The organism is Mesorhizobium sp. M0185 (assembly GCF_040322175.1).
Classification (GTDB): Bacteria; Pseudomonadota; Alphaproteobacteria; order Rhizobiales; family Rhizobiaceae; genus Mesorhizobium.
The window spans coordinates 1-56036 of sequence record NZ_JAMYSY010000040.1; the positions used below are offsets into that span (position 1 = coordinate 1).

Annotated in this window: 51 protein-coding genes, 1 tRNA gene and 1 pseudogene (1 of these 53 running past the window's edge); 28 read left to right on the forward strand and 25 right to left on the reverse strand. The window is 63.0% G+C overall.

What is annotated here, in order from left to right; genetic code table 11:
- Nucleotides 1-259 (reverse strand): hypothetical protein (locus NKJ20_RS25225; RefSeq protein WP_352747805.1); only part of this gene is annotated, 259 nt, incomplete at its 3' end.
- 164 nt (nucleotides 260-423) lie between these two features.
- On the opposite strand from NKJ20_RS25225, the gene NKJ20_RS25230 reads away from it, so the two are divergent.
- Together NKJ20_RS25230 and NKJ20_RS25235 are read left to right on the forward strand one after the other, a co-directional pair.
- Nucleotides 424-1749, forward strand: a complete 1326-nt coding sequence (locus NKJ20_RS25230) for an NAD(P)H-dependent oxidoreductase (protein ID WP_352634686.1) — start codon at nucleotides 424-426, stop codon at nucleotides 1747-1749.
- Nucleotides 1742-1900: a hypothetical protein gene (locus NKJ20_RS25235; protein WP_352589246.1), complete on the forward strand. Its 159-nt coding sequence runs from the start codon at nucleotides 1742-1744 to the stop codon at nucleotides 1898-1900. The genes NKJ20_RS25230 and NKJ20_RS25235 overlap by 8 nt, the downstream gene beginning before the upstream one ends.
- A 147-nt stretch (nucleotides 1901-2047) precedes the next feature.
- Here NKJ20_RS25235 and proC read toward each other — a convergent pair whose 3' ends face one another.
- Nucleotides 2048-2863, reverse strand: coding sequence for a pyrroline-5-carboxylate reductase (gene proC / locus NKJ20_RS25240; RefSeq protein WP_352683147.1), 816 nt, complete (start codon nucleotides 2861-2863; stop codon nucleotides 2048-2050).
- Nucleotides 2864-3089: 226 nt separating this feature from the next.
- Here proC and NKJ20_RS25245 point away from each other — a divergent pair, with 226 nt between their 5' ends.
- The 5 genes from NKJ20_RS25245 (at nucleotide 3090) to NKJ20_RS25265 (ending at nucleotide 7730) form a co-directional block, all read left to right on the forward strand.
- On the forward strand, nucleotides 3090-3827 hold the full coding sequence (locus NKJ20_RS25245; protein ID WP_352683145.1) for a hypothetical protein: 738 nt from the start codon (nucleotides 3090-3092) through the stop codon (nucleotides 3825-3827).
- Between the two features lie 36 nt (nucleotides 3828-3863).
- Nucleotides 3864-3998, forward strand: coding sequence for a hypothetical protein (locus tag NKJ20_RS25250; protein ID WP_023677431.1), 135 nt, complete (start codon nucleotides 3864-3866; stop codon nucleotides 3996-3998).
- A gap of 37 nt (nucleotides 3999-4035) precedes the next feature.
- Nucleotides 4036-4935 (forward strand): bifunctional methylenetetrahydrofolate dehydrogenase/methenyltetrahydrofolate cyclohydrolase FolD, encoded by a 900-nt coding sequence (gene folD / locus NKJ20_RS25255; protein ID WP_352683143.1) that lies wholly within the window; start codon nucleotides 4036-4038, stop codon nucleotides 4933-4935.
- Nucleotides 4936-4951: 16 nt separating this feature from the next.
- The gene (locus NKJ20_RS25260) at nucleotides 4952-5950 is read left to right on the forward strand and encodes a GlxA family transcriptional regulator (RefSeq protein ID WP_352747808.1); all 999 of its coding nucleotides are present in this window, start codon (nucleotides 4952-4954) and stop codon (nucleotides 5948-5950) included.
- A 112-nt stretch (nucleotides 5951-6062) separates the two neighbouring features.
- Nucleotides 6063-7730 carry a vWA domain-containing protein gene (locus NKJ20_RS25265; RefSeq protein ID WP_352450918.1) on the forward strand — a complete coding sequence of 556 codons (1668 nt, stop codon included), beginning with the start codon at nucleotides 6063-6065 and terminating at the stop codon, nucleotides 7728-7730.
- Nucleotides 7731-7877: 147 nt separating this feature from the next.
- Here NKJ20_RS25265 and edd read toward each other — a convergent pair whose 3' ends face one another.
- From edd to zwf, 3 genes are all read right to left on the reverse strand, one after another.
- A complete protein-coding gene (gene edd, locus NKJ20_RS25270; protein WP_352450919.1) occupies nucleotides 7878-9701 on the reverse strand; it encodes a phosphogluconate dehydratase in 1824 nt (607 codons plus the stop codon).
- A 73-nt stretch (nucleotides 9702-9774) separates the two neighbouring features.
- A complete protein-coding gene (gene pgl / locus NKJ20_RS25275) occupies nucleotides 9775-10488 on the reverse strand; it encodes a 6-phosphogluconolactonase (protein ID WP_352450920.1) in 714 nt (237 codons plus the stop codon).
- Nucleotides 10470-11939 (reverse strand): glucose-6-phosphate dehydrogenase, encoded by a 1470-nt coding sequence (zwf, locus tag NKJ20_RS25280; protein ID WP_254819279.1) that lies wholly within the window; start codon nucleotides 11937-11939, stop codon nucleotides 10470-10472. The genes pgl and zwf overlap by 19 nt, the downstream gene beginning before the upstream one ends.
- Before the next feature lie 274 nt (nucleotides 11940-12213).
- Here zwf and NKJ20_RS25285 point away from each other — a divergent pair, with 274 nt between their 5' ends.
- Nucleotides 12214-12960, forward strand: coding sequence for an SDR family oxidoreductase (locus NKJ20_RS25285; protein ID WP_352457073.1), 747 nt, complete (start codon nucleotides 12214-12216; stop codon nucleotides 12958-12960).
- A 63-nt stretch (nucleotides 12961-13023) separates the two neighbouring features.
- On the opposite strand, the gene NKJ20_RS25290 is transcribed toward NKJ20_RS25285, so the two are convergent.
- From NKJ20_RS25290 to NKJ20_RS25305, 4 genes are all read right to left on the reverse strand, one after another.
- Nucleotides 13024-13824: an SH3 domain-containing protein gene (locus NKJ20_RS25290; protein WP_352450923.1), complete on the reverse strand. Its 801-nt coding sequence runs from the start codon at nucleotides 13822-13824 to the stop codon at nucleotides 13024-13026.
- Between the two features lie 258 nt (nucleotides 13825-14082).
- Nucleotides 14083-15369, reverse strand: a complete 1287-nt coding sequence (locus NKJ20_RS25295; RefSeq protein ID WP_352450924.1) for an NAD(P)/FAD-dependent oxidoreductase — start codon at nucleotides 15367-15369, stop codon at nucleotides 14083-14085.
- A gap of 108 nt (nucleotides 15370-15477) precedes the next feature.
- On the reverse strand, nucleotides 15478-15846 hold the full coding sequence (locus tag NKJ20_RS25300; RefSeq protein ID WP_352502066.1) for a four helix bundle protein: 369 nt from the start codon (nucleotides 15844-15846) through the stop codon (nucleotides 15478-15480).
- Between the two features lie 65 nt (nucleotides 15847-15911).
- Nucleotides 15912-17345 carry a glutamine synthetase family protein gene (locus tag NKJ20_RS25305; RefSeq protein WP_352450926.1) on the reverse strand — a complete coding sequence of 478 codons (1434 nt, stop codon included), beginning with the start codon at nucleotides 17343-17345 and terminating at the stop codon, nucleotides 15912-15914.
- Between the two features lie 167 nt (nucleotides 17346-17512).
- On the opposite strand from NKJ20_RS25305, the gene NKJ20_RS25310 reads away from it, so the two are divergent.
- A complete protein-coding gene (locus NKJ20_RS25310) occupies nucleotides 17513-18229 on the forward strand; it encodes an HAD family hydrolase (protein ID WP_352450927.1) in 717 nt (238 codons plus the stop codon).
- 32 nt (nucleotides 18230-18261) lie between these two features.
- Here NKJ20_RS25310 and NKJ20_RS25315 read toward each other — a convergent pair whose 3' ends face one another.
- Nucleotides 18262-18651 carry an ANTAR domain-containing protein gene (locus NKJ20_RS25315; RefSeq protein ID WP_245274728.1) on the reverse strand — a complete coding sequence of 130 codons (390 nt, stop codon included), beginning with the start codon at nucleotides 18649-18651 and terminating at the stop codon, nucleotides 18262-18264.
- Nucleotides 18652-19077: 426 nt separating this feature from the next.
- On the opposite strand from NKJ20_RS25315, the gene NKJ20_RS25320 reads away from it, so the two are divergent.
- Nucleotides 19078-19545, forward strand: coding sequence for a RidA family protein (locus NKJ20_RS25320; protein WP_352747813.1), 468 nt, complete (start codon nucleotides 19078-19080; stop codon nucleotides 19543-19545).
- Between the two features lie 53 nt (nucleotides 19546-19598).
- Here the strand turns inward: NKJ20_RS25320 and NKJ20_RS25325 are convergent, their stop codons facing one another.
- Nucleotides 19599-19853: an SMc00767 family acetate metabolism repressor gene (locus tag NKJ20_RS25325; RefSeq protein ID WP_023677446.1), complete on the reverse strand. Its 255-nt coding sequence runs from the start codon at nucleotides 19851-19853 to the stop codon at nucleotides 19599-19601.
- A gap of 78 nt (nucleotides 19854-19931) precedes the next feature.
- A complete protein-coding gene (gene aceA / locus NKJ20_RS25330) occupies nucleotides 19932-21221 on the reverse strand; it encodes an isocitrate lyase (RefSeq protein ID WP_352457079.1) in 1290 nt (429 codons plus the stop codon).
- 238 nt (nucleotides 21222-21459) lie between these two features.
- Here aceA and NKJ20_RS25335 point away from each other — a divergent pair, with 238 nt between their 5' ends.
- From NKJ20_RS25335 to NKJ20_RS25365, 7 genes are all read left to right on the forward strand, one after another.
- Nucleotides 21460-22911: a helix-turn-helix domain-containing protein gene (locus NKJ20_RS25335; protein WP_352577538.1), complete on the forward strand. Its 1452-nt coding sequence runs from the start codon at nucleotides 21460-21462 to the stop codon at nucleotides 22909-22911.
- A 117-nt stretch (nucleotides 22912-23028) separates the two neighbouring features.
- On the forward strand, nucleotides 23029-24006 hold the full coding sequence (locus NKJ20_RS25340; RefSeq protein ID WP_352747816.1) for a DUF2167 domain-containing protein: 978 nt from the start codon (nucleotides 23029-23031) through the stop codon (nucleotides 24004-24006).
- Nucleotides 24007-24188: 182 nt separating this feature from the next.
- A complete protein-coding gene (locus tag NKJ20_RS25345) occupies nucleotides 24189-25142 on the forward strand; it encodes a DMT family transporter (protein ID WP_352747819.1) in 954 nt (317 codons plus the stop codon).
- 352 nt (nucleotides 25143-25494) lie between these two features.
- Entirely contained in the window at nucleotides 25495-26592 is a 1098-nt protein-coding gene (locus tag NKJ20_RS25350) for a polyamine ABC transporter substrate-binding protein (RefSeq protein WP_352747822.1), read from the forward strand.
- A 73-nt stretch (nucleotides 26593-26665) separates the two neighbouring features.
- Complete coding sequence (locus NKJ20_RS25355) at nucleotides 26666-27805, forward strand: ABC transporter ATP-binding protein (RefSeq protein ID WP_023677452.1); 1140 nt, start codon at nucleotides 26666-26668, stop codon at nucleotides 27803-27805.
- A 9-nt stretch (nucleotides 27806-27814) separates the two neighbouring features.
- Nucleotides 27815-28783 carry an ABC transporter permease subunit gene (locus NKJ20_RS25360; RefSeq protein ID WP_352747824.1) on the forward strand — a complete coding sequence of 323 codons (969 nt, stop codon included), beginning with the start codon at nucleotides 27815-27817 and terminating at the stop codon, nucleotides 28781-28783.
- A complete protein-coding gene (locus tag NKJ20_RS25365; protein WP_352747826.1) occupies nucleotides 28780-29598 on the forward strand; it encodes an ABC transporter permease in 819 nt (272 codons plus the stop codon). The genes NKJ20_RS25360 and NKJ20_RS25365 overlap by 4 nt, the downstream gene beginning before the upstream one ends.
- A 7-nt stretch (nucleotides 29599-29605) precedes the next feature.
- Here the strand turns inward: NKJ20_RS25365 and NKJ20_RS25370 are convergent, their stop codons facing one another.
- On the reverse strand, nucleotides 29606-31456 hold the full coding sequence (locus NKJ20_RS25370; RefSeq protein ID WP_352747828.1) for an AsmA family protein: 1851 nt from the start codon (nucleotides 31454-31456) through the stop codon (nucleotides 29606-29608).
- A 283-nt stretch (nucleotides 31457-31739) separates the two neighbouring features.
- Here NKJ20_RS25370 and NKJ20_RS25375 point away from each other — a divergent pair, with 283 nt between their 5' ends.
- Nucleotides 31740-33698: an acetoacetate--CoA ligase gene (locus tag NKJ20_RS25375; RefSeq protein ID WP_352747830.1), complete on the forward strand. Its 1959-nt coding sequence runs from the start codon at nucleotides 31740-31742 to the stop codon at nucleotides 33696-33698.
- Between the two features lie 284 nt (nucleotides 33699-33982).
- Here NKJ20_RS25375 and NKJ20_RS25380 read toward each other — a convergent pair whose 3' ends face one another.
- Nucleotides 33983-37729, reverse strand: a complete 3747-nt coding sequence (locus NKJ20_RS25380) for a PAS domain S-box protein (RefSeq protein ID WP_352747832.1) — start codon at nucleotides 37727-37729, stop codon at nucleotides 33983-33985.
- A gap of 253 nt (nucleotides 37730-37982) precedes the next feature.
- Here NKJ20_RS25380 and NKJ20_RS25385 point away from each other — a divergent pair, with 253 nt between their 5' ends.
- Both NKJ20_RS25385 and NKJ20_RS25390 read left to right on the forward strand, forming a co-directional pair.
- Entirely contained in the window at nucleotides 37983-38441 is a 459-nt protein-coding gene (locus NKJ20_RS25385) for a phasin (protein ID WP_352747834.1), read from the forward strand.
- 345 nt (nucleotides 38442-38786) lie between these two features.
- Nucleotides 38787-38863: transfer RNA gene (locus NKJ20_RS25390), tRNA-His, on the forward strand.
- Between the two features lie 61 nt (nucleotides 38864-38924).
- On the opposite strand, the gene NKJ20_RS25395 is transcribed toward NKJ20_RS25390, so the two are convergent.
- Nucleotides 38925-39833 carry a LysR family transcriptional regulator gene (locus tag NKJ20_RS25395; protein ID WP_352747837.1) on the reverse strand — a complete coding sequence of 303 codons (909 nt, stop codon included), beginning with the start codon at nucleotides 39831-39833 and terminating at the stop codon, nucleotides 38925-38927.
- Nucleotides 39834-39970: 137 nt separating this feature from the next.
- Between NKJ20_RS25395 and NKJ20_RS25400 the strand changes: the two genes are divergently transcribed.
- The 4 genes from NKJ20_RS25400 to NKJ20_RS25415 all read left to right on the forward strand — a co-directional run bounded on the left by NKJ20_RS25400 (nucleotide 39971) and on the right by NKJ20_RS25415 (nucleotide 42654).
- On the forward strand, nucleotides 39971-40723 hold the full coding sequence (locus NKJ20_RS25400; protein ID WP_352747839.1) for an SDR family NAD(P)-dependent oxidoreductase: 753 nt from the start codon (nucleotides 39971-39973) through the stop codon (nucleotides 40721-40723).
- A 92-nt stretch (nucleotides 40724-40815) separates the two neighbouring features.
- Complete coding sequence (locus NKJ20_RS25405; protein ID WP_352450943.1) at nucleotides 40816-41544, forward strand: SDR family oxidoreductase; 729 nt, start codon at nucleotides 40816-40818, stop codon at nucleotides 41542-41544.
- Nucleotides 41544-41888 (forward strand): Atu4866 domain-containing protein, encoded by a 345-nt coding sequence (locus tag NKJ20_RS25410; protein WP_352450944.1) that lies wholly within the window; start codon nucleotides 41544-41546, stop codon nucleotides 41886-41888. Before NKJ20_RS25405 ends, NKJ20_RS25410 begins: the two co-directional genes overlap by 1 nt.
- A gap of 511 nt (nucleotides 41889-42399) precedes the next feature.
- On the forward strand, nucleotides 42400-42654 hold the full coding sequence (locus tag NKJ20_RS25415; protein WP_023719384.1) for a DUF768 domain-containing protein: 255 nt from the start codon (nucleotides 42400-42402) through the stop codon (nucleotides 42652-42654).
- A 60-nt stretch (nucleotides 42655-42714) separates the two neighbouring features.
- Here NKJ20_RS25415 and NKJ20_RS25420 read toward each other — a convergent pair whose 3' ends face one another.
- The 3 genes from NKJ20_RS25420 to NKJ20_RS25430 form a co-directional block, all read right to left on the reverse strand.
- Nucleotides 42715-43842 (reverse strand): DmpA family aminopeptidase, encoded by a 1128-nt coding sequence (locus tag NKJ20_RS25420; protein WP_352747842.1) that lies wholly within the window; start codon nucleotides 43840-43842, stop codon nucleotides 42715-42717.
- Nucleotides 43843-43849: 7 nt separating this feature from the next.
- Entirely contained in the window at nucleotides 43850-45415 is a 1566-nt protein-coding gene (gene xseA, locus NKJ20_RS25425) for an exodeoxyribonuclease VII large subunit (protein ID WP_352747845.1), read from the reverse strand.
- A gap of 70 nt (nucleotides 45416-45485) precedes the next feature.
- Nucleotides 45486-46442 (reverse strand): LysR substrate-binding domain-containing protein, encoded by a 957-nt coding sequence (locus NKJ20_RS25430; protein WP_023680469.1) that lies wholly within the window; start codon nucleotides 46440-46442, stop codon nucleotides 45486-45488.
- A 234-nt stretch (nucleotides 46443-46676) separates the two neighbouring features.
- On the opposite strand from NKJ20_RS25430, the gene NKJ20_RS25435 reads away from it, so the two are divergent.
- On the forward strand, nucleotides 46677-46967 hold the full coding sequence (locus NKJ20_RS25435) for a DUF1127 domain-containing protein (protein ID WP_352450947.1): 291 nt from the start codon (nucleotides 46677-46679) through the stop codon (nucleotides 46965-46967).
- A gap of 174 nt (nucleotides 46968-47141) precedes the next feature.
- Here the strand turns inward: NKJ20_RS25435 and NKJ20_RS25440 are convergent, their stop codons facing one another.
- The 4 genes from NKJ20_RS25440 to NKJ20_RS25455 all read right to left on the reverse strand — a co-directional run bounded on the left by NKJ20_RS25440 (nucleotide 47142) and on the right by NKJ20_RS25455 (nucleotide 51275).
- Entirely contained in the window at nucleotides 47142-48200 is a 1059-nt protein-coding gene (locus tag NKJ20_RS25440) for a DUF937 domain-containing protein (protein WP_352747848.1), read from the reverse strand.
- Nucleotides 48201-48302: 102 nt separating this feature from the next.
- Nucleotides 48303-49676 carry a glutamate--cysteine ligase gene (locus NKJ20_RS25445; RefSeq protein ID WP_352747850.1) on the reverse strand — a complete coding sequence of 458 codons (1374 nt, stop codon included), beginning with the start codon at nucleotides 49674-49676 and terminating at the stop codon, nucleotides 48303-48305.
- Nucleotides 49677-49861: 185 nt separating this feature from the next.
- On the reverse strand, nucleotides 49862-50596 hold the full coding sequence (locus tag NKJ20_RS25450) for a 16S rRNA (uracil(1498)-N(3))-methyltransferase (RefSeq protein WP_352747864.1): 735 nt from the start codon (nucleotides 50594-50596) through the stop codon (nucleotides 49862-49864).
- 31 nt (nucleotides 50597-50627) lie between these two features.
- The gene (locus NKJ20_RS25455) at nucleotides 50628-51275 is read right to left on the reverse strand and encodes a hypothetical protein (RefSeq protein ID WP_352747853.1); all 648 of its coding nucleotides are present in this window, start codon (nucleotides 51273-51275) and stop codon (nucleotides 50628-50630) included.
- Between the two features lie 74 nt (nucleotides 51276-51349).
- On the opposite strand from NKJ20_RS25455, the pseudogene NKJ20_RS25465 reads away from it, so the two are divergent.
- Together NKJ20_RS25465 and NKJ20_RS25470 are read left to right on the forward strand one after the other, a co-directional pair.
- A pseudogene (locus NKJ20_RS25465) lies at nucleotides 51350-52048 on the forward strand (type 1 glutamine amidotransferase).
- A gap of 287 nt (nucleotides 52049-52335) precedes the next feature.
- Nucleotides 52336-52476: a hypothetical protein gene (locus NKJ20_RS25470; RefSeq protein WP_292664785.1), complete on the forward strand. Its 141-nt coding sequence runs from the start codon at nucleotides 52336-52338 to the stop codon at nucleotides 52474-52476.
- 28 nt (nucleotides 52477-52504) lie between these two features.
- Here NKJ20_RS25470 and NKJ20_RS25475 read toward each other — a convergent pair whose 3' ends face one another.
- From NKJ20_RS25475 to NKJ20_RS25485, 3 genes are read right to left on the reverse strand one after another with little or no spacing between them, the layout of a single operon-like run.
- Nucleotides 52505-53275 carry a metallophosphoesterase gene (locus tag NKJ20_RS25475; protein WP_352747867.1) on the reverse strand — a complete coding sequence of 257 codons (771 nt, stop codon included), beginning with the start codon at nucleotides 53273-53275 and terminating at the stop codon, nucleotides 52505-52507.
- A gap of 38 nt (nucleotides 53276-53313) precedes the next feature.
- The gene (locus NKJ20_RS25480) at nucleotides 53314-54450 is read right to left on the reverse strand and encodes an alpha-hydroxy acid oxidase (RefSeq protein WP_254819311.1); all 1137 of its coding nucleotides are present in this window, start codon (nucleotides 54448-54450) and stop codon (nucleotides 53314-53316) included.
- Nucleotides 54451-54506: 56 nt separating this feature from the next.
- Nucleotides 54507-55310 carry a FadR/GntR family transcriptional regulator gene (locus NKJ20_RS25485; RefSeq protein ID WP_352502088.1) on the reverse strand — a complete coding sequence of 268 codons (804 nt, stop codon included), beginning with the start codon at nucleotides 55308-55310 and terminating at the stop codon, nucleotides 54507-54509.
- Between the two features lie 211 nt (nucleotides 55311-55521).
- On the opposite strand from NKJ20_RS25485, the gene NKJ20_RS25490 reads away from it, so the two are divergent.
- Nucleotides 55522-56036, forward strand: the 5' end (the start) of a protein-coding gene (locus NKJ20_RS25490) for a DUF3422 family protein (RefSeq protein WP_352472690.1). Its footprint extends 820 nt past the window's final position; 515 of the gene's 1335 nt are visible here — the first part of the coding sequence; it begins with the start codon at nucleotides 55522-55524; its stop codon lies off the right edge, out of view.

A 56036-nucleotide genomic window follows, 5' to 3' on the forward strand; every position in this document is an offset into this window, starting at 1 on the left:
AGGAAGTCTCGATACCGAGGCCCGCACCGCCGACGACAATCGGCAAAGACAGAGCAAAAATAGTAGCAACGTTGCCGCTCTCGCCGATCGGTCGCATAGCGCGGAAAAAACACCTAAAAATGCGGGCACGCCAGTCCATTTCCCTATTAAAGCAGGATTGCATAAAAGAATGACTAAGAATTTCCGTACATTTCTTGGCTGCGATCCATCCGGGCTTAACGGCCCGTTCCGCCGCTTCAACGCGGGCCTTTGGCGCCACAGGACCCTCGTTAGTCCTTCGGCCGGGTGCATGTCTTCATAGGAACAATTCTGGTTTCCGGGGTCATGCGCAAGAAAAGACCGCCGCGGCCGGTTTCGATTGGCAATGGGTTGCCGTTCCCTGCTATTCCCGCTTCAAATCAAAAAGCAGTGGACGTTTCCAGTATGACCAATGTCGCCTTGACCGGGCTTGCCCGCGATCTTGCCAAGCGTGCCGCGGAAGGCCGCCCGGTGCGCATCGGCGTCATTGGTTCTGGCGAGATGGGCACCGACCTGGTGACGCAAGGCATGCTGATGCCGGGCATTTCGGTTTGCGCGATCTCGACGCGCCGCCCGCATACGGCGCGTGAGGCCATCCGCATTGCTTATGGCGACCAGGCGATGGCAGCCGAAGCGGACAGCGCTTCGAAGGTCAGCCAGGCGATCGAAAGCGGCAAGATCGCCATCACCTCGAACGAGATGCTGGTCACCAATCCGCTCATCGATGTCGTCATCGATGCCACCGGCAAGCCCGGGGTCGCCGCCGATTTCGACCTGATGGCGATGCAGCACGGCAAGCACCTGGTGATGATGAATGTCGAGGCCGACGTTACCATCGGCTGCTATCTAAAGCAGCAGGCCGACCGGCTCGGCGTCGTCTATTCGGTCGGCGCTGGCGACGAGCCGTCGAGCTGCATGGAGCTGATCGAGTTCGCTTCGGCGCTCGGCTACACCATCGTCTCCGCCGGCAAGGGCAAGAACAACCCTCTCAACCACGACGCCGTTCCCGACGACTACCGCGAGGAGGCGCTGCGCCGCAACATGAATCCGCGCATGCTGGTCGAGTTCGTCGACGGCTCGAAAACCATGGTCGAGATGTGCGCCATTGCCAACGCCACCGGGCTGGTGCCCGACGTTCCCGGCATGCACGGGCCCAAGGCCGATCGCGACGAGCTGGTCAAGGTGCTGATCCCGCGCGAGCAGGGCGGCATTCTGTCGAAGAAGGGCGTCGTCGACTACACCGTCGGCAAGGGCGTGGCGCCCGGGGTCTTCGTCATCGTCGAGGCGACGCATCCGCGCATCATCGAGCGCATGGACGATCTGCATATCGGCCACGGTCCCTATTACAGCTTCTTCAGACCCTACCATCTGACCTCGCTGGAAGTGCCGCTGACGGCCGCTCGCATCGCGCTTTACGGCAAGCCCGACATGGTGCCGCTGCCGCGGCCGGTGGCCGAGGTCTGCGCCGTGGCCAAGCGCGATCTGGCGGCAGGCGAGGTTTTCGATGCGATCGGCGAGACCTGCTACCGCTCCTGGACCATGACCGTCGAACAGGCCCGCGCCCATCGCGCCGTGCCGGTCGGTCTGCTCGAAGGCGGCAAGGTGCTGAAACCGGTGAGGAAAGGCGAATTGCTCACCGCCGACAATGCCGCGCCCGACCCGACGACCGGGCTGTTCGCCTTGCGCCGGCTGCAGGACGAGATGCTGTATGGGAATCTTGGTGATGGCTGAGGTCCGTGAATCCGAGTTGAAGCGGGAAAATGGACGCCCTTCTCTGGCAGAGCGGCTCGCGGCCATTGCCGATGATCTCAAAGCCAAAGCCGGCAAAGACGGGCGGCCCGTGAACAAGGACGAGATCGACGACTTGTGGGGACATCGCTGATATCTGTCGACATTCTAGGCTATCGCGATTTTGATGTCGGCAGGACAGTGGAGGGCGCGAAGGAACGCCGCGTAACGGCTTTTCTACCGGTTGCTATTGCCGAAAGGAACGGTCGACTATCACCGCCGACCGGCTCCCCCAGAAGCCCTACTTCCCCAGCTCGATAGACCGCAGCCGCGCCGCTTCCACCGCCTCGGTGAGCAGGCGCGTCAGCCGGTCCTCGCCCATCAGTACTGCAAGGGCCGCAGCCGTGGTGCCGTTGGGGCTGGTCACCTGCTGCCTGAGCACGCCCGGCTCCTCGCCGCTTTCGGCGGCCAGCGATGCGGCGCCGTAGACCGTCTGCATGGCCAAGAGCTTGGCAGTCCCGGTCGGCAGGCCGGCTTTCTCGGCGGCCACGGTCAGCGCTTCGATGAAATGGAAGATATACGCCGGCCCCGACCCGGAAACCGCCGTCACCGCATCCATCAGGGCTTCGTCGTCGATATCGGCCACGTGCCCGCTCGCCGAAAGCAGGTCGGCGACGAAGCGTTTAGTCTCGTCGGAAACCAGCCTGTTGGAAAACACCACCATCATGCCCTTGCCGATCGCCGCCGGCGTGTTGGGCATGCAGCGCACGATCGGCGCGCGGTCGCCGAGAATACCTTCAAACGTGGCCACCGGCGTTCCGGCGGCGATGCTAAGGAAGGTGGTCCGGCCATCGTTGAAGCGGATGTAACCAGCCGTCACGTCGCGGATCACCTGCGGCTTCACCGCAATGACGACGACGGTCGGCACGGCGTCCGCCGGGATGGCGCCGGCATCCGCGGCAGCAGCGCAGCCCAGTGCTTCGGCACGCTTGCGCAACTCGGCATTGGGCTCGACCACGAACACCGCAGCCGGAGCGAGCTTGCCGGCTTTCAGCCAGCCCGAGAGCATGGCGTAGCCCATATTGCCGCAACCGGCGAGAACAAGCCTGATCGTCATCAAAAGCCTCCCATAGAGATGGCTTCCCCATAGACGTTCGCGGCAGGGCGGGGAAGCCCTGTTGGGACCGTGATCAGGCGAAAACCCCGACCTTGCGGTTGGGATGCGCATGTAGTCGCGCTGCCGCGCGGCGACCAAATTAACCTTTTATTTCCTATGCCTGTTTAGCATCGCTTAACCAGTGGCGGTCGCTACGTCCCAGCCCGAGGGGAAGGCTCCAGAAACCATGGCTTATAGGAAAAATCGTGAACACTGGAGGAACGAGCAGTCCTTGCTGTCGCTCGTCGAGGCGGTGCGCGGCGAGGACGAAGCATCGCTGGTTTCGCTAGAGGACCGCGCAGGCCCGTCATGGCGCGAGGATGCCGCCACACGCCATCGTCTTGCCCGCTCGCGCCGCGAAGCGCGTGCCAGTCCGATCCTGTTGGCAGCCGCCGGCATAAGCCAGCCCGATCCTGATGAGCCAAAGGCCGGCACCATACTGATGGAAGAGGCTGCAGCTGCCGATGGGTTTTTCGACCCCGCTGGCTCCCTTGGCGGCCCCGATGCCGGTTCCGCCGATCACGCAGTATACCGGGCAGCGCCGCCTCCCGCTCAGCCGGTCGAGGTCGCGCGTACCAAACGTCCTGGTCCGATCGGTGCCGTGTTGTCGGCGCTGAGCCGGCTCATGCCTGGCAGAGCGCCGGAGGAGATGGCGTCCGGTGAGACTTCCGCCGCGACAAATTCCACCGCAGCGATGCGACCTGCGTTCCACCCGCAGCCGCTCTATGCCGGTCGGGCACCTTATCCGCAGCAACCCACGCCGCCGCATTCGGCCCATACTCAGGCCTGGTCGAGGAAGGCAAATCAGGCCTCGGAAGCCGCCGATCAGCAAAGCCAGATCGAGGAAATCCGCGCCAGCCTGCGCGAATTCCGCGAGGTCGTTCGCGAGCTCACCGAAAACCGCGCGCGCCGCCGCTATTTCTGAGCGTCGAATAAAACATGCCGGTTTCGAGTTAACGGCATGGGACGGCGCATTGACGGGATTGCCCGGCTCGATTTTCGTGAAAATGCCGCGCTGCATGTCCGCCCGCAGCGCATGGTTCTGGGCAACGGCCTGCATAAAAGATATCTGGAGCGCGCCGCATGGATGTTTTAACGCGGCAGGCTTACGCGATAGGCGTCGAGGGTGGTTCATGGCTGAGTTGATTGACGGAAAAAGCGTCGCCGAAGACGTGGTGCGGCGGGTCAAGGCCCTGACCGCCGAACTGGCGGAAAAGGATGGACGGCAGCCCGGTCTCGCCGTGGTCATCGTCGGCGAGGATCCGGCGAGCCAGGTCTATGTTGCCTCCAAATCCCGCACCGCCAAGGAATGCGGCTTCCATTCGGTTCAGCACACGCTGCCGGCCGAAACCTCCGAGCCGGACCTGTTGAAGATCATCGGCCAGCTCAACGCCGATCCGGCCATCAACGGCATCCTCGTACAGCTTCCGCTTCCCGGCCATATCGATTCCGGCAAGATCATCCAGACCATCGCGCCGGAGAAGGATGTCGACGGCTTCCACTTCATCAATGTCGGCAAGCTCGGCACCGGCGAACTCGAGACCGCCTTCGTGCCTTGCACGCCGGCCGGCTCGATGCTGCTGATCGAACGCGTGCGCGGCAAGGACCTGTCCGGTCTCAATGCGGTCGTCGTCGGGCGTTCGAACATCGTCGGCAAACCGATGGCCAATCTTCTGCTTGCCGCCAACTGCACCGTCACCATCGCACACAGCCGGACCAGGGACCTGCCGGCGCTTGCCCGCACCGCCGATATTCTGGTCGCCGCCGTCGGCCGGTCTGAAATGGTCCGCGGCGACTGGGTCAAGCCTGGCGCCACCGTCATCGATGTCGGCATCAACCGCGTCGCCGCACCTGAAAAGGGCGAAGGCAAGACGCGCCTCGTCGGCGACGTCGCCTTTGCCGAAGCAGCGAAGGCGGCCGGCGCCATCACGCCGGTGCCTGGCGGCGTCGGACCGATGACCATTGCCATGCTGATGGCCAACACGCTAGCTTCCGCCTATCTCGCAGCCGGATTGAAACGGCCTTCCTTCTGACCAGAAAGCAGCGTCCTTGCCGAACCTCACTGTTCCCTTAGAACGGCCGGTCACCATTGATCCCGTTCAGGGCGGGCGGCAGTTCGGGTTTCTGTTGGTCGACAAGTTCTCCATGTTCTCGCTGGCCGCGGCAATCGACACATTCCGGTCGGCGAACCGGCTGCTCGGCCGCGATTTCTATGGCTGGACTACGGTGTCGGCCGACGGCGACGCCGTCATGGCGTCCAACGGCCTGCCGCTCAAGATCGACTACGCGGTTGCCGATCTGCCGCCGGTTGATATCCTGTTCGTCTCGGTCGGGCTGACGACGGAATTTCCCGGCAAGAGCAAGGTGCTGGCAGCGCTGCGCAGTTGGGGCCGGCGCGGCAATGCGCTCGGCGCGCTTTCGGTCGGCTCCTATTTGCTTGCCGAAGCAGGCCAGCTCGATGGCTATCGCTGCACCATCCATTGGGAAAACCGCGCCGGCTTCCTCGAACGCTTTCCGGACATCAACTGCACCGGCAACGTCTTCGAGATCGACCGCAAGCGCTACACCTGCGCCGGCGGCACCACATCGATCGACCTGATGCTGGAGATCGTGCGCGGTGATTTCGGCTCGAGCCTCGCCAATGGCGTCGCCAACCAGTTCCAGCATGAGCGCATCCGCTCGGCCGGGGACCGCCAGCGCGTCGGCCCGGAACGCGACCTGACCGGCAAGTCGGAGAAGCTGCGCCGCATCGTCGAGCTGATGGCCGACCATCTCGACGAGCCGCTGTCGGCGGTGCAGCTCGCCAAGTCGGCGGGCCTGTCGGTGCGCCAGGTCGAGCGCCTGTTCCTGCGCCATCTCAGTGTGACGCCCGGGCGCTATTATATGCGGCTCAGGCTCGAGCGGGCGCGCGAATTGCTGCGCCAGACCAACATGCCGATCCTCGACGTGGCAATCGCCACCGGCTTCACCTCGCATTCCTATTTTGCCCAGAGCTACCGGCTGCAATTCGGCCGGCCGCCTTCCGAGGAACGCCGCACGGCCTATTGAGGGTTTGGCAGAGAGGCGACGCAGCTTCGTACTCCGTCCGGGCTTGTGTCGCGACCCGGCGTCAAATAGCTTTCCGGCGCCGAGCGGCGGCGACTGACGGGGGAGATTTTTGATGGCGGGATTTGTGCAGAGCGTCGCTGCGGCGGCCCTGCTGCTGTGGACGACGGGGTTCGGCTTCGCCGCCGATCGCGTCATCGTCATTCTCGATGCCTCCGGCTCGATGTGGGCGCAGATCGACGGCAAGCCCAAGCTCGAAATCGCCCGTCAATCGCTGCGGAACGTGCTGCAATCGGTCCCGGCCGAGGAGGAAATAGGCTTCATGGCCTATGGCCATCGCGAGAAGGCCAGTTGCGGCGACATCGAACTCATCGTGCCACCGCAGGCAGGCTCGGCAAGTGCGATCTCAGCCGCGGCCGACAGCTTGAAATTTCAGGGCAAGACGCCGCTGACCGCTGCTGTCAAGCAAGCGGCGGAAGCATTGAAATACACCGAGGACAAGGCGACGGTCGTTCTCATCACCGATGGCATCGAGACATGTAGCGGCGATCCTTGTGCGCTCGGCAAGGAACTAGAGGCTGCTGGCGTCGACTTCACCGTCAATGTCGTCGGCTTCGGCCTGACGGCGGCCGAGGGCAAGCAGGTCGGTTGCCTCGCCGACAATACCGGCGGCAAATATATCGAAGCGTCGGATGAAAAGGCATTGCAGGACGCCCTCGTCGAGACCGTTGCGCCTCCGCCACCCGCCCCTGAACCGACTCCCGCCCCGCAGCCTGCTCCCCAGCCGGCGCCCGCCCAGCCGGCGGAGTCCAATTTCGTGCCCACCGTCGTGCTTGCCGAGGGTGGCGATCCCGTCACCGACGGCAATGGCTGGGAGATCTACAAGGCGAATTCCGACGGCACGCGCGGCGATCTCGTCACCACCGAATATGGCACCTACAAGGGCAATCTGGAGCCGGGCGACTATATCGTCGTCGCGCGTGCCGGCGAGGCCAGGGCCGAACAGAAGATCAAGATAGAGCCTGGCCAGGTCGCCAAACCGCACTTCAACCTGAATGCCGGCACGCTGGTCATCCACCCGCGGCCAAGCGAAGGAGCGGACGTTGATGACGGCGCGGCTGTCGTAATCGGCTATCCCGGCGTCGACACCCCGCCGACCTACTACGGTGACACGAAAGTCGTGCTGCCGGCCGGTGACCAGAAGGTGACGGTCACGATCGGCCAGGGCATGGTTATCGAGACGATCCCGCTTGCCGCCGGCAGGGTCATCGACAAGGACATCATCGTCGGCGTCGGGCGTATCGTCGCCAATGCACATTATGCTGCCGGCGGCGACAAGGCCGAGGGTTCGGGCATCGGCTTCAAAGTGCTCCAGGCGAAAAAGAACGTCGACGGAACCAGGCAGGAGGTGACTTATGCCTACGGTCCGGACAGCAAGTTCGATCTGCCGCCCGGCGATTATGTAATGGTCGCGACGGTCGACCTTGCGGTGGCCGAGCAGCCGTTCAGCGTCAAGGTTGGCGACCATCAGGATCTGAAGATCGCGATGAACGCCGGCATGCTGACGATAACCGCGCCAGGGGCCTCGAAGATCGAGATATTCGAGGCCAGGAAGGCCATCGACGGAACCCGCAAGTCGGTCGGCTACGCCTACGACCAGAAGTACCAAGCCACTCTGTCGGCCGGCGACTACGCGGTGGTTTCGGAGAAATCGGACAACAGCTCGAGGGAAGGCACGGTAACGGTCAGGGCCGGCGCGCGAGCCGAGCTGACGGTTCAGTAGATCTAATGCATGTCGCGCAAAAGTGTGCAGCGGTTTTGCGATAACGACATGCATAAAAACAAGATCCTAAAAGCGCGTCGCGTGAGGCCAATCGAACGCCACGCGCTTTAGGAGAGCGGCCACCAGCCGCTCTTCCATGTCGAAAAGTCACGCCGTACCGAAGGCGCTGGCGCCATGGTCGGCGCGTCCCACCAGCTGCCGGAACCCGGCGAAAAGCTCGCGGCCGAAGCCGAATTCATTGCCTATGAGATCGCTGTCCGCGGGGCGGCGCAGTGCGAAATCGCCGGCTGGCACCAGTACCTCCAGCGTCCCGGCCTCGGCGTCGAGCCTGATGATATCGCCGTCATGGATCCTGGCGATAGGCCCGTCCTCCGCCGCTTCCGGCGTCACGTGGATCGCCGCTGGCACCTTGCCTGAAGCGCCCGACATGCGGCCGTCGGTGACCAACGCCACATGCTGGCCGCGGTCCTGCAAGATGCCGAGCACGGTGGTCAGCCTGTGCAATTCCGGCATGCCGTTGGCCTTCGGTCCCTGGAACCGAATGACGGCGATGAAGTCGCCGGTCAGCGACCCCGCCTTGAACGCCTCGTTCAGGCCTTGCTGGCTGTCGAACACCTTGGCCGGCGCCTCGATGACGCGCCGCTCCGGCTTGACCGCCGATGTCTTGATGACGGCGTGGCCGAGATTGCCCGAAAGCACTTTCAGACCGCCGCTCGGCTGGAACGCCTTCTTGAACGGCGCCAGCACCTTCTCGTCCCCGCTCTCGCGCGGCGAAGCCTCGCGCACGACGCCGCCGTCGGCGCCGAGCCTGGCCTCGACCGCGTAGGGGCGCAGCCCTTCGCCCCACACCGTCTGCACATCCTCGTGCAGGATGCCTGCGTCGAGCAGTTCGCGGATCAGGAAGCCGAGCCCGCCGGCGGCGTGGAAGTGGTTCACATCGGCAAGGCCGTTCGGATAGACTCGCGCCAGCAGCGGCACGGCTTCCGAGATGTCGGAAATATCCTGCCAGGTAATGGCGATGCCGGCCGCCGCTGCCATGGCGATCAGGTGGATGGTGTGGTTGGTCGAACCGCCGGTGGCGTGCAGGCCGACGATGCCGTTGACGATCGAGCGCTCGTCGATCATCCGCCCGACCGGCGTGTAGGCGTTGCCGAGCGCGGTGATCGCCAGCGCCCGCTTCGTCGCTTCCCTGGTCAGCGCGTCGCGTAACGGCGTGCCGGGATTGACGAAGGAAGCGCCAGGCGTGTGCAGGCCCATGATCTCCATCAGCATCTGGTTGGAATTGGCGGTACCGTAGAAAGTGCAGGTTCCCGGCCCGTGATAGGATTTTGATTCGGCTTCGAGCAGTTCGGCCCGTCCCGCCTTGCCCTCGGCATAGAGCTGGCGGATCTTGGCTTTTTCGTCGTTCGGAATGCCGGTCGTCATCGGCCCGGCCGGGATGAAGAGCGCCGGCAGATGGCCGAAGGTCAGCGCCGCGATCACCAACCCCGGCACGATCTTGTCGCAGACGCCGAGATAGACGGCGGCATCGAACATGTTGTGCGACAGGCCGATTGCCGCGGCCATGGCGATCACGTCGCGCGAGAACAGCGACAGCTCCATTCCGGGCTGGCCCTGGGTGACGCCGTCGCACATCGCCGGCACGCCGCCGGCCACCTGGGCGATGCCGCCGGCCTCGCGCGCCGCGTCCTTGATCAGCCTCGGAAACGTCTCGAAAGGCTGATGTGCCGACAGCATGTCGTTATAGGAGGTGATGATACCGAGGTTCGGCACCCGGTCGCCGCCAAGCGCCACCTTTTCAGAAGGGCTGCAGACGGCAAAGCCGTGGGCCAGGTTGCCGCAGGACAGCACGGCCCGGTTGGCGGTGCGGTTCGAGGCTTCGGCGATGCGGCCGAGATAGGCCTCGCGACCGGGCTTGGAGCGCTCACGGATGCGCTGGGTGATGGCTTCGATATCGCGTCTTGCGGTCATGGCGGTCGGTCCTTTCAGGCGAGGTCCCGCAAACACCTTCCGGCTGTTGCCGGGACCTGCAGCCAAGTTGAGATCAGGGTGCCCAGAAAACCTCTACGGGCTTTTGAGTGGCATCGAGCACGGCGCGAATGGGCTTTCGTGTTCCAGTTCCAAGCGCGGCCTCGAATGCGCTGCGTTTTTCCGCGCCCTCGATATGCAGCGCGATGAAGGCGGCATTGATGATCCGCCCCAGTGACAGCGTCAGCCGTGGCTCGCCGGCGCTTGCCGCGTGAACCGGAAGCACGATCCTTTGCGACGACGGATCGAGCAATCTTGCCAGGTTGTCGGCATCCGGAAAGAACGAGGCGGTGTGGCCATCAGTTCCCATGCCGAGCACAACGACGTCGAGTGGCCAGGGCAGCACTTGCAGCGCCTCACTGTCGGAGACCGCTGCACCCTCGATACTTGCCGCGGCGTGGTAGAGCGGCACGAAATTCGCGGCGGCGGCCGCGTTCTGCAGCAGGTTGGCGGCAACCAGGCCGGCATTGGAGCGCGGCGATGAGGGCGGCACGAAGCGCTCGTCGACCAATGTTATCGTCACCTTTTCCCAGGCGATCGGAACGGTCGAAAGCGCCGCGAAGAATTTCGCCGGCGTCGTGCCGCCCGAGACCGCAAGCAGCGCCGTGCCGCGCTCGGCGATCGCCTTTGACAGACGGCCGGCGACGTGGCCGGCAAGCGCTGTCGCCAACTCCTGGCGTCCGGCAAATTCGTGCCAGTTGTAGGCGCCGCCTAGTTGCTCTCGTGCCATGTCCGCCCGTCGCGTTCGATCAGCGCAATCGAGGCCGAGGGGCCCCATGTGCCGGCGGTGTAGCCTTGCGCCTCTTGCCTGCCGCTCTCCCAGGCGTCCTGGATCGGGTCGATCCATTTCCACGCCGCCTCGACCTCGTCGCGGCGCATGAACAGCGTCTGGTTGCCACGGATGACGTCCATGATCAGCCGCTCATAGGCATCGGGGGCGCGGCCGTCGAAGGATTGCGCAAAACTCATGTCGAGCGGAATCTGGCGCAGTCGCATGCCGCCCGGCCCCGGGTCCTTGATCATGATGAACTGCTTGACGCCCTCGTCGGGCTGCAGCCTGATGACCAGCTGATTGGCGGAAATCGGCCCGGCGCTCTCGCCGAAGATCGAATGCGGGATCGGCTTGAATTCGATGACGATCTCCGAAACGCGGGTCGCCAGCCGCTTGCCGGTTCGGAGGTAGAACGGCACGCCCGCCCAGCGCCAGTTGCCGATCTCGGCCTTGAGCGCAACGAAAGTCTCGGTGTTGCTGTTCTTGCCGAGTTCCTCGACATAGCCTTTCACCGGCCCGCCGGCCGAGGCGCCGGCACGATATTGCCCGCGCACCGTGTGCTTCGGCGCTTCGTTGCCGTTGATGCGCTTCAGCGCCCGCAGCACCTTCAGCTTTTCGTCACGGACGGCATCGGCGTCCATCGACGACGGCGCCTCCATCGCGACCAGGCAGAGCAGCTGCAGCATGTGGTTCTGCACCATGTCGCGCAATGCGCCGGCCTTGTCGTAATAGGTGACGCGGTCTTCCAGGCCGACCGTCTCGGCCACGGTGATCTGCACATGATCGACATTGGCGGAATTCCAAAGCGGCTCGTAGAGCGCGTTGGCAAAGCGCAGCGCCATCAAATTCTGGACCGTCTCCTTGCCGAGATAGTGGTCGATGCGGAAAATCTGGCTTTCATGGAAGTCGTCGCCGACCAGGTCGTTGAGCGCGCGCGCCGAAGCGAGATCGCGGCCGATCGGCTTTTCCAGCACGATGCGCGAATTCGGCGTGATCAGCCCGTGCTCCTTCAGCTTGTGCGAGATGTCGCCGAACAGCGCCGGCGCCACAGCCAGATAGAAAGCGCGGATGTGTTCGCTGTCGCCGATCGCCTTCTTCAGCCTGTCGAAGCCGGCACCTGTGGTTGCATCTGCCGGGACATAGGAGAGCCGCGCGAGGAACGTCTTCAGTTCCGTGGCGTCGATATCCTCCGGTTTCACATGATCGGCAATCGCCTGCCTGGCGAACGACTGGAATTCCTCGTCGGTCATCTTCGAACGTGATGTGCCGATGATGCGCGTCGGCTCGGAAAACTGGTGGTCGCGCTGCCGGTGGTACAGCGACGGCAGAAGCTTACGTTCCGACAGGTCGCCGGTGCCGCCGAAAATGATGAAGTCGAAAGGGTCGACGGGAATGATCTGGCTGGTCATGGTCTGTCCGCTGTGACGCCGGTCGCGATAACGCGGCTGATATAATCTAATCGATTTAAACTTGCCAGTGCCATTGCGTCACATCCGCGTGTGCTCTTGACACCGGCGCTGGCCGGAGGCTTGTCGGCAAGCGATGCTTCCGGCAGCGTTCGCAGGTGCAGCATAGAGCGGGATCAAGGCGAAAGCCAAAGCAGAAATCGGCAATGGACACACATCTTTCGATGGCCATGGCCAAACGCGTTTGCGATCGTCTTCAACGATGAGTGAGAAAAGCATGCGCCTCAAAAACAAGGTCGCCATCATCACCGGCGCTGCCTCGGGTTTTGGCGAGGGCATGGCCAGGCGCTTTGCCGAGGAAGGCGCGCGCGTAGTCGTCGCCGATCTGAACGCCAAGGGCGCAGAGCGCGTTGCCGGCGAGATCGGCGAAAAGGCGATCTGGACCCAGACCGACGTCTCGCTGCGGTCCGAATTGGACGACATGGTCCATGCTGCAATGAGCGCCTTCGGCCGCATCGACATCATGGTCAACAACGCCGGTTATACCCATCGCAACGGTGACATGCTGGAAGTCGACGAGGCGACCTTCGACCTGATCACGTCAGTCAACATGAAGGCGATCTACCACGCAGCGCTTGCCGTGGTACCGGTGATGGAGCGGCAAGGCGGTGGCGTCATCCTGACGACGGCCTCCACGGCCGGTATCAGACCGCGGCCCGGCCTCACTTGGTACAATGCATCGAAGGGCTGGGCGATCACCGCGACCAAATCGATGGCGGTGGAACTCGCGCCGAAGAACATCCGCGTCAACTGCCTCTGCCCAGTTGCCGGCGAGACCGGCATGCTCGCGAAATTCATGGGCGCCGACACACCCGAGATCCGCGAGAAGTTCCGCGCGTCGATCCCGCTCGGCCGGCTTTCGACGCCGCTCGACATAGCCAATGCCGCGCTTTGGCTCGCTTCGGACGAGGCGGCTTTCATCACCGGCGTGGCGCTGGAAGTCGACGGCGGGCGTTGTATTTGAACGGTCCGGTTATCCGGCGGAGGACCGGCTGATGGCGAGCGACCCGCAATCGCTCTGCCGGCCCTACGCCCCGGTTTTGACGTAGCTCTTGTAGATCCAGCCGCGCTTGCCGTTGTAGACGATCTGGCACCATTGCTTGCAGCTCATCACTTGCACCGATGTCTTGGCCGGCACGGTGAGAATGGCGGCCGCATTCTTTTTTGGGCCGGTGCGCATGGTGACGGATCTCAGGATGCGTCCGGTACCGGCAGTATTGGCTTTTCCGGATTTTGCCTTGGTGCTGTTGTCGTCTTCGCTCGCGGTCTGCGTCGGCAGTTGCGGCTTGGGCGTGGGGATGGCGGCGGTCTGCGCGCCATCGGGCCCGCTGTTTTTCGTTGAGCTGCCGGGAGCCGCGACCTTGGCAAACAATGCCGCAGCGTCGGGTTTTGCTGCCGGGTCGGCGAATGCCACCGAAGCAGACGATTTTTCGGTCGCCTGCTCGGTCTGGCTTGCCAGCTGGTCGGATGCTGCCGTGGCGGCGGCCGACGCCGTCTTTGGCCCTGTCCAGCGCGGATCATTGGGAGCCAGCGCTGGTATCTCGGCTTCCGCTGCGGCCACCGCTGGGGAAACCGCATCTGCCTTGCCCGTCGTCCGCGGCGCCGCAGCAACCTTGGCAGGCATGATCTTCGTCGTCTTGACCGGGATGGTCGGAACGATCTGCTCAGGACTTGCGGCCGCTTGTCGCTCATTTGCCGGCAATGCCAGCCACAGTGCCACCGCGGCAACGCCGAGCAGTGCGGCCGTGCCAAGCGCGGCTATCACCAGATGCGCGTTCGACCGGACCCCGTGCCAGAACGTCGGCCGCATATCGTAACCGAATTGCATCGCAAGGCGCCGTCGTTCCGGCGCGCCGAAACTGAAGGGCTCTCTCACACTTGCCACCTCCATTTGCGGGCCGATGTTCTTACGACCCATGCCGGAGAGCCGGCATTTCGATCGGCATCGGTCCCAACCAAAAGCGGGCAGGCCCGCAAAAATTCCCCGTTCAGCTGCCCACGAGCATCATCTTTCGCCCGCGATTGTGGCATCACTGCGCCCTTGGCGGGAATTCTGCGTCCTCGTTAAGGATTCTGCAACGTCTGGTCAAATCCTGTCCCGCAACGCGTACCAGTTGAGCGCAAGAAAGAGCAGTGGCGCGCGCAAACGCCGGCCGCCGGGGAAGGGTGGAATTTTCAGGTCCTCGATCAGCTTCAGCCGGTCGCGGTTGCCGGCGACCGTCTCGGCATAAACCTTGCCGAAAAAGTTCGACAGCATGACGCCGTGGCCGGAATAACCGCCGATCGAGGTCACATTGGGCATCACTTCGCGCACGAACGGCTTTCTCGGCACGGTGATGCCGACATAGCCGCCCCAGCCATGCGTGATCTCAACGTCCTTCAGTGCCGGATAGATTTCGGCGATCTGCCGGCGGATGTGGATGTGGATGTCCTTGGGATCATTGACCGCATAGATCTCGCGCCCGCCAAACAGCAGCCGCCCATCCTTCGATTTGCGGAAATAGCGCACGACGAAGCGCGAATCGTCGACCGCCTCGCCACCCGGCAGTACTTTGGAATCGGCTCCCAGCGGTACCGTCGCGCCGATGAAGGAGCCGATCGGCATAATATGCGCGGCACTCACCGGTTCGAGCGTGCCCCCATAGGCGTTGACCCCGATCAGGCATTTAGCGGCGGTGATCGTGCCCTTCGGCGTCACAACCCTCACCTTGCCGCCGCCGGAGGTGATGCCGGTCGACGGCGTCTGCTCGAAAAGCTTTGCGCCGGCCTCTGCCGCGACTTTCGCGGTGCCGATCACCAGCTTCAGCGGATGGACATGGCCGGTGCCGGTGTCGCGGGTGCCGCCGAAATAATGCGTCGAGCCGAGCCGCTCGGCAGTCTCCGCGGCATCCATGAATGAGATGTGCGGATAACCGAACCGGTTTGCCATGATCTCGGCATGCGCCTTGTAGTCGTCGACATAGCGCTTCTTGTGCGCCACCGACATCTGGCCGGGCATATAGTCGATCTCGATCTGGTGCATCGCGGCAAAGTCGAGCAGGTGCGCCTTGGCCTCTTCGGCAAGGTCGAACAGCGCCTTGGCGCGGGAAAAGCCGTATTCCGCTTCCAGTTCCTCTGCCCAGGCCCGTTGTCCGGTGCCGAGCTGGCCACCATTGCGGCCCGATGCGCCGTCACCGAAACGATGCGTTTCGATAAGCACGACATCCGCGCCTGTCTTGGCGAGATGAGCCGCCGCCGACAGACCGGTAAAGCCGCCGCCGACAATCACCACATCGCATGTCCGGTCGCCGTCGAGCGCCGGATATTCTGGCCTTGGCCCGGCCGTGTCTTCGTACCAGGAGCGGCCGGGGGAGATTGGGGATTGGTAGGTCATGATGCTCGGCTAGGGGAGTAGGGGAGTAGGGGAGTAAGGGCAGTAGGGCAGTAGGGCAGTAGGGCAGTAGGGGAAGTAGGGGCAGTAGGGCAGTAGGGCAGTAGGTGTCTATTCAGCCGACAGCTTGCGGATCAGAAGCCGCAAAAGCTTTCCTACGCTCTCGCTGTGGGGCATCAATGACTCGACCGCCTCGCGAGAGGTAATTCCAACCCTTTGCGCGATTAAAAGGTGTGTCTCCAGTTCCTTGAGTGATCCCTGGGCGATCCTGAGAAACTGCTGGTAGGAAGCTCGGCTTTCTCGGCCGTAACCCTCGGCGATGTTGGCGGGCACCGACGTTGCTGCCCGACGCACCTGACCCGTCAGCCCGTAGATCTCGTCTTTCGGCCAAGTCCTTGTTACTTGGTAGATTGCAACTGTTAGGTCCATGGCTTGCTGCCAAACGATCAGATCCCTGTACGATGCGATCTTGTCCGTCATCCTTGCCCTACTGCCCTACTGCCCTACTGCCATATTGCCATATTGCCCTACTCCCTACTCCCCTACTAGACATTCAGCAGCAAATACTCCCTCTCCCACGGGCTGATCACTTCCATGAAGGTCTCGAATTCCGCTCGCTTGATCGCCGCATAGGTGGCGGCAAATGACTTGCCGAGCAGGGCGCAGAGTTCCTCGTCGGCCTCGAACAGGTCGACGGCTTCGAGCAGGCTGCGCGGCAGGTCGATCTGGTCCTCGTTGGCGGTCGTCAGAACCGGCGGCTCGGCCTGGATCTTGTTGGTCATGCCGATCAGCCCGCAGGCGAGCGATGCCGCCATCGCCAGATAGGGGTTGGCGTCAGAGGAGGGAATGCGGTTTTCGACGCGCCGCGCCGCCGGGTCGGAGCGGGGCACGCGGAAGGCCGTGGTGCGGTTGTCGTAGCCCCATTTGTTGTTGACCGGCGCCGAGGCCGACTGCGTCAGCCGCCGGTAGGAATTGACGTAGGGCGCAAACATCACCAGCGCGTTCGGCACATGTTTCTGCATGCCGCCGATGAAATGGAAGAAGGCCTCGGTCTCCGAGCCGTCCTCTGCCGAAAAGACGTTCTTGCCGGTCTTCTTGTCGATGATCGACTGATGGATATGCATGGCCGAACCGGGCTGCCCCTGGATCGGCTTGGCCATGAATGTGGCGTAGATTTCGTGCTTGAGCGCCGCCTCGCGGATGGTGCGCTTGAACATGAACACCTGGTCGGCGAGTTCGATCGGATCGCCGTGACGCAGATTGATTTCGAGCTGGCCGGCGCCCTCCTCGTGGATCAGCGTGTCGATCTCCAGGCCCTGGCTTTCGGAGAAATGGTAGATGTCGTCGATCAGTTCGTCGAATTCGTTGACCCCGGCGATCGAATAGCCGGCACCGCCGCCGATCGGCCGTCCCGATCGACCTACCGGCGGGGTCAGCGGATAGTCCGGATCGGGGTTCTTGCGCACCAGGTAGAACTCGATCTCGGGTGCCACGACCGGCCTCAGCCCACGCTTGTCATAGGCGGCAAGCACGCGCTTCAGCACGTTGCGCGGCGTGAACTCGACCGAGCGGCCGTCCTGGTGGACGAGGTCGCAGATAACCGCCGCGGTAGGGTCCTCCTCCCACGGCACCACCGTCAGCGTCGAGAGGTCAGGCATCAGCTTGAGGTCGCCGTCGTCCTCCGGATAATGGAAGCCGTTGCCGTCCTCCGGATAGCCGCCGGAAATCGTTGTCATGAACACCGCCGAAGGCAGCGCCAGCGAGGTGTTGGAGGTGAACTTCTTCGACGGCATCATCTTGCCGCGCGCAACCCCGGCCTGGTCGGGTGTGATGCATTCGATATCTTCGATGCCGCGCCATTCCAGCCAGGCGCTGACTTCCTTCCAGTTCTTGACGCCACGTTGGTTTTTCACGAAGGCAGGTGTGCGGGCGCGTCCTCCGCGGCTCGACGGACGGACTTCCTTTTTTGCAGGCGGCATCAATCACCAGATTTGTTGCAGATTGTGGAGTATAGCCGTTGCCGACGACGAAAGGAAAGGGGAGCCGGCTGGCGTCCGCCTCGATAACCGGGGGAACACAACGACTTCCGGATAAAACCCTCATGGTTTAGGGTCGGCATCCCGCAACGCTGCAATTAATGGGCCGCATGCAACACAGCCGCAAACTGACGACGATCGGCTTCGACGCCGATGACACGCTGTGGCAGAACGAACAGTTCTTCCGCGTGACCGAGCAGCGCTTTGCCGCACTGCTCGCCGATCACGCCGAGGAGGACCGGATTTCAGCAAGATTGCTGGAGGCCGAGAAGCGCAACCTCGCGGTCTACGGCTTCGGCATCAAGGGGTTCACGCTGTCGATGATCGAGACGGCGATCGACGTCACCAACGGCCAGGTGCGGGCCTCGACTATCGCCGAAATTCTCGCCGCGGGCCGCGAGATGCTCAGCCATCCGATCGAGCCGCTTCCGCATGCGCGCGAAACCGTGGAAAAGCTGGCCGGCGCCTACCGCCTGGTGCTGATCACCAAGGGCGACCTGTTCGACCAGGAACGCAAGCTCGCGCAATCCGGGCTGGGCGAGCTGTTTGATGCCGTCGAGATCGTCAGCGACAAGAGCGCGGCCACCTATAGCCGCATCTTCAGCCGCCACGGCGACGGCCCGGAAAAGGGCATGATGGTCGGCAACTCGCTCAAATCGGACGTCGTGCCGGCCATCGAAGCCGGCAGTTGGGGCATCCACGTTCCGCATGATCTGACCTGGGTGCTGGAACATGTCGAGCCGCCGGTCTCGGCACCACGCTTTCGCCAGATAGCCAATCTCGGTGAACTGCCGGGCTTGATCGAGCGTATCGGCGAGATTGATTGATCAGGTCGGCAGCCGAGGCATCACGGTAGGCGTCAATTGCGGCTAATTGCGATCAGCCGGTCGATCACCGGCTGCAGCCGTTCGGTGGTGATCGGCTTGACGACCACTGCATCGATGACGCTGGACAGGCCCAGGCTCTCCGGCGTGCCGGTCTTGACTGAAAGCAGGATCACCGACGGAAGCGATCTGCCTGACGCCCTTCGCAGTGCATCGATACCCGACAGCAAGGCGTCGCAGTCCCCATTCTCCGCACCGCCGTCGAGAACGACAGTCCCGGGAATCAGCGCGTGCAAGGCCTTTGCCGCGGTTTCGGGAGTTTCCGAGATCGGTTTGAGGCCGGACCGCTCCACGATTTTTGAAACCACGACGCGGTTGATCGGTGATTTTCCGACCACCAGCACCCGCGAGAAATCCGGGAGCATCCGCGTCTCCATGTCCCGGCTGACGAAAGGCAGCTGTTTTGCAGTCTCGATATCGCGATTCGCTGGGCACATGGCGGGGCAGGCCGTTGTTCAATGTTTCAATGCAGGGTTGAAACTCGAGAGGTAATTGGCGTGAGATAACTGCTCATGTCAAGCTCAAATGGCGTATCAGGAGAATATCGCAAGAAACATTAAAATTAAAATTAAGTGCTTTTCTTTGCCGTCGCCCGAAGAAGAAGCTGCCACCACAACCGGGCAGGCTCAGCTAAGTTTGGCTGTGCAGCGCGAACGCACCAACTACGCAGCCGTAGCCGGGTTGACGTAAGGTTGGACGAAGGCGAGTCAGGCCTGTCGCGAGCTTGTCGGATCGCCTCGCCGGACTACCCTTTCCTCGTCGGCTAAGCACGTCTCTTTGATCGACGGGAGATGACAATGGAACTCGTGACTCACAAGAAATTCAAAAATGGCCGGTTGATGCCATGGGGAAAGGGTACGGTCGTTACCGGCGCAAAGGGGTCTGTCTACCTTTCCGGAAACACCGCGACCGCCGAGGACTACGATCCGATCGGCAAAAGCGGCGGCGGCGCCGTTGGCGATGCGGCCGCGCAGTGGCGCGCAATTCTCACCAACATCAAATCAGATCTGGAAGAGCTTGGCAGTGCGCTCGACCATCTCATCAGGCTGACCTTCTTTGTTAAGGGGCCATTTCCCGATGGCGGCGTGCTGAGCTCTCCCAATTTTCGCCTGGACGTCCTGGACGAATTCTTTGCCGTGCACTGCCCGAAGCACTGCAGCTACAACAACCCGCCGCCCTCGCAAGTTATTGGCGTTGCAGCGCTTGCGCAGCCTGATCTTGTCATTGAAATCGTTGCATTAGCGGCTCTGCCGGATTAGGCAAAGCCGCGGCGTGCAAGGTGCGATAGCATGCGCTCAAAAGAGGCGCGGTGCTATCGAGTTTGTCTGTCGTGGCTACGCTGCGTGACGATGACCGGGATCAGCAGATCTCCCCAGTTGCCGTCGCCGCCATGGTGTCGTGCCGAGCGCACCAGCTCGACCGAGACGCCGGCCTCGACCGCCTTCATCACCGACTGATTGAGCCTGTGCAGATCGTTCGCCAGCATTCGGATGGTTGCCTGCTGGTCGACATTCATGCTGGTGGCCTGCTCTTCGGCCCGTTCCTTGACGCGGCTTATCGAAGCCATTGGTCTTCTCCCTGTGTTGCCATGACTGTTGTGTTGCCATGCCCGTTTGGGCGTTCCCTCTGTTTGTCTGCTACCCCGCTATTCCGCCGCCGGCCTGAACTGGGCGTGCTCGGTCGATCCACGCATGGCCGTGGTCGAAGACTGGCCACCGGTGATCGCCATTGAGACGGCGTCGAAATAGCCGGTGCCGACCTCGCGCTGGTGCTTGGTGGCGGTGTAGCCATTGGCTTCCGCGGCGAATTCCGCCTCCTGCAGTTCCGAATAGGCTGCCATCTGCCGCTCCTTGTAGCCGCGGGCGAGCTCGAACATGCCGAAATTGAGCTGGTGGAAACCGGCCAGCGTAATGAACTGGAACTTGTAACCCATGGCGCCGAGTTCCTTCTGGAAGTTCGCAATCGTCGCGTCATCGAGATTCTTCTTCCAGTTGAAAGACGGCGAGCAATTATAGGCAAGCAGCTTGCCTGGATGATGCTTGCGCACGCCCTCGGCAAACGTCCTGGCCTGCGCCAGATCGGGCTTGGAAGTCTCACACCAGATCAGGTCCGCATAGGGCGCATAGGCGACGGCGCGGGCGATACAGGGCTCGATGCCGTTGCTGACATGGTAGAAGCCCTCCGCGGTGCGGCCGGCGCCATAATCGACGAAGGGCCGGTCGCGTTCGTCGATGTCGGAGGTCAAGAGCTTTGCCGCTTCAGCGTCGGTGCGCGCCACGACCAGCGTCGGCGTGCCCATGACGTCGGCGGCAAGCCGCGCCGCGTTGAGGTTGCGGATGTGTGCGGCGGTCGGGATCAGTACCTTGCCGCCGAGATGGCCGCATTTCTTCTCCGAAGCCAGCTGGTCCTCGTAATGGACGCCGGCCGCACCCGCCTCGATGAACGCCTTCATGATTTCGAAGGCGTTGAGCGGCCCGCCGAAGCCGGCTTCCGCGTCGGCGACGATCGGCGCGAACCAGGTGTCGACCGACAGCCCGTTGCCTTCCGAAGTCTCGATCTGGTCGGCGCGCTGTAAGGTGCGGTTTATGCGCTTGACCAGTTCGGGCGCGGCATTTGCGGGATAAAGCGACTGGTCCGGGTACATGGCGGAAGCGGTGTTGGCATCGGCGGCGACCTGCCATCCTGACAGATAGATCGCTTTCAGCCCGGCCCGCACCTGCTGCATCGCCTGGTTGCCCGACATGGCACCCAGCGCGTTGACGAAATCCTCTTCATGGATGAGCTGCCACAGCCGGTTTGCCCCCATTTCGGCGAGACTCTGCCGGATCTGCGCCGAGCCGCGCAGCCGCTTCACGTCGTCCGGCGAATAGGGCCTTTCGATGCCATCAAAGCGGCCTTGCGGCGCCGACGGGACGAGGTTGTAAAAGTCGGTCATTGATCACTCCAGGCGGTTTTGATGCCGGTTTAGGAAGGCGTCGCAGAGGGAAAATATGTGCGCCATATGTGTGACACCATTTACACGTCGGCACGACGCAAGCGAGGTAAACCTCCTGATCAGCCATAAAATAAGGGAAAACCTGTGTTGTGTTTGACTGATGAGAGCTGTAAATCTGTCATGATTGTAAAGACAGCCATGCCATCGGCGGATGTAAATTTCTGTCAAGGAAACTCGATTGGCCGACCACAAAATCTTTGCCGGGCCGCGCATTCGTCGCATCCGCAACGCCAAGGGGCTGACCCAGACGGCGATGGCCGAAGGGCTCGGCATCTCGCCGTCCTATCTCAATCTCATCGAGCGCAACCAGCGGCCGCTGACGGTGCAACTGATCCTGAGGCTGGCAACCGTCTACAAGGTCGACCCACATGAATTGCAGGGCGAGGCGAGGGGGTCGGTCGCCGATTTGAAGGAAGTGTTTTCAGATCCGCTGCTGGCCGGCGAACTGCCGGGCGACCAGGAACTCATCGAGCTTGCCGAGGCGGCGCCAAACGCTTCCGCCGCTGTCATAAAGCTGTTTCGCGCCTATCGCGAGCAGGCCGAGCGATTGTCAGATATCAACGAGCTGCTCGCGCGTGAGGGCAAGGCCACCGCCCTCTCCGGTGCCAGGCTGCCGATCGACGAGGTGCATGAGATTTTCGAACGCCGGCCGAACCATTTTGCCGCGCTCGAAGAGGAAGCCGAGGCATTCACGTCGGTGCTCGATCCCGGCGACGATCTGTTCAGTGCGTTGAAGGCTTGGCTGCGGCGTGAATTCGGCATCGTCGTCAAGGTACTGCCGGTCGCCACGATGCCCAACTGGCGCCGTCGCTATGACCGTCACTCGCAACGCCTGTTCCTGTCCGAGCGGCTGTCGCCATTCGATCAACTGCGCGAGGTGGCGATGGAGGCCTGCCTGATCCGCATGAGCGTCGCTGTCGCTGCCGAGATCCAGGTGCTGAAGCTGACCACGGACGAAGCCCGCCGGCTGGCGCGTTTCGAGCTCGGCCGCTATGCCGCGCACGCTCTGATGATGCCTTATCAACCTTTTCGCGCCGCTGCGGTCCGTGCCCGCTATGACATCGACATGTTGCGGTCGCGCTTCGGCGTCTCTTTCGAGCAGGCGGCGAACCGGCTGACCACGCTGCAGCGGCCGGGTGCGTCGGGTGTGCCGTTCTTCATGCTCGAGGTCGACAGTGCCGGCAATCGGTTCCGCAAGGCGGGCAGCCATGGCTTTCCGCAAAGCCGCTTCGGCGGCGGCTGTCCGAAGCTGCCGGTCCATGCCGCCTTCGCCCAGCCCGGCCAGATCCTGGTCGAGGCAGTGGAAATGCCCGACGGTGCGGCGTTCCTCTGCATGGCCCGCACGCTCGAAGGGCCGCAGGGCTCGTTTGCCGAGCGCCCGCGGCGCACGGCGCTGTTGCTCGGCTGCGACATCGGTTTTCGCGACGAGGTCGTCTATGGAGCGGCATTGCCGGGGCCGGCCGCCATCGGCAAGACCGGACAGAGCGCCGCTGCGCTGGCGACGCCGGTCGGCCCTGCCTGCCGGCTGTGCGAACGCATCGGCTGCCTCGCCCGCGCCGAGCCACCCGTTACACGTCCGCTCGGCCTCGACGAGATGGTCACGGGACTGTCGGCGTTCGATTTCCAGTGATTCGGCTCCAGCAATATTGCGGCTGAATCTTCGACCAAAGGACCTCATCTGTTCCTGCGGCGGCAACCAGTAAGCTGGTTCGCGGTTGCCGGCCAAAATATTGGTTCAGCCAAAATATTGATTCAGCCGAATATTGATTCAGCATTGACGGTAGGTATCAAAAAAAAGAACTGCGCAACGGTCGGGGGATCAATCATGGGCAGGACAGTTTTTTGGCTTGGCTTGGCGCTCGCGTTTTCGGCCGATCCCGCATTGGCTGAAAAGTCCTCGGATTTCTTCAATTCCTATCAACACTACAATGATGCCGGCAAGGCGTTCCAGGACAAGATCGATCCGAAGACCGGCGCGATAAATCTTGCCGAAGGCATCCATCTCGACCTCAAGGACAAGTTCTATTTTCTGGACAAGAAGGACACGCTCTCCGTCCTCACCGAAGCCTGGGGCAATCCGCCCGACTCTGGTTCCGATGCCCTCGGCATGATCTTTCCAGTCTCCCATGATCCCATTGCCGACAACAATTGGGGGATAGAGCTGCGCTGGGAAAAGATCGGTTACGTCGACGACAGCGACGCCGCGTCCATCGATTACAATGAACTGCTGCGCAACATGCAGTCAGACACTCTGTCCGGCAACGATCAGAGGGTAAAGGATGGCTATGCGCCCATTACGCTGATCGGCTGGGCGTCGCCGCCGGTTTATGACGCGGCCCACAAGCGCCTGCACTGGGCCAAGGAGCTGCAATTTGGCAACGATGCCGCCCATACGCTCAACTACGACGTCCGTTTCCTTGGCAGGGAGGGCGTCTTCGTGATGAGCTATATCGCGACGGTGGAACAACTGCCGGAGATAAGGCAAAGCCTGGATGAAGTGCTTGGCCTCGCGGACTTCAATACCGGCAAGACATACGCCGATTTCGTGCCTGGCGTCGATACGGTTGCGGCGATTGGCGTCGGTGGCCTGATTGCCGGCAAGCTGGCGGCGAAAGCAGGTTTTCTGCTCGTGGCGCTGATCGCGCTGAAAAAGTTTGGCCTGCTCCTGCTGATTCCGCTGGCCGGTCTCTGGCGTTTTATCCGCGGCAACAAGAGCACCTCGTAACGCATCATCGACAGGTCGCCTCGGATCATCGCCGGGCGAGGGGCGAGGCGCCCTCATCAGTGCGCCAAACGGAACATCGAACTGGATCACGCCCGGCCTTCTGCTTTGCGTTACGCGAATTAGGCACGTCTCTGTCGTCCATTGCACATCGTGCTGCTCCGAATTCGCCGACAGTCGTACCCATGACCGATACCGCATCATCTCCGGTTGCCGCTTCGCCGATCGTGTCGCCGCAAGGGGAACGCGTTGGCTTCCTGCTGGTATTCCTGTCGGCGTTGATGTGGAGCTTCGGCGGCAGCATTGCGCGCTTCATCGACAACGCCGACAGCTGGACGGTGGTGTTCTGGCGCTCGGTCTGGGCCGCCGCCTTCCTGCTCTGCTTCATGGTCTGGCGCGACGGCTGGCGTGGCACGCTGAAGCTGTTTCGCGGCATGGGCCTGGCCGGCCTTGCGGTGGCGTTCTGCTTCGCCACGGCGTCGACCTCTTTCGTCGTGGCGCTTGCCTATACCACCGTCGCCAACATCCTGTTGATGCAGGCCGGCGTGCCGCTTCTGGCAGCGCTGTTTGCCTGGGCGCTGTTTCGCGAACGGGTGGCGGTGGCGACCTGGGTGGCGATCGCCGCCGTCATTGCCGGCGTCGCCATCATGGTGTCGGAATCGCTCGATGGCGCGGTGTCGCCGATCGGCGACGGGCTGGCGCTGCTCATCGCTGTCATGTTCTCGATCGCCACCGTCATCACGCGCCGCTTTGCCCATGTGCGCATGACGCCGGCGACCTGCCTCGGCACGATGCTGGCGGCCGCCTTTGCGGCATCGAAGGCGTCGGCGCTGGGCGTCTCCAGCCACGATATGGGCTTCCTCTTTGCCTTTGGCGTGATCAATCTGGGACTCGGTCTCGCCTTCTTCGCCACCGGAGCCCGGCTTGTTCCGGCCGCCGTCGCGGCGCTGCTCGGCACGTTCGAACCGATCCTTGGCCCGATCTGGGTCTGGCTCATCCATTCCGAGGTGCCGTCGGCGCGCACCATCGTCGGCGGTGCGGTCGTGGTCACCGCGCTGCTCGTCCATATCGGGCTCGAGTTCAAGCGCCAGACGCGGCCCGCGCGAGCGGGCGTCACCGGTGTGCCGTCACCTAATTGATGCAGTGCGCGCGTCAAAGCGAGATGAACCATTGACAACGTCGCAGCCGCGCGGGCAGGCTGCGATCACGGCAACAACAAGACAGGCGTATCTTGCCAAGTCTCCATGCCGGCCGCATCGAGGCCGGACAATATCGTCGTCTCCCTGCCCGCGTCGTAGCGAAAGCTTCCGACGGCGTCGGAACACCACCAACGCCACGCCAGGTCTTCGCTGTCGGCTCGCCGCCGAACGATAATGACGCCGGCAATTCGCGCTTGTCGCCCGCCTGCAAGCCCAATACCTTGAAGCAAATGCCCAGCCGCGCGGACGCCGCGACGAGCTGGCGACGGAACACTCATCAAAGGAGAATAGCATGACCCGCAAAGCGCTCTGGCTTTCGGCGACTTCGGCGTTTCTGGCAGTTTTCACCTTGGGCGCGAATGCCGAGGATCGCGTCGTCAACGTCTTCAACTGGTCGGACTATATCGACAGTTCGATCATCGACGACTTCACCAAGGAAACCGGCATCAAGGTCGTCTACGACACTTTCGATTCCAACGAGATCCTGGAAACGAAACTGCTCGCCGGCGGCAGCGGCTACGATGTCGTCGTGCCCAGCGGCAATTTCCTTGCACGCCAGATCCAGGCGGGTGTGTTCCAGAAGCTCGACAAATCGAAACTGCCGAACATTTCAAATATGTGGGACACGGTCATGGAACGGACCGCCAAATATGATCCCGGCAACGAATATTCGATCAACTACATGTGGGGTACGGTCGGCATCGGCTACAACATCAAGAAGGTGCAGGCAGCGCTCGGCACCGACAAGATCGACAGCTGGGACGTGTTCTTCAATCCCGAAAGCCTGGCCAAATTGAAGGACTGCGGCGTCTATGTGCTGGATTCGCCGGCCGACATCATACCGGCGGCACTGAAATATCTGGGCCTCGATCCGAACAGCACGTCGCCCGATGAGATTGCCAAGGCCGAAGACACCTTGCTGAAGGTCCGGCCCTATATCCGCAAGTTCCACTCGTCCGAATACATCAACGCCCTTGCCAATGGCGACATCTGCCTGGCGGTCGGCTGGTCGGGTGACGTCTTCCAGGCCCGCAACCGCGCCGACGAAGCCAAGCAGGGCGTCGAGATCGGCTACTCCGTGCCGAAGGAAGGTGCCCAGATGTGGTTCGACCAGATGGCGATCCCGGCCGATGCGCCGCATGTCGCCGAAGCGCATGAGTTCCTGAACTACATGATGAAGCCCGAAGTGATCGCCAAATCGTCGAACTATGTGCTCTATGCCAACGGCAACAAGGCTTCGCAGCAGTTCATCGACAAGGCGATCCTGGAAGATCCGGCGATCTATCCGGATGCAGCCACCTTGCAGAAGCTCTACACCGTATCGCCTTACGATCCCAAGACCCAGCGCATCATCACCCGCACCTGGACCAAGATCGTCACCGGCCAATAGCAATCTGACCAGGCCCCGGCAGCCGTTGCCGGGGCCGCTTTCTCATGGGGCAAGCAGCAGGACGGAGTGGGACATGAAATCGCTTGGCAGCATCCGCAGGGATTTTGCGCCATGGAACGATCCGAACGCCAAGCCATACATCCAGTTCGACAACGTCACCAAGAAATTCGGTGAGTTCACAGCGGTCAACAACCTGTCGCTGACCATTTTCGAACGCGAATTCTTTGCCTTGCTGGGGGCCTCAGGCTGCGGGAAATCGACGCTGCTTAGGATGCTTGCCGGCTTCGAGGAGCCGACCGCCGGCCGCATCCTGCTCGACGGCCAGGATCTGCGCGGCATTCCGCCCTACCGGCGGCCGGTCAACATGATGTTCCAGTCCTACGCCTTGTTTCCGCACATGACGGTCGAGAACAACATCGCCTTCGGCCTCAAGCAGGAAGGCATGGCCAAGGCCGACATCGACAAGCGCGTCGCCGAGATGCTGAAGCTGGTCAAGCTCGAGCAGTTCGCCAAGCGCAAACCGCACCAATTGTCGGGTGGCCAGCGCCAGCGCGTCGCGCTCGCGCGCTCGGTGGCCAAGCGGCCGAAAGTCCTGCTGCTCGACGAGCCGCTTGGTGCGCTGGACAAGAAGCTGCGCGAGGAAACCCAGTTCGAGCTGATGGACCTGCAGCAGAACCTCGGCCTCACCTTCGTCGTCGTCACCCATGATCAGGAAGAGGCGATGACGATGGCCGACCGCATCGCCATCATCGACAAGGGCGAGGTGATGCAGGTGGCGACGCCGGCCGAGGTCTACGAGGCGCCGGGTTCCCGCTTCGTCGCCGGCTTCGTCGGCAATGTGAATATGTTCGACGGCAAGATCGCGGCTGGCGAGGCCGGCAGCGCGAGCATCGATGCCGGCAACGGCATCACCATCCGGACCGAAAATGCCGGCAGTGCCGCGGCCGGGACATCCGTCACCTTCGCCATCAGGCCGGAGAAGATCAAGGTGTCCTCCACGAAACCGGCCGGTGCCGTCAACGCCATCGAGGGCGAGGTCTACGACATAGCCTATCTCGGCGACATGACCGTCTATCACGTCAGGCTGGACGACGGTCAGGTGGTGCGGGCAAGCACCATGAACGCGGCACGCCTCACCGAGGACCCATTGACCTGGAACGACCGCGCCTGGGTTTCTTTCCGCCCCGACGCCGGCGTCGTCCTGACGCGGTAGGGACTGATCATGTCCGCTGTCACCGCCGCAACAAGCTCTCCGGCAAGCGCTGCCGGCAAATCCGCCTTGGTCAGGCTGGGAGCGGCCTTCGTTAGCCGGCTCGTCATCATCATCCCCTACCTCTGGCTGCTGTTCTTCTTTCTCGTCCCTTTCATCATCGTCTTCAAGATTTCGCTGTCGCAGACGGCGATCGCCATGCCGCCCTACACGCCGGTGCTTGATTTCCGCAGCGGCATTTCCGGGTTTATTTCGGAATTCGGCGCACTGAATTTCGACAACTATACCTGGCTGACGCAGGATGCGCTTTACTTCAATGCCTATGTGACGAGCGTCATCGTCGCCGCCATCTCGACGGTCCTGACATTGCTGGTCGGCTATCCCGTAGCCTATGGCATGGCGCGCGCCCCAGCGACGATTCGCCCGACCTTGCTGATGCTGGTGATCCTGCCGTTCTGGACCTCGTTCCTGATCCGTGTCTACGCCTGGATCGGCATCCTCAAGCCCGAGGGCCTGCTCAACCAGCTGCTGCTCGCCACCGGCATCATCAGCCAACCGCTGATCATCCTCAACACCTATACGGCGATCTTCATCGGCATCGTCTACTCCTATCTGCCGTTCATGGTGCTGCCGCTCTATTCGTCCTTGGAGAAGATGGACCATTCTCTGATCGAGGCCGCCAAGGATCTCGGCTGTCCGCCGACCAGCGCCTTTTGGAAGATCACCTTCCCCCTGTCGCTGCCCGGCGTCATCGCCGGCTGCCTGCTGGTGTTCATTCCCGCCGTCGGCGAGTTCGTCATTCCCGACCTGCTCGGCGGCTCGCAGACGCTGATGATCGGCAGAACGCTGTGGAACGAGTTCTTCGCCAACCGTGACTGGCCGGTGTCCTCCGCCGTCGCCGTCATCTTGCTGCTGCTGCTGATCGTGCCGATCATGCTCTTCCAGCGAGCCCAGGCGCGCGCCCAGGAGCAGGACCAATGAACGCGACCTGGAGCCGCTTCAACATCATTTCGATCGTGCTCGGCTTTGCCTTTCTTTACCTGCCGATCGTCCTGCTCGTCGTGTTCTCTTTCAACGAATCGAAGCTGGTCACCGTCTGGGGTGGCTTCTCGACGAAATGGTACGTGTCGCTGTTCCACAACCGGGGTCTGATGGACGCCACCTGGGTGACGGCCCGCGTCGGCGTCATCTCGGCAAGCGTGGCGACCGTGCTCGGCACGCTGGCGGCGCTCACCTTGACACGCTACACGCGCTTTCGCGGCCGGCTTCTGTTTTCCGGCATGGTGTTTGCGCCGCTGGTCATGCCGGAAGTCATCACCGGCCTGTCGCTGCTGCTGCTCTTCGTCGCCGTCGGCCTTGACCGCGGCTTTCTGACGGTGACGCTTGCCCACACCACGCTAACCATGTGCTTCGTTGCGGTGGTGGTTCAGTCGCGCCTGATCACTTTTGATCGTTCGCTGGAAGAGGCCGCGATGGACCTCGGTGCGCCACCGGTGAAGACCTTCTTCCAGATCACGCTGCCGGTTATCATGCCGGCTATCGTCTCCGGCTGGATGCTGGCCTTCACGCTGTCGCTCGATGATTTGGTTATTGCCAGCTTCACCTCGGGACCCGGCGCCACGACGCTGCCGATGAAGATCTACAGCCAGGTCCGCCTTGGCGTGACGCCGGAAATCAACGCAGCGTGCACCATCCTGATCGCGGTCGTCGCGGTTGGCGTGATCATCGCTTCGCTCGCAAACAAACGCCGCGAGGTGCAGCGCCAGCGCGACGAGCGGGCGGCGCAGCGAGGTTGAAGGCTCGCTACTCTCCCGAAACGCCGCGGCTTATCGGCGAGATGAACGGCGTGCTCCACGTGCCGCCGACGAAGAACGACGACTGCTTGGGCGCCTGGCCGTTCGTCTGCGTGGCAGCCTGGCTCGGCTGGACGATGCCGCCGGACAGCGCCAGCCCGCGTCCGGCATAGGATGCGATGCCGGAAAGCCAGATCTTGTATTGCGCGGAATTCACCTCGGCCTTGTCGATACGCGCCACGCCGTTCGAAACGCTCGCCTTGAGTTCGGCCCCGTCGATCGGCAGCGTTCCGTCCGAGACGTCGTCCAGCGCGAAGAATCCGCCCTGTTCGGTGTGCTTAAGGAACGCCGGCAGGTTAAGCCGGCTCAGCGCACCCGCGCCGAACGTCGCGGACAGCGAGCCATTGGCGTTTTCGAAAATCGAGTCCCAGGTTCTGCCAGGCCCTTTGAGGATGACCGAAACGGTTCCAGTGCCGATCGGCACCAGCCGCGTCATCCCGGCCGCGGTGCCGAAAGCGCCGCCGTCGATATCGGAAGCAAGCAGCCGGATCTCGACTTCCGTGCCGGCGGGCTTGCGGTCGAAACGGACGCTGCTCTGGACGTTGCCGCCAAAGGCGGATGCATCCGAGATGTCGAAGACGGCAAGGCCGTTCTTGACCTGGGCAGTGGCAGCGACGTCGGCAAGCTGGATGGCGCCGGCGGTGGCATGCGCCGCCGACAGCCTGAGATCGAGATTGATCCGGTCGGCGAAGCTTGTGTCGATCTCGCCCGGGCCGGTGCCGCCGGCGGATGGTACCGGCGTAAAGGCGGAGAGAAATGATCTGAGGTCGAGCGTATCGAAGGCAAGTGTGCCGGAGATCACCGGCAGTGCCTCACCATAGGTGAAGTCCAGCGCACCCATTCCCGGGTTGTTGTCGAGGGTCAGGGCCGTGTTTTCAAATTTGACGCGCCCGGCCGTCGCCGTGATCTTGCTTGAAACGGAGATCGAGCCGATTGCGGCACCGGGCGCGATGCCGGCCTGCGACCATTCGAGCACGCGTCGCAGCGAAGGTGCGGCGAATTTTGCCTGGCCGTCGAAATAGCCGTTCTCCGACATGCTGGCGCGGCCGTCGAACGAAAAACTGGCCGGTGCCGCCTTGAAGGAAAATGTGGCCGGTGCTGTGCCGCCACCAAACAGCACGAGCGGGCTCGGCGATGCGGCGTCGATGACAACACTTTCGCCGCGCCATATCCCGGTCGCCGACAGCGTCGCATTGCTGTTCATCGCGGCCCAGTTCGCCTGGCCGCTCAGGCTGCTCAATATCTCCTGGTCCTTGCCGCCGATGGCAGCCACTACGCGGCCGTCCCTGAACTCGACTGTGCCGAACGGATCTGTCGGCAGCTTGCCGAGATCCGGCTTGGCGGGATTTGTGTTGATCACCGCGCGGGCAGCATCGATCGAACGCGTAATGCGCCCGCCACTGGGAATCGCAGGCAGGAAAAACCCGCTCGCGGTACGCTGAACCCGGATCGTCGGTCGTACCAGCCGCGCCGTCGAAAACACCACATCGCCACGCAGCGCCGCCATCGCTGAGAGGTCGACCTCGACCCGTTCGGCCTCGACAACGGGCGGCGCATCCGTCTCTGTCCATTGCGACAGCGTCACGTCGCTCAGGATCGCCCGGAAATTCGGCCAGACCTCGATACGCGGCGCGCCGTCGATGGTGACCCGGAAACCGCTCCACGCGCTCATTTCCCACGCGATACGGTCGCGTACGATGCGGGTCGAGGCGATCAACGGCAAGGCTGCGACAACCAGCGCGATGACGATGACGGCTGCGCCGATCGCCCATATTCCGCGTCGGATCAAAGGTGATGGCATATCGCCCCGTATGCTTCCATTCCGACAAAATCGCCCGACGGGTGTAACCGACGGCTGACGCATTTCAAGTCTTTATGGCCCGGCGATGGCATTTGCGCACACCCTGACCGGCGCGGTCCAACAAAATCTTGCTCTGCTGTATCGCGATATGCATAAGCGATGCCAATGCATGTCGCCCAAAAGTGCGCAGCGGTTTTGGGATAAACGACATGCATAAAGACAAAAGTTTAAAGCGCGTCGCGTGAATCTCTTCGAACGTGACGTGCTTTAAGGAGGAACAATGGTGGCTGACGACGCACCGCTCTGGATCCCGACGCAAGAGCAGATCGACGCAGCGCCGATGACCGCCTTCATGAACGCCGCGGCGAGCATAGCCGGCGAGGCTTTCTCCTCCTATACCGACCTGCATCGCTGGTCGATCGATCACCGCGAGACCTTCTGGAGCCTGGTCTGGGACTTTTGTGGCATCGTCGGCGACAAGGGCGAACGCGTGCTGGTCGATGGCGACAAGATGCCCGGCGCGACCTTCTTCCCTGAGGCGAAGCTGAACTTCGCCGAGAATCTCCTCAAGAAACCCGGGCTTGGCGACGCAATCGTCTTTCGCGGCGAGGACAAGGTCGAGCGGCGGCTGTCCTGGAACGAGCTGCATGCGCTGACCTCGCGCCTGCAGCAGCTTTTCCTGTCGCTCAAGGTGAAGAAGGGCGACCGCATCGCCGCGATGATGCCCAACATGCCGGAGACGGTTGCTGCAATGCTGGCGGCCGCCTCGATCGGCGCCGTCTGGTCGTCCTGCTCCCCAGATTTCGGCGAGCAGGGAGTTCTCGACCGGTTCGGCCAGATCGAGCCTGTCGTGTTCATCGCGCCGGACGGCTACTGGTACAATGGCAAGGCGATCGAAGTCGCCGACAAGATCGCGGCCGTGGCGGGCAAGCTCGCCACCGTCCGCAAAGTCCTCATTGTCGACTATCTCGGCACCTCGCTCGACGTCGCCGCGACCATCGGCAAGGCGGCTGCGCTGGAAGAGGCGCTGTCACCCTTTGCCGCAAGGCCTGTCGCCTACGAAAGGCTGCCGTTTTCGCATCCGCTGTACATCCTGTTTTCATCGGGCACGACCGGCATTCCCAAATGCATTGTCCATTCGGCCGGCGGAACGCTGATCCAGCACGTCAAGGAAGAACGGCTGCATGCCGGCCTGCTCGACGGCGACCGCTTCTTCTACTTCACCACCTGCGGCTGGATGATGTGGAACTGGCTGGTGTCGGGCCTGGCATCGGGCGCCACCTTGCTGCTCTACGACGGCTCGCCGTTCTACCCGGACGGCAATGCGCTGTTCGACTTCGCCGATGCCGAAAAGATGACCTATTTCGGCACCTCGGCCAAATTCATCGATTCCGTGCGCAAGGCCGGCCTGAAGCCGATCCGCACGCATGATCTTTCCAGCGTGCGCACCATCTCATCGACCGGCTCGCCGCTATCGCCGGAAGATTTCCGCTTCGTCTATGAAGGCATCAAGAAGGACGTGCATCTGGCTTCGATTTCCGGCGGCACCGATATCGTCTCCTGCTTCGTGCTCGGCGTGCCGATCGAACCGGTATGGACCGGCGAGATCCAAGGGCCCGGGCTCGGCCTTGCCGTCGATGTCTGGGCCGATGACGGCCGCCCGCTCCGCCAGGAGAAGGGCGAGCTCGTCTGCACCAAGGCGTTTCCGGCGATGCCGATCGGCTTCTGGAACGACCCTAACGGCAGGAAATACAAAGCCGCCTATTTCGAACGTTTCGACGATGTCTGGTGCCACGGCGATTTCGCCGAATGGACCGTCCATGGCGGCCTGATCATCCATGGCCGTTCCGACGCCACGCTCAATCCGGGCGGTGTCAGGATCGGCACGGCGGAGATCTACAATCAGGTCGAGCAGATGCCGGAAATCCTCGAAGCGCTGTGCATCGGCCAGGATTTCGACAATGACGTGCGTGTCGTGCTGTTCGTGCGGCTGGCGGCCGGCGTTGAGCTCGATGCCGAGCTGGAAAAACGCATCCGCGCGAAAATCCGCACCGGGGCGAGCCCGCGCCACGTGCCGGCCAAGATCGTCGCCGTCAGCGATATTCCGCGAACCAAATCGGGCAAGATCACCGAGCTCGCGGTACGCGACATGGTGCACGGCCGCGCCATCAAGAACAAGGAAGCGCTCGCCAATCCCGAAGCGCTCGAGCTGTTCCGCAACCTGCCGCAGCTTGCCGACTGACCACGGGATCCAAGGTGGGAGCCGTTTTGAGGTCTCAGGTATCGTTAACAAATTATCTCTTCGGAATTTACCTAGATTTCATGAGTGGTACACATTGGTAAATTTTCCGGCGTGCCGGTAAGGATTTGTTAAGGCCCCGGCATCAATAGTCGTGCGTAACTTGAGGGAGAAATCCCGTTCCTCTTAGCCCCGAGAGGATCTGATTCGCTCAAGCCCCGTTGTGACAGCAATTCCAATTTCTCAAGGCGTCCTGTTGGACGCCTTTTTTCTTTGCGCAACCATAGCTAACCGGCGAGCACGCGGGTCGAGGGAAAGGCGACTTCGACCAGGGTTCCCTCGCCGGGCGTCGAGTTGATGGTGAACCGGGCCCGGTTCGCTTCGACCATCGCCTTGGTCAGCGGCAGCCCAAGACCCGTACCGTCGCCACGGCCGCGCTTCAGCGCATTGATCTGCTTGAACGGCTTCAGCGCCTGCTCGATCTCGGACTGGCTCATGCCGATGCCGGTATCGCGCACGCGCATGACGACATCGCCGGAGATCTCGTAAGCCGTCGACACGATCACCTGGCCGCCAGCCTGCGTGTAGCGGACGGCGTTCGACAGGATGTTGAGCGCGATCTGCCGCACGCTGCGCAGATCGGCCACCACTTCCGGCAGCCGCGAGGCGAAGCTGGAGCGGATGATGACGCGTTCCCGGTTGGCTTGCGGCTGCATCATCGCCACGGTTTCGGCCAGCGTGTCGTTAAGCGACACCGCCTCATAGGCCATCTCCTGCTGGCCGGCCTCGATTTTCGAAATGTCGAGCAGGTCGTTGACCAGATCGAGCACGTGGTTGCCCGAACGGTTGATGTCGCGCAGATAGTCGCGATAGCGGTCATTGGCCACCGGCCCGAATTTCTCGTCGACCATCAGCTCGGAAAAGCCGATTATGGCGTTGAGCGGCGTGCGGATCTCGTGGCTGATGCGGGCCAGAAAATCGGTCTTCTGCGACGAGGCGCGTTCGGCGACCGCCCGCGCCTGGGTCAAGTCCTCTTCGGCCCGCTTCCACTGGGTGATATCGCGCACCACCGCACAGAAGCCGCTGTCGTTGGGCAGCCTGCCGATGGTCATGAACAGCGGAATGAAACGCCCCTGCGCCTCGCGCCCGATCACCTCGCGGCCATCGTTCATCACGCTTGCAACGCCGGGCTCCGACAACCCCTCGAGATAGTCACGCGCCGCGCGCTGGCTTTCGATCGCAAACAGCGAGACGAACGGTTTGCCGGTCACCTCGTCGCTGTCGAAGCCGAACAGCGCTTCCGCCGGACGGCTAATTGAACGGATCGTTCCGTTACGGCCGATCAGCACGACGCCGTCGGTGGCGGTGTCGATGATAGTGCGCATTTCGGCAATGCGTGCCTTGAGCTCGGAAACATCCGGCTGCGTTTGGTCTTCGGCGGCGCCATGTGGAATGGCTGCTGCCTCGTCGTCGCCGGAACGACGTACGACCAGCATCAGCGCCTTGCCGTTTCCCCAGGGTACGGAGCGTAAAATCGCATCGATCGGAAACTCCTGACCGTCGCGCGTTTTCAGCCGCAGAGCGCGGTCGCCGCCGTCCGAACTGCCGTCGTCGGCATAATGGTCGGCAAACAGCGCGCCGAGCCCGCCGGCCTCGTCCAGGGCATTGAGCGTCGCATAGCCGGTCAAGCCGAGGAATTCGTCGTTCGCGTAGTGCAGTTGATCGCCGGAATGGATAAGCACCGGCACTGGCAGCTTGCCCAGGATCGAGGTATCCGGCCCCTTGTTGTCCTCTCCGGCAAACGCCGACGGCACGAAGCCGTCGAGCTTGAGCGGTGGTGCCTGCGGCCGCTCGACGGGCGGCACCTGGCCGGCAGCGTCGGCTGCGGCTGCGCTGTCCTCGGACCAATCCTCGCTGTCCTCGGCGTCACGGAAATCTTCGGCCGTCATGCTATCGTCGTCGCCATCCCGCGGCGCTTCGGCGACGATCGTTCGACGGTTCGTGCTGGGCTCAACGCCTTCCCGCGCTTCATCGCTGGGTTCGCGGTCGGCATAGTCGAGCAGCGATCCGGAAACAGGGCGTGTGACGGGTTCGCCGGCTTGCGCCTCTGCTACCGCCTCATCCGGCTGCTCGCCGTCGAGCCGGGCAAGATCCTTCTGGTCTTCGGTATCGGCCTCGGGCGGTTCGGCGGCAGCCGCCCCGCTTTCCGGACCTGGTTCCGGCATCTCACCCTTGTCCGCCAGCCCGGCTTCTTTCAGCTTTGGCTCGTCGGCCTTGCCGGCTGCCTCGACTTTCTCAACCGGCTTCTGCTTTCCGGCGCTGGGCTGTTCTTCGGCCGGGGTGCTGTCCTTCTTGAGACGCTCGCCAATCTCGCGAAACGCGCTGCGTTCCAGCGTCGACAGGCCCTTGTCGTTGGCCGGCTGCCGGTGCTCGGCCAGCCGGATCACCTTGTCGGCAAAGCGCCGCTCGGGTTTTGGCACGATGGTCAATGCCGGCACTTCGCCCCTGAACGGATCGGCGGATTTAGGTGTCTCGGGGAGAGGTTCGACGGCTTTCGGCCCGATGGTCGCGGCAGGTTTCTCCTCGGCGACAAGGGCCATGCCGACGGCATCCGGATCGACCACCGCATCGCCGCTCCTGGCCACGCCGAAACCGCGAAAACCTTCGAAAACGCGGCTGCGGCTGTAAACCGGGAGCGCCGCCAGATCGACGGGTATCTTCAGATCGGTGCCGGCGACCGGCCACAGCACGGAGCGGCCGGACCAGGTGTCGCGCCGTTCGAGCAGGCCGGCAATCTCGCCAGAAGCATCGAGGCCATAGGCGGCCGAAACGTCCTCGAAGCGGCGGCCGATCACGTCGGCGGCAGGCTTGCCGACGAGCTCGGCAAATTCCGGCGAAAGGGCGCTGAAATGGCCCTCCGCGTCGGTACGCCAGACGAAACGCATGGGCGCGGCGGTGCGATCGATCGCCGAAGCGCTGTGTTCGGCCGGCGAGGCGGCTTTGGTGGCCTTTGCGGCGCTTTCCGGCGAAGTATCCGCGCCGGCCTGCGAAGCGTCCGGGCTGGTCTCGACTTTGCCGGACGCAGCTGCCCCGGGCGGGACCTGCGCGTCGTCGCCGGCATTGAAGTACCAATGGTCATGCTGCGTCGGCGTTTCGCCAACCGTGCGGTGATCGTCGGCCGCGTCGGCAGGTTCGTGCTCCGCCGATGCCGAGGTGCCTTGCATCGCTGCAAGGTCGATCTCCGCCGCGCCGGTGCTGGCGATCAGCTGCTCGTTGTCCTGGTCCGTTGGCTGGGGAAGATCGCCACCGCTCGGTGCCGCTGCCGCCTCGGTTTCCCCGCCGGCGCGCTCGCCATCGGGGGCCTCGCCGTCAAGCCGGTCCTCGTCGATCACCACCAGCAGGTGCCGCTCGTCCGTCAGCCGGGCAAGGCCCGCGGGATAGGAGCTGGACCCACCCGGAACTAGGCGCTTGACGATGCGGTCGCTCTCGTTCGCCACGTCGGCGACAAGCGCGGCCAGCGTCTCAGGCCGGATGCCGAGCGCCGAAAAGCCGTCCGATGCGGCGTCGATATTGCCCTTGGCATCGACAAAGGCGATGTAGTGGCCGTCTTCCGTAAAGCCACCGATGGCGCGGTCGGCGATCTCGGCGGCGCTGCGCGAGCCGGTCTGCGCCGCCGGCAGCGCCAGCATGATTGCTTCCTCGCCATCGGGCATGGTCACCGCGCTGGCCAGGAAGCCGACGGCGCGGCTGGTCAGGCCGGTCGCCAGCCGGACCGTGATGGCACGGTCGCGGCCGATCTGCGGAAAACCGCTGGTTGCCATGATCTGGCGCCGGGCGATCAGCGGCAACCCTGCCGAGGCGCCGATGATAGCGCCGATGTCCGGATAGCCGAATACCGCCGCGCCGGGCCCGTTGGCCCAGATCACCTGCTCGAGATCTGCCGACAGAATGGCGATCGCGTCGCCTGCGGCGAAGCGCAGGCGGACGGCGTCGAGCACGGCGACGTCAAGGAAGGAGTAGTTTTCAGCCGGCATGCGCTTGGCGACCCTCACAGAGCGGGCAATTTGCGGTTAACGCTTTGTTAATAAAAGCCGACGGCGTGAAGGTCCACAAGTCATAGCGTGCAACCAGCGGAATCTCTAGGCGCGTGGTTAACGCCGCGAACCAAATATTTTATGGTGCGATGCAACAAACATGTTGCAATGCACAAAATTTGCCTTTATATTGCCATGATAGATGAACGAGACGGCATTTTGTCAAAGCCGCTGCCGCTGAAAAGGATGGAAAATGTCCAGGACCAAGACCGCTGAAACGATCGAAAACGTTGAATTCCCGAGCTTCGACGCTTCGAAGGCCACCGACCAGATCCGTGCCTTCGCCGAAAAGGGCGTTGAGCAGTCGAAAGAGGCCTATGCCAAGCTGAAGACCGGCGCCGAGGAGACCCAGAAGGCTCTGGAGTCGACCTACGAGACCGCCAAGACCGTTTCCAGCGACCTGTCGCTCAAGACCATCGCCGCCTTGCGTGCCAATGCCGAAGCCGGCTTCTCGCATTTCGAAGCCCTGATCGGCGCCAAGTCGCTGTCGGAAGTCGTCGAGCTGCAGACAGCATTCGTGCGCAAACAGGTCGAATTGACCGTCGAGCAGGCCAAGGACTTCCAGGCGGTTGCTGCCAAGGCGGCCGAGGACGTATCCAAGCCGATCAAGACCGCCTTCGAAAAGGCCGTGAAAGAAATCAAGATCGCCTAATATTTGCGCACAGTTTGACGATGCATCAAAAGGTCGCATTTCGTCAGACAAATAGATGTGCGATATAATTGTTTCAAACGAATACCCGGCGGGTGGAACCTCCTCCCTCTGCTCACCGGGGTGACCAGCCAGCACCTCCTCCCGCTGGCTCGTAACAGGAAAGGCCGGCACCTCCTCCCGCCGGCCTTTTCTTTGTCCGGCGAAAAATGACGCGATGCCGGAGCGATCTTTTGCTTTGCCAAAAGCCTTGAATTAAACTCCGATAGCCCGTATGGACGCATCGCCGAACGACAGAGCGGGTCCCGGAGAATGAACGTTCCGTCTGGATTTCGCTCGGGCAAGCGTGCCGTTGTAGCTCAGATGGTTAGAGCGCCGGATTGTGGATCCGGAGGTCGCTGGTTCGATCCCAGCCAACGGTACCATTCAGCTTTCAGCCAGGTTTCTGACCAATAGCGCCGAGCGTTCACCACGATCCCGTAGCGCTCACCCACGGTCCCGCGCCTGACGCGCGCCGCGCAGGTGATCCACGAGGGCTCTCAGCTTCGGCGCGATATTCCGTCGGCTTGGGAAATAGAGATAGAAACCCGCAAACGGCGGAAAATAGCCGTCGAGGATTGGCACGAGCTCGCCGCGGTCGAGCCAGGGGCGGAATGTATCGGCCATGCCGAACGTGATTCCGGCGCCTGCAACGGCCAGCCGGATCATCAGCCACATGTCGTTGGTAGTGATCTCGGGCGCAACCGCCACGTCGAACTCGCGCCCGTCCTCGCCGAACTCCCACCGATAGGGCGAAACTCCCGGCGCCGGCCGCCAGCCGATACAGCGATGTGCCACAAGCTCACGCGGATGGGCGGGTGCTCCGAACTTTTCGAGATAGCGCGGGGCGCAGACGGCCATCTGTCGCTGATCGCCCGATACCGGCACGGCAATCATGTCCTGCTCGATCACTTCGCCGAGCCTCACTCCCGCATCATAGCCTTCGGCAACGATGTCGAATTCCTCGTCGGTGACCACAATATCCAGATGCACCTCGGGAAACCTTTCTGCAAAGGACGCCAGCAACGGTCCTGACAGAAAGGCCTCTGCGATAGACGAAACCGCGATCCGCAGGCGGCCGCGCGGGCGGTCCAGCAACTCCGTGGTGGCTTCGATTGCCGCGTTCACGTCGGCGATCGCCGGTGCGACGCTCGCCAGCAGGCGCTCGCCCGCTTCGGTCAGGTTGACGCTGCGTGTCGTGCGCTGCAGCAATGCGATGCCAAGGCTCTGTTCGAGCCTGAGGATGCTCTGGCTGACCGCTGAGCGCGTCACGCCCAACCGGTCTGCCGCAGCGCGAAAATTGCGTTCCTCGGCCACGGTGACGAAGACGGCAATTGCATTGAGATCGATGTCCATTGGTTAGCCAAACTTACCATAGAGGTTAACAGCGGGCGGGTTATCGCGACAATGCCATGGCTCTATCTCTGTCGCAACGGCAAGAAAGGCTTGATCCCCCGATCCAGGCCGATGCCGGTTGACCAAGGAGATACCCCATGACATCACTGCCTTCCTCCTGGAGCCTGGATGGAAAGGTCGCTCTCGTGACCGGCGCGGCACGCGGAATCGGTCGCTGCACGGCGGAGCTTCTGCGTGCGCGCGGGGCCCGGATCGTGGCAAGCGATCTCAGCGACAGCGTACGCGAATTGGAAGCCGAGGATGTGGCAACGCTGGTCGGCGATGTCGCCGACGAGGACCTGGCCAGACGCTCGGTCGAACTCGCCGCGAAGCGCTTCGGACGACTGGATATCGTCGTGAACAATGCCGGTCGCACGCTCAACAAACGACTGACTGAGACCTCGGTCGACGACTATGACCGCATTCTGCAGATCAACGCGCGCGGCAGCTTCGTCACTGCCCGTGCCGCGGTGGAACTGATGGCTGCCGGCGGTGGCGGCTCGATCGTCAATGTCTCGTCGATCTCGGCCGTCGCGGCCTTCGAGACGCAGGCGGCCTATGCCTCCTCCAAGGCCGCTGTCGCACAGCTGACCAAGGTGATCGCGATCGAATACGGGCGCATGGGCATTCGCTGCAACGCCGTTGCTCCTGGCGTGATCGAAACCGACATCATGGAAGGTGTGGTGGAGAATGGCCGAGAGATGCTGCGCAGCTTCGGCGGCGCGCACCCAATCGGCCGGATCGGCCAGCCGCAAGAAGTTGCCGAGGCCATCGCCTTTCTTGCCTCGCCGGCATCCAGTTTCATCACCGGGGCCTTGCTTCTGGTCGATGGCGGCTACACCGCCCAGTGAGCCCCCCAATAGGGCCGGCGCGCAGCGGGAGCTCACCCGCACCAAATCCCTTCACATCGTGAAAATAATCACAGACCAAAAGGATCATCTCGATGACCATGAACAGAGTTGTTCTGATCACCGGTGCCTCCAGCGGCATCGGCGCTGGCATTGCCCGCGAGCTTGGCGCGGCAGGTGCGAAGCTGATGCTCGGCGCACGCCGCACCGACCGCCTTGAAGCGCTTGCGGCCGAAATCGAGGCAGCTGGTGGAACGGTTCGCGTGCGAGCGCTCGACGTCACCAGGAGGGCGGATGTCGCAGCATTCGCCGACGCAGCCCGGGCCGAATGGGGCCAGGTCGATGTCATCGTCAACAATGCGGGCGTCATGCCGCTGTCGGCCATGGCAGCCATGAAGGTCGACGAGTGGGAGCTGATGGTGGACGTCAACATCAAGGGTGTTCTGTACGGCGTCGCGGCGGTTCTGCCCGAGATGACGGCACGCGGCTCCGGTCACATCATCAATATCGGTTCCATTGGCGCACTGGCCGTCTCGCCCACGGCTGCCGTCTATTGCGCAACGAAATACGCTGTCCGCGCGATTTCCGATGGGCTCCGCCAGGAGAGTGACGATATCCGCGTAACCTGCATTCATCCTGGCGTGGTGGAAAGCGAGCTGGCGAACACGATCTCCGACGAAGCCGCTGCCGCCGCCATGAAAAGCTGGCGTGCTATTGCCCTGCAACCCGATGCCATCGCCAGGGCAGTGCGCTATGCAATCGAACAGCCCGACGATGTCGACGTCAACGAGATAGTCGTGCGTCCGACGAAGGCGGCGCATTGATGCGATCCACTTTGGCCGCAGTGCTTACGGGTATTGCCGTTGCTGTAGCTCCAACCGGCCTGACCCTTCCTGCAACTCCAATCCTTGCGGAGGAACCAATGACGCACCAAGCTCATCCCTATGTCGGAATGTGGGTCACCGAGGATCGCCATATCAGGCACGAACTCCTGCCGAACGGCCGTTATGACGAAGCGCGCGGTGACCGCGAAGGCGCCTACCGGGGACGCTATGAAGTGCACGGCAACCACATAGAATACTGGGACGATACGGGCTTCACCGCGGATGGTGAGTTCGTCGAAGGCGTCCTCTATCATGCCGGCATGATCCTTTACCGCCAGCGGTAGAGAGCCACCCTGAGACAAGCACTTCAGGGTTTCCACAAGACGCTATTGCATGCCTTGCATGAGGCGCTCGGCAGCTTGCACGGCAAGGCCCGTCACACCACATATCTCCCAGCAAGCGCGGCGGAAAGAAGCAGGACCGCAAGCAGAGTCGACATTGCAAATGGTTATCACTATATAGCGGCGGCTTTGACGGCTCGCCTGTTACATGGTGCCGGCGAGAGGGCGGTAAATGTGCTAGCTATTGTGACATCTATTGTGATCTAAAACGGCTTGAAAACCGACAAAAAGCAAATAGAAACAATAGCGCGGGTCGAACGAGTTTCCTCGAGAGAATCAGTCCTCAAGAACTAGAACGTGCTCCTTGAACCCTCCATTCCCTTCGGCTCTGTGGACCTCGGACAAGTTCGGCTTGCCGGGCGAAGCCGACTCGGCTCGAATGGCAGCACGCATCTTTTCGAAGATGCCGACGTTTATGATTACCAACCGGCATAGCCGCTAGGGAAACAGCAGTATGAGTGAACACGCAATCGAGTTCTTGCGCGGGTGGATTGGCGAAAAAGTCCACTGCCAGCCCTCGCCAGCCAGGATCGAGAAGCAGGCCGAGACCCTCGCCAGGGAATGTGCGGCCAAGGCCGCCGAAGCCGGCATACCCCTGGAGGATATCCAGGAAGAGGTCGGCGACATTCAGGAGCTCATTGCTTCGAGGCTCGAAGAGGCGGCCGAGGCCGACCAGGACGAGCAGAATTCCAACAAGCCTGCCGGCTGACGGACCGCCCCGGCAAAACCTGCCGGGCGAACAATGCCTGTCTGATGCAGTTGCGCGGTCCTATCGCCGCGCAGCCTTGCCAAATCTCTCCTCGAGCCACTCTTTCGGCAATGCCGGCACGAAATTGCCGTCGCGCCCGGTCATGTCTTCATTGGCGACCAGCGCGTTGAGGATTGCTTCCTCCACGCTCTGAACGACGGCGTCGAAGAACGGGTTGATATCGGCATCCGGTATGTAGCCGGCGCTGACCAGCTTGCCGGCCGCGCCGCGCGCCGCGTCGGCATTGGCCGTGCTGAAGGCCAGAAAAATATCGCCGGACGAATTGTATCCATAGCCGCCGATCAGCGCCACGCCGAGCGGCACGCGTTTCGCCAGTCTTTTCAACTGATGCGGCATGAATGGCGCATCGGTGGCGACGATCGCGATGATGGAGCTCTTTTCCGCTCGCGGCGTGTTGTCCCGGATCGCCGGTTCGGCGAGTTCCGCTCCGGCTCTGATGCCACGGATCACGAGGTTTCGCCGTGCACCGAAATTCGACTGGACGAAGCAGCCGATCGTGAAACGCTCTCCATTCCAGTCGACGCTGCGCGAGGATGTGCCGGACCCTGCCTTGAAGCCGAAGGTGATCATGCCGGTGCCGCCGCCGACGCTGCCCTCGTCGATCGGCCCGCTTTCAGCCGTTTCGAGCGCGGAAAACACGTACTCGAAGCTCACATGGTGGCCGTTGATATCGTTCAGGAAGCCGTCGTAAGTCTCGCCCGCCACCGGCAGCGCCCAGGCGCTGTCGAGCGATTGCGGCAGCACCGTCTGCATCCAGCGCAACGTTGCGTCGCGGCTGACGCCGCAGGAATGGGTGTTGGTGATGGTGATGGGAAGATTGAACGCTCCGAGTTCCTCTATCAGATGCGAGCCGGTCAGTTCGCCATTGCCATTGGCGCTGAACATCCCGGCGAACGCCGGGACGGCCAACTCGCCTCTGGGCCGTGGCAGGATCGCGGTCACGCCGGTGCGTACCGGACCCTTGCCGACGACGAGCGGCCCATCCCCTGAGATCAGCGTCGTATAGCCGACCATCACGCCAGGCACATCGGTGATGGCATTGAAGCGGCCTGGCGTGCCCTCGAATGGGATCGCGAAGGCACGGGCGCGCAGTTTGCCCGAGGACGTCGCAAGATGCGGGTCGGTCATTTCTTCCTCAGAAAAGCGAACCTTGGCCGCCTGGCGCCTTGAGCTTGGCCGCGGGCTTGGCAACCGTCTTCGGCCGCGCCGTGCCACTGATGGCGACTGCATCGGCGGTGCCGTCGGCGAACTCCAGCGAAAGCGCCATCCCCGACACAACTTCTGCCGCATGCTTGACCACGGCGCCGTCCACATCCTTGACCAGCGCGAAGCCTCGCGCCAGCACGGCCTTGTGCGAGAGCGTCGCCAGCAGCCGGTCTGCCTGCGTCAGTTTTCCACGCAGACGGTCCAGCCGCCGCGAAATTGCCTGGTCCTGACGCCGCGTCAGCGCCAGCAGGGCATCGCCTTGCAGTTTCTGCCGTCTTGCGATCGGCGCCGGTGACAGTCTAGTCGCCGTGCGCGAAAACCGCGCTCGACGCTCGCGCACGATGGCGAAGAAAGCCGCTTGCGCACGGGCGAGGTCGCGGCGCGTCAGAGTGCGGGCTTCGTTCATGCGCCGCGACAAAGTCGCCGGCGTCAGCCGCTGCCCCAGAAGCCTGGCTCGCTTGCGCTCGACGCTGACCGACAGCGCCCGGCCGAGCCGGCTCGTCGCCTCGTCGAAGCGCCGCCGTGGCAGCGCCAGCAACTGGTCGGGCGAGGGCAGCGCACGGGCGGCCGCGCGTGCCGCCTGCCGCTTGCGTTCGAAATTGCGCGACAGTGCGGTCTTCAACCGCGCGCCAAGGCCGGCAAGCGTCGCTTCGAGGTCGACCTTGACCGGCACGGCGATCTCGGCGGCGCCTGTCGGCGTCGGCGCCCGTACATCCGCCGCCAGATCGATCAATGTCCAGTCGGTCTCGTGGCCGACCGCGGAAATCACCGGAATGCCCGAAGCGGCGACGGCCCGGGCGAGCGCTTCGTCGTTGAAGCCCCACAGATCCTCCAGGCTGCCGCCGCCGCGCGCCACGATCAACAGATCGGGCCGCGCGATGGCGCCGTCCCATGGCAGTGCGTTGAAGCCGTTGACGGCAGCGGTCACTTCCGCACCAGCCGTCTCGCCCTGCACCCGCACCGGCCAGACCAGCACGTGCAGTGGAAACCGATCCTTGATGCGGTGGATGATGTCGCGGATGACGGCGCCTGTCGGCGAGGTGATGACGCCGATGACGCAGGGCATGAACGGCAGACGCCGCTTGCGTGCCGCGTCGAACAGGCCTTCGGCCTGCAGCCGGCGCTTGCGCTCGTCCAGCAGCGCCATCAGCGCACCGGCACCGGCCGGCTCGAGATTGTCAATAACGATCTGGTAGTTCGACTTTCCGGGATAGGTGGTGAGCCGGCCGGTGGCGATCACCTCCATGCCTTCCTCTGGACGGAATTTCAGCCGGCTCATCGTGGTCTTCCACACCACGGCGTCGAGCCGCGCGCGATCATCCTTCAGGCAGAAATAGGCATGGCCGGAGGAATGCGGTCCGCGATAGCCGGAAATCTCGCCGCGCACCCGTACATTGCCGAAGACGTCCTCGACCGTACGCTTCAGCGCGCCGGAAATTTCGCTCACCGTATATTCGGTGGCGTTGGTGCGTGATTCGGATGCTGCGTCGCTCATCGGCCGATTGGGGGACGATTGCTGGCCGGCGTCAAGGCGGCCGTGTTCGATGTCCGCCCCAATCGCGCGATCACCAGCCCGGCAGGATCTGGTTCGGCTTGGTCCGCTTCATCTTGGCGAAGGCGAGGGCGGCGAAATCGAACGTGCCGGTCTCCTCGCCGAGTGGCACGGAAATATTGTCGAGGCTCTCCGAAATGTGGCGCGCAAGCGCGTCGACGATCTCCGGCCGCGAGGTCTGACCGCGCATGATGCCGATGCGGCAATCGGGCAGGGCGCCGAAACCGTCGGCCTCGCCCAGCACCCGCATGCCGGGCCGCAGGGCGCATTCCGGCAGCACCGAGATCGCCAGACCGGAAAGCACCGCGGCTGCGATGACGGTGGCAGAGAAGCTGGTGAACAGGATGCGATAGTCGCGGCTCTGCTGATCGAGCACGTCGGCGGCGGCCCGCCGCCAGATGCAGTTCGGCCGGCCGAAGGCCATCGGCAGGATCGGCTGCTCATGCGTCGCGTGGTTGGCCGAGGTAACCCACAGCAGCGGTTCGCGCCGCACCACTTCCGACTGGCCGCGCGCGTCGTTGTGCGTCACCAGCGCCAGGTCGAGATTGCCGCGCTTGATGTGTTCGACCAGTCCCGGCGTCGGTTCGCAGATAACGGTCAGTTCGACATGCGGGTTGGAACGGGCAAACCGCGCCATGATCTCTGGCAGGAAGCGATCGGCATAATCGTCCGGCGTGCCGATGCGGATGGTGCCTTCGAGCCGGCGGTCGTCGAAGGCGGCCAGTGTTTCCTTGTTGAGATAGAGCAGCCGCCTTGCGTAGGAGAGCAGTCTGTCGCCTTCCTCGGTCAGCCTGTTGGTGCGGCCGTCTTTTTCGAACAGCGGCTTGCCGATCCGTTCCTCCAGCCGCCGCATCTGCATCGACACCGCAGACTGGGTCCGATGCACCGCTTCCGCCGCGCGGGTAAAGCTGCCGGTGTCGACAATCGAGATGAAGGTCTGCAACTGATCGAGATCGAGCGGCGCTTTCATTGGCCTAATCCATCATTGATGCTGATGCTAAAGATTAGAAACATTCGTTGGATTAATCAATCGGGCCATGGCAAATTCCGATTGTCCACATGAAGCGAATGCATGTCGCCCAAAAGTGGGCACCGGTTTTGGGGCGACGACATGCATCATCTTAGATGAATCGAAGCCGGAACGGCCGCTGTCGCCAGCGCCCGATCGACCGGTTTCGCCCGTCCGAATGTGAAGGAGACCGACATGGCTACGTTTGATTTCGCTACCGAGACCTCGCGCATCACTTCGCGTCCGGCCGTTGCGACGCGCGTGGCCAACGCCGCTGCCAATGTTTACCGCGCCTGGAAAAACCGCCGCGCCTTTTATCGCCTCGGCGAGATGTCGGATGCCGAGCTCGCCGACATCGGCCTGACCCGCGCCGACCTGCACGTCGCTGTCGGTGTACCCTTTGGCCGCGATCCGACCGAAAGGCTTCGCGTCATCGCGATCGAGCGCGCCGAAACGATCGAGGATATTGCCCGCAAGGTGGCGTGATCGCGTGGTTTCGCCGTTCGGGCGCGTTGAACCTTTTTGAGGCACGACGCCACCAAGTTACGCAGGCTCCCCACTCCCTGCCGGATCCCCCGGCCAGCCTGCGCGCTGCCCGGTCCTCCCAGGACCGGGCTTTCTTTTTTGGGCGGCACTGATGATTGGTTGCCGGTGTCTGGTCTAGCGCCGGCCCATGCCCTGCTTGAACTGGTCGAAGATCGACTCCATGCCTTTCTGGTAGTCGTCGCGCTGCTGGGCGCCTGTCTCGAACATCTTGCCGAACAGGTCGTCAAACGGATTTCTCGGCCTGCCGCTCGGATTGGCCTGCGGCTGCGGCGCCTGGGGTTGCTGCGGCGCCTGACGCGGCTGAGACTGTTGTGCGCCACCGCCGAACATGTCCTGCAGCACCTTGCCGAGCGGATTGTCACTATAAGGGTTCTGTGTCTGCTGGGGTTGGTTCTGCGGCTGCTGTGGCTGTGGTGCACCGCCGCCGAACATATCCTGCAGCACCTTGCCGAGCGGATTGTCACCATAAGGGTTCTGTGTCTGTTGCGGCTGGCTTTGTGGCTGCTGCCCGCCGCCGAACATGTCCTGCAACACCTTGCCCAGCGGATTGTCGCCGTAAGGGCTCTGCGTCTGTTGCGGCTGCTGCCCGCCGAACATATCCTGCAGCACCTTGCCGAGCGGGTTATCCGTGGGGCCTGCAGGCTGAGGGGTCGGTGCCTGGCTGCCGCCGCCAGCCTGCCGCATCATCTGCTCGATGAGCTCGCCAAGCGGATTGCCGCCACCGCCTGCCGCATGCATCTGCCCGCCTAGCTGGTTGGTGGTCTGCTTGAATAGCCCGCCCATCATCATCGAGGCGATTGCCGGCAGCATCTGCTGCAACACCTGCTGGCTGACGCCGCTCGCCTGCGCGGCCTGGCTGGCGACGGCCCGCGACAAATCCTTCGAGCCGAATAAATGGCCCAGAATGCCGTTGCCTTCATCGAGGCCCTGCGGCGAGAAGGCCCGGCTTGCATCCTCGAAATATTTGGCGTGCTGGCCGCTGGCCATCGCCGTCATGAAGGAGCCGAGCCCATAAGGGTCGGAAGTGTTGCGCTTCAGCCCCTGCGAAAAGGCCGGCAGCAGCGCCGCGACCGCCGCCTGCGTCTGCTGCTGCGAAAGCCCGAACTGCTGGGCCAGCGCCTGCATGCCGTTGCCGTTCTGGGCCTGTGCCAGAATATCGAACAAGGAAGGCATTGTTTTCTCCTCCGGGAAAATCCTCGTTGGAGAAGCCTAGTTCGTTTCCATCACTGATTGAAGCGAATTTGCCGGACCATCGGCCAAGCGGATAGCGAAGCGTTAATACGCGTATTCCATGAACACCGGCTCGATCGAGCCGCCCCAGCGTGTGTGGTAGGCCGAGAGCATCTCTTCGGCGCTGGTGGTGCCACGCGCGACGACCTCGTCCAGCGTGTTGAGGAACGAGGTCTCGTCATAGCCGTCGCGGTTCTTGCGGCTGCGGTTCTTCAGTCCCATGCGCGAGATGACGAGCACGTCACGGGCTATCTCGCGCAATGTCGTGTTGCGGAAGGGCGCCGAAATGCCCTGTTCCGGCACCGCGTTGCGCATTGCCAGCACTTCGTCGTAGCTCCAGCTCGAGGTCAGCGCCTCGGCCGCGTCGAGCGCCGCCGCATCGTAGAGCAGCCCGACCCAGAAGGCCGGCAGCGCGCAGATGCGCCGCCACGGCCCGCCATCGGCGCCGCGCATTTCGAGAAAGCGCTTCAGCCGCACATCCGGGAACAGCGTCGAGAGATGGTTCGCCCAGTCGCCCATCGTCGGCAGCCCGTCCGGCAGTTCGTTGCGGGCAGCACCCGCCATGAACTGGCGGAAGGTGATGTGCGTCATGTCGTGGTATTGGCCATCGCGGATGACGAAATACATCGGCACGTCGAGCGCCCATTCGACATAATCGGCAAAGCCGAAATCGGGCGAGAAGCAGAATTCGAGCAGGCCGGAGCGCTGATTGTCGGTGTCGCGCCAGATCTCGCCGCGCCAGCTCTGCAGGCCGTTCGGCCGGCTTTCGGTGAAGGGCGAGTTGGCAAACAGCGCCGTCGACAGCGGCTGCAGCTTCAGCGACACCTGCATCTTGCGGCGCATGTCGGCTTCGCTTTCGAAGTCGAGGTTCACCTGGATCGTGCAGGTCCGGTACATCATGTCGAGGCCCTTGGTGCCGACCTTGGGCATGTAGCGGGTCATGATCTCGTAGCGCGATTTCGGCATTTTCGGCGTCTCGGCCAGCGACCATTTCGGGCTGCCGCCAAGGCCGAGAAAACGAATGCCCATCGGTTCGGCGATCTCGCGCACCTGCGCCAGATGCGCATTGCCTTCGCGGCAGGTCTGGTGGATCGTCTCCAGCGGCGCGCCGGACAGCTCGAACTGGCCGCCGGGCTCCAGCGAGATCGCGCCCTGGCCGGTCGGCTCGACCAGTCCGATGATGCGGCCGGCATCCATGATCGGGTCCCAGCCGAGTTTGTCCTGCATGCCTTCGAGGATGGCGCGGATGCCGCGCTCGCCGCCATAGGGCACCGGCGCATTGCCGTCGACATAGAACGGGAATTTCTCGTGCTCGGTGCCGATGCGCCATTTGTCGCGCGGCTTGTTGCCTTCGGCCAGATGCTCGACGAGTTCGTCGACGCTTTCTATCGGCCGGAAGTCGGTTGTATCGCGCGCCATAGGAGCCCTCCGCACATGACCCTGAAAATCGGCTTCGATTTTCGGAAGGGATCAGGTGCCCAATCAAATGCTACAGCGTCCTTTACGCGCCCGAAAGGACACGCGGCCACTGCCGGCGCTAGATGGACGAAATGTCAGTAGCCGATCAAGCGAAAAATCCTGAGCCAGCGGGTAATTGGAATTGATCACCAATCGCCGATTGTCGCCTGGATCAGCGCCAGTGCCGCCACCGCCGCCGTATCCGCTCGCAGGATGCGCGGCCCGAGCGGAATCGCGGTAACGAAAGGCAGCGCTCTCAGCATCTTGCGTTCCTCGTCGGAAAAGCCGCCCTCCGGTCCGACCAGCAGACCGAGCTTTCTCTCCCGCACCACCTGCAGTGCCGGCAGGGGACTGTTGGTCGATGCATCCTCGTCGCAGAAGATCAGCCGCCGCTCGCGGTCCCAGCCCGCCAGCAGGCGCTCGAATTTTTCCGCTTCGCGCAGCTCTGGCACCGCCAATATGCCGCATTGCTCGGCCGCCTCGACGACATTGGCGCGCAGGCGCTCGATGCCGGGTTTTGCCACTTGCGTATGCTGGGTGATGACCGGCTGCAGGATGCCGGCGCCCATCTCCACCGCCTTTTGCACGAGGTAGTCGAGCCGCCCTTGCTTCAGCGGCGCGAAACAGTAGACGAGATCGGGCAACGGCGGCTGCGGCCGCTGCAATGCCAGCAACTTCAGGCGCAACGCCTTCTTCGATTTTGCCGCGATCGCAGCCGACCATTCGCCGTCGCGGCCGTTGAAGACCAGAATTTCGGCGCCTTCGCCGAGCCGCAGCACGTGCGAGAGATAATGGCTCTGCTGCGGGCCGACGTCGAACTCGATGTCCGGTCCAAGCCCGTCCGGCACGAACAGCCGCTGCATCTTGTAATTGGCGCGCATCGCCGAGGAATGGGCGAGGCCATCGCCGGCGTCAAGCCTCCGCGCTGGCGTGCCAGACAGGTCTGTAGCCACGCTTCAGCACGGAAACAGTTGTCGCCGGCGTGAGCAGGCCGATTGGACCGTCGGTAAAATCGCCGAATCCCACCGGTTCGCCATAACCGCCGAAACTCCAGGGCAGCGCGGCGCCGTCAAACAGGGCGTACGCCCTGTTTCCTGACGAGATCATCGTGCCGTCCGGCAAATCCGCAAGCGCTTCCGGTTTCAGTCTCGTCGCCCGCCCGCCCGATGCCAGGCGCTCCTTGTGCAGGCGCTTGTCGAGTTGCGGCGCGCGTGACTCGGCAATGCCGAAGGCGTCGCCGAAACGCCGGACAAAATCCCTGGCCCGCTCGCGCCGGCAGAAGAAGCAGGGACGGTGGCCGGCGGCAAGTGCCGTCACCTCGTCGAGGAAAAACAGCTCGGTCCAGCCGGCCTTGCCGCCAGCCCGGTTGCGTCCCATCGGCTCGCGCCGCACGTTGCCGAATTCGCAGACGCAGATGATCCAGGCTTGCAGCGCCCAGCGCTTCTTCAACAGCGTTCTCGTCTCGGGGTCGTGAATGATGCCGCGATTGCCCATGAACAGGCCGCGCTCCGGCACGGCATGGATGGTGCCGAACGGGTCGATCCGGTTTTGCAGTGGCATAGGCGTTCCCTGTTGGCTGCAATGCTGGCGCCATGGTATCGCTCGTTGCATCAATTTCATGTCAGCAGGTTTCGATGCGGGTCTTGGTTGTCCAGAACTTCGACAATGAGGGCCTTGGCCAGATCGGCGCGGCCCTTGTCGAGGCGGGTGCCGCTATCGACCTGCGCCGTCCCTACTGCGGCGACGCGCTGCCGCAAGATAGCGGCGGGCATGACGCCATGGTGGTGCTCGGCGGCGCGCAGAATGCGCTGGACGACGAGCTCTGTCCTTATTTTCCTGGCCTGCTCGACCTGACGCGCGACTTTGCCGAGAGGGATCGCGCGGTGCTTGGTATCTGCCTCGGCAGCCAGTTGGTCGCGCGCGCCTTTGGCGGCGAGAACCAGATCGGCGGCGCGTCGGAGTTCGGCTGACACGAGGTCGCGCTCACCGCGGCGGCGCAGGCCGATCCGGTGCTCGCCGCCTTGCCTGAAAAATTCCCGATCTTCGAATGGCACGACGACACCTTTGTCTTGCCCGAGACTGCCGTGCGGCTGGCCGGCAACGCCGTCGCCGAGAACCAGGCGTTCCGCATCGGCCGCGCCGTCTATGGCTTTCAGTTCCATTTCGAGGCCGACCGGCCGATGGTTCGCGACTGGAGCACGTCCTTCGCACCGCTGATCGCCGAACGCCATCCGGATTGGGCCGTCCGGCTCGACGACGAAATGGCCCGCAACGGACCGCAAGCCGATGCCGCCGGCCTGGCCATCGCCCGCGCTTGGGTGGCGACGATCTGACGGCCCATATAGTCAACGTATTTGGCGACGTTGCATATTTGGCACGCGGCGGCAAATCCGCCGGGGATAACGCGTTTCATCCTTGGCCTGTGTCTGTCCGCCAGCCTAAAAGGCGCGCGCTCTGCATCTTGCGTGCAACCGCGATGAACCTTTCCTGTGACCCGCGCGACACACCACCGATACAGAACATGCCTAGAAGCGCGAAACCGTCAGACATTTGCGACGTATTTTGCGTTTCAACGCATTGGTAACCCGCTCGTGCATAGATGCAGGAAGCTCAACAAGAGATGACGTCCGTGAAAGCAGCCTTTTTGTCCTTTGTCATGTTGTCGGCTATCGTCTTGTGCGGCCTCGGCATTTATTCCGCCGACGCGGCCAACGACCACAATGCCGTTGACGGCTACGGCGTCACCGCCGCGCTTCGCTAGCCTCTCTGCTCATAATCCCACGCGTTTCCTACGCTCGCTCACCCGTCACTGTCAGGATATGCTTGTCCGCGCCGTCCACGACGAGCGCGGTGAGGTTTCCCGACTGCCAGGCGAGGGTGTCGACATTGACGCGGTTGCCGGTGATCTCGGGCTTGGGCACCGGCGTATGACCGTGCACCACGATTTTGGGATAAAGGCCGGTGTGGTCGTGGAAGACCTCGCGGATCCAGATCAGGTCCTGCCGGCTCTGGCTTTCCAGCGCAATGCCGGGCCGGATGCCGGCATGGCAGAAGAAGAAATCGCCGAACGTTACTGAAAAGGCCAGCGAGCGCAGGAACTCGACATGGTTCTGCGGCACGGCCTCGATCAGCGCGGCGTGCCCTTGCCGCAATGCCGCATCGGCGCGGCCAAACCAGACGCTGCTCCCACCGAGCGACACGCCATAGGACAGCGCCGTCTGGATGCCGCCATAGCGCATGAACAGCCCGTCCGGGTCGGGGACATCGAGAAAATCGAGGAAGCCGAGATCATGATTTCCGGCCAGCATCAGGTGACGCGGATCGCGTCTTTGCGCGTCGATCAGGAAATCGATGACGCCCCTGGAGTCCGGACCCCGGTCGACATAGTCGCCGAGATGGATCACGCGCCAATCGGCCGACGGTCTTTGACTGAGCTCCGCCTCGATCCGCCGGTGCATGGCGGTCAGCAAATCGAGCCGGCCGTGCACATCGCCGATCGCGTAAAGGCGCATGCCTTGCGGTCCGCGCGCCTCGTAGAAACTGATGCCGGGCTCCGTCAATGCCTGCGTCGCCTCCGTGGTCATGCCGTCACGGGACTTTAGCGCCGAAGCTGATCCTTGCCCATGTCGGTGACCAGACGCTTTCCGCACAGTGCCAGCGTTATGTCCATCTCCTTGCGGATGATTTCCAGCGCCTTGGTAACCCCTTCCTTGCCGAGTGCGCCGAGGCCGTACAGGAAAGGCCGGCCGATATAGGTGCCCTTGGCGCCGAGGCACAGCGCCTTGAGCACGTCCTGACCGGAGCGGATGCCGCCGTCCATATGCACCTCGATCGTGTCGCCGACGGCGTCGGCGATCTCTTCGAGCGCCATGATCGACGACGAGGCGCCGTCGAGCTGGCGGCCGCCATGGTTGGAAACGATGATCGCGTCGGCGCCTGTCCTGGCCGCCATCAGCGCATCCTCCTTGTCGAGTATGCCTTTCAGGATCAGCTTGCCGCCCCAGCGCTCCTTGATCCAGGCGACGTCCTTCCACGACAGATGCGGATCGAACTGCTCCTTCGTCCACGACGACAGCGAGGCGAGGTCGCCGACGCCCTTGGCATGGCCGACGATGTTGCGGAAGCTCCGGCGCTTGGTCCCGGCCATGCCGACGCACCAGCGTGGCCTGGTCGCCATCTGCCAGATGTGCTTCGGCGTCATCCGCGGCGGCGCCGAAAGCCCGTTGCGGATATCCTTGTGGCGCTGACCGAGGATCTGCAGGTCGAGCGTCAGCACCAGCGCCGAACATTTCGCCGCTTTTGCGCGATCGATCAAATCGAAGACGAAGTCCTTGTCGCGCAGCACATAGAGCTGGAACCAGAACGGCTTCCTGGTCACCGACGCGACATCCTCGATCGAGCAGATGCTCATTGTCGACAGCGTGAACGGCACACCGAATTCTTCCGCAGCCTGGGCCGCCAGCATCTCGCCGTCCGGATGCTGCATGCCGGTCATCCCGGTCGGCGCCAGCGCCACCGGCATCGTCACCTTCTCGCCGATCATGGTCGATTCCAGCGAGCGGTTGTCCATGTCGACAAGCACGCGCTGGCGAAACTTGATCTTCTGGAAATCCTCTTCGTTGGCGCGGTAGGTGCTTTCGGTCCAGGCGCCCGAATCGGCGTAGTCGAAGAACATCTTCGGCACGCGGCGGCGCGCCAGGTCCTTGAGGTCGGCGATGGTGAGAATGCTGCTCATGGATCTTTTTTCCGCTGGTTCTTCGCTGGTTCGTCGTTGAATTTTCTGGGCGGGGCCTACGGCTGTTTTCTTGCCGGCTCACCGCCACCGGGCTCGGAGCGCTGCCTGAGCCTCAGCCGCGACACGCGCTGCCAGTCGCCGCTGCGCTCGGCCTCGGCCATCGATCGTTCGACGTAGGAGATGTGGTCCATCGCCGCCTGCCGCGCCGCAGCCGGATCGCCGGCCTTGACCGCCGTGTAGATTGCCCGGTGCTGCGAAAGCAGCGCCTCGCGCGCGCCCGGCACATTAAATACCAGCCGCCGGTTCTGGAACACGCCTTCCGACAGCAGCCGATAGCAGGAGCGCAGCGTGTGCAGCAGGATGATGTTGTGCGCGCATTCGCAGATCGCGTGATGGAACTCGACGTCGATTTCCGCCTCGTCGTCGAAATTGCCGGTCCGGTGCGCCTCGTCCATACGTGCCATGATGCGGTCGAGCAGCGCCAGATCGTCCGATGTGGCACGCCGCGCCGCATATTCCGCCGCCACCGCCTCGATCTCGCGGCGGTACTCCAGATAGTCGGTCACCGCCTTGCGGTGCATCGAGATCAGGTCGGTCACCGGCTTGGTGAACAGCTGGCCGATGACATCGGCGACATGGGTGCCGCCGCCTGGCCGTGTCGTCAACAGCCCGCGCCCTTCCAAGGCTTTCAAGGCATCGCGCAGGATCGGCCGCGACACCTCGAACTGGCGCGCCAGTTCGCGCTCGCCCGGCAGCCGGTCGCCGGTGCGCAGGACGCCTTCGAGGATCAGGCTCTCGATCTGCTGCACCACCTCGTCGGCGGTGCGCGAATGCTCGATCCGGGAGAAAATGTCGCTCAAACGGGATGCCTGGGGGTTGAACCGATGTCGCGCAAGATAAAGCCGGCGTCGCCAACTGGTCAAATTATTTATCCAATTCGCCGGGGGTCGGGTCCGTTTCACAGCCGCGGCGCCATATCATCTTCAGCTAAATTGGGCGTTTGCGTCCCCTGGCGATTGCCTCTAGAGGGACATCATTGCCAAGGGCTCACAGAAGCCCGGGGGACCAGCCGTGCCAGACGCCGACCCTTCCAACCTCGAATTCCAGCTGCGCGCCAAAGCCGTGGGCGGCACCGTCATGGGCTTTCCGGCGCATGAAGGTCGGCCGGGCGCGCTCGGCGAGGTCCACGCCCGGCCGCAGCCGCTGGTCGAAAAGCCGCGCGTGCTGGTGCAGCTTTCCTTCATGACCGAAGCTGGATCCGGGATCGATCAGGCCGTGCTTTCCGAATTGTCGCGACGCCTCGGCATCGCCGCGCCCGACCCTCACGCCCGCCACCACGCGATGAAATGGGGCAAGGGCTCGCTGCGCTGGGAACGCCACACGGAATTCTCGACCTATCTCTGGGAAGGCCCGCTCGCCGAAAACGGCAGGGGGCAAGAAGACACACCCTTCGGCAACGGGTTTTCGCCGCCGGGCACGGTGATTTCCGGCATCAGGCTGGAGATCCGCAAATGGACGCCGGCGAACGAAAAACTGATCGCCGGCTTCGACCCGACCAGCCTGTGCTATTCGCTGGTCGAGCGCGG

Bases quoted from the DNA above. Each gene is read 5' to 3' on its own strand.
- NKJ20_RS25230 (WP_352634686.1), top strand. From the start codon at position 424: ATGACCAATGTCGCCTTGACCGGGCTTGCCCGCGATCTTGCCAAGCGT.
- NKJ20_RS25235 (WP_352589246.1), top strand. From the start codon at position 1,742: ATGGCTGAGGTCCGTGAATCCGAGTTGAAGCGGGAAAATGGACGCCCT.
- proC (WP_352683147.1), bottom strand. From the start codon at position 2,863: ATGACGATCAGGCTTGTTCTCGCCGGTTGCGGCAATATGGGCTACGCC.
- NKJ20_RS25245 (WP_352683145.1), top strand. From the start codon at position 3,090: ATGGCTTATAGGAAAAATCGTGAACACTGGAGGAACGAGCAGTCCTTG.
- NKJ20_RS25250 (WP_023677431.1), top strand. From the start codon at position 3,864: ATGGGACGGCGCATTGACGGGATTGCCCGGCTCGATTTTCGTGAAAAT.
- folD (WP_352683143.1), top strand. From the start codon at position 4,036: ATGGCTGAGTTGATTGACGGAAAAAGCGTCGCCGAAGACGTGGTGCGG.
- NKJ20_RS25265 (WP_352450918.1), top strand. From the start codon at position 6,063: ATGGCGGGATTTGTGCAGAGCGTCGCTGCGGCGGCCCTGCTGCTGTGG.
- edd (WP_352450919.1), bottom strand. From the start codon at position 9,701: ATGACCGCAAGACGCGATATCGAAGCCATCACCCAGCGCATCCGTGAG.
- pgl (WP_352450920.1), bottom strand. From the start codon at position 10,488: ATGGCACGAGAGCAACTAGGCGGCGCCTACAACTGGCACGAATTTGCC.
- zwf (WP_254819279.1), bottom strand. From the start codon at position 11,939: ATGACCAGCCAGATCATTCCCGTCGACCCTTTCGACTTCATCATTTTC.
- NKJ20_RS25285 (WP_352457073.1), top strand. From the start codon at position 12,214: ATGCGCCTCAAAAACAAGGTCGCCATCATCACCGGCGCTGCCTCGGGT.
- NKJ20_RS25290 (WP_352450923.1), bottom strand. From the start codon at position 13,824: ATGCAATTCGGTTACGATATGCGGCCGACGTTCTGGCACGGGGTCCGG.
- NKJ20_RS25295 (WP_352450924.1), bottom strand. From the start codon at position 15,369: ATGACCTACCAATCCCCAATCTCCCCCGGCCGCTCCTGGTACGAAGAC.
- NKJ20_RS25300 (WP_352502066.1), bottom strand. From the start codon at position 15,846: ATGACGGACAAGATCGCATCGTACAGGGATCTGATCGTTTGGCAGCAA.
- NKJ20_RS25305 (WP_352450926.1), bottom strand. From the start codon at position 17,345: ATGCCGCCTGCAAAAAAGGAAGTCCGTCCGTCGAGCCGCGGAGGACGC.
- NKJ20_RS25310 (WP_352450927.1), top strand. From the start codon at position 17,513: ATGCAACACAGCCGCAAACTGACGACGATCGGCTTCGACGCCGATGAC.
- NKJ20_RS25315 (WP_245274728.1), bottom strand. From the start codon at position 18,651: ATGCTCCCGGATTTCTCGCGGGTGCTGGTGGTCGGAAAATCACCGATC.
- NKJ20_RS25320 (WP_352747813.1), top strand. From the start codon at position 19,078: ATGACAATGGAACTCGTGACTCACAAGAAATTCAAAAATGGCCGGTTG.
- NKJ20_RS25325 (WP_023677446.1), bottom strand. From the start codon at position 19,853: ATGGCTTCGATAAGCCGCGTCAAGGAACGGGCCGAAGAGCAGGCCACC.
- aceA (WP_352457079.1), bottom strand. From the start codon at position 21,221: ATGACCGACTTTTACAACCTCGTCCCGTCGGCGCCGCAAGGCCGCTTT.
- NKJ20_RS25345 (WP_352747819.1), top strand. From the start codon at position 24,189: ATGACCGATACCGCATCATCTCCGGTTGCCGCTTCGCCGATCGTGTCG.
- NKJ20_RS25350 (WP_352747822.1), top strand. From the start codon at position 25,495: ATGACCCGCAAAGCGCTCTGGCTTTCGGCGACTTCGGCGTTTCTGGCA.
- NKJ20_RS25355 (WP_023677452.1), top strand. From the start codon at position 26,666: ATGAAATCGCTTGGCAGCATCCGCAGGGATTTTGCGCCATGGAACGAT.
- NKJ20_RS25360 (WP_352747824.1), top strand. From the start codon at position 27,815: ATGTCCGCTGTCACCGCCGCAACAAGCTCTCCGGCAAGCGCTGCCGGC.
- NKJ20_RS25365 (WP_352747826.1), top strand. From the start codon at position 28,780: ATGAACGCGACCTGGAGCCGCTTCAACATCATTTCGATCGTGCTCGGC.
- NKJ20_RS25370 (WP_352747828.1), bottom strand. From the start codon at position 31,456: ATGCCATCACCTTTGATCCGACGCGGAATATGGGCGATCGGCGCAGCC.
- NKJ20_RS25380 (WP_352747832.1), bottom strand. From the start codon at position 37,729: ATGCCGGCTGAAAACTACTCCTTCCTTGACGTCGCCGTGCTCGACGCC.
- NKJ20_RS25385 (WP_352747834.1), top strand. From the start codon at position 37,983: ATGTCCAGGACCAAGACCGCTGAAACGATCGAAAACGTTGAATTCCCG.
- NKJ20_RS25395 (WP_352747837.1), bottom strand. From the start codon at position 39,833: ATGGACATCGATCTCAATGCAATTGCCGTCTTCGTCACCGTGGCCGAG.
- NKJ20_RS25400 (WP_352747839.1), top strand. From the start codon at position 39,971: ATGACATCACTGCCTTCCTCCTGGAGCCTGGATGGAAAGGTCGCTCTC.
- NKJ20_RS25405 (WP_352450943.1), top strand. From the start codon at position 40,816: ATGACCATGAACAGAGTTGTTCTGATCACCGGTGCCTCCAGCGGCATC.
- NKJ20_RS25410 (WP_352450944.1), top strand. From the start codon at position 41,544: ATGCGATCCACTTTGGCCGCAGTGCTTACGGGTATTGCCGTTGCTGTA.
- NKJ20_RS25415 (WP_023719384.1), top strand. From the start codon at position 42,400: ATGAGTGAACACGCAATCGAGTTCTTGCGCGGGTGGATTGGCGAAAAA.
- NKJ20_RS25420 (WP_352747842.1), bottom strand. From the start codon at position 43,842: ATGACCGACCCGCATCTTGCGACGTCCTCGGGCAAACTGCGCGCCCGT.
- xseA (WP_352747845.1), bottom strand. From the start codon at position 45,415: ATGAGCGACGCAGCATCCGAATCACGCACCAACGCCACCGAATATACG.
- NKJ20_RS25430 (WP_023680469.1), bottom strand. From the start codon at position 46,442: ATGAAAGCGCCGCTCGATCTCGATCAGTTGCAGACCTTCATCTCGATT.
- NKJ20_RS25435 (WP_352450947.1), top strand. From the start codon at position 46,677: ATGGCTACGTTTGATTTCGCTACCGAGACCTCGCGCATCACTTCGCGT.
- NKJ20_RS25440 (WP_352747848.1), bottom strand. From the start codon at position 48,200: ATGCCTTCCTTGTTCGATATTCTGGCACAGGCCCAGAACGGCAACGGC.
- NKJ20_RS25445 (WP_352747850.1), bottom strand. From the start codon at position 49,676: ATGGCGCGCGATACAACCGACTTCCGGCCGATAGAAAGCGTCGACGAA.
- NKJ20_RS25450 (WP_352747864.1), bottom strand. From the start codon at position 50,596: ATGCGCGCCAATTACAAGATGCAGCGGCTGTTCGTGCCGGACGGGCTT.
- NKJ20_RS25455 (WP_352747853.1), bottom strand. From the start codon at position 51,275: ATGCCACTGCAAAACCGGATCGACCCGTTCGGCACCATCCATGCCGTG.
- NKJ20_RS25470 (WP_292664785.1), top strand. From the start codon at position 52,336: ATGACGTCCGTGAAAGCAGCCTTTTTGTCCTTTGTCATGTTGTCGGCT.
- NKJ20_RS25480 (WP_254819311.1), bottom strand. From the start codon at position 54,450: ATGAGCAGCATTCTCACCATCGCCGACCTCAAGGACCTGGCGCGCCGC.